Annotated in this window: 39 protein-coding genes and 1 CRISPR repeat array; of the genes, 24 read left to right on the top strand and 15 right to left on the bottom strand. The window is 35.0% G+C overall.

Annotation, left to right across the window (positions count from 1 at the left end):
* On the bottom strand, nt 1–687 hold a 687-nt coding region (locus ACP5P5_RS12480; RefSeq protein ID WP_428286448.1), incomplete at its 3' end, for a TonB-dependent receptor plug domain-containing protein.
* A gap of 436 nt (nt 688–1,123) precedes the next feature.
* On the opposite strand from ACP5P5_RS12480, the gene ACP5P5_RS12475 reads away from it, so the two are divergent.
* The 4 genes from ACP5P5_RS12475 to aat all read left to right on the top strand — a co-directional run bounded on the left by ACP5P5_RS12475 (nt 1,124) and on the right by aat (nt 3,034).
* Nucleotides 1,124–1,810: a hypothetical protein gene (locus ACP5P5_RS12475; RefSeq protein WP_428286449.1), complete on the top strand. Its 687-nt coding sequence runs from the start codon at nt 1,124–1,126 to the stop codon at nt 1,808–1,810.
* The gene (locus ACP5P5_RS12470) at nt 1,720–1,992 is read left to right on the top strand and encodes a helix-turn-helix domain-containing protein (protein ID WP_428286447.1); all 273 of its coding nucleotides are present in this window, start codon (nt 1,720–1,722) and stop codon (nt 1,990–1,992) included. The genes ACP5P5_RS12475 and ACP5P5_RS12470 overlap by 91 nt, the downstream gene beginning before the upstream one ends.
* Nucleotides 1,993–2,055: 63 nt before the next feature.
* Nucleotides 2,056–2,370 (top strand): ATP-dependent Clp protease adaptor ClpS, encoded by a 315-nt coding sequence (locus ACP5P5_RS12465; protein WP_428286446.1) that lies wholly within the window; start codon nt 2,056–2,058, stop codon nt 2,368–2,370.
* 16 nt (nt 2,371–2,386) lie between these two features.
* Nucleotides 2,387–3,034, top strand: coding sequence for a leucyl/phenylalanyl-tRNA--protein transferase (gene aat / locus ACP5P5_RS12460; protein WP_428286445.1), 648 nt, complete (start codon nt 2,387–2,389; stop codon nt 3,032–3,034).
* A gap of 6 nt (nt 3,035–3,040) precedes the next feature.
* On the opposite strand, the gene ACP5P5_RS12455 is transcribed toward aat, so the two are convergent.
* The 3 genes from ACP5P5_RS12455 to ACP5P5_RS12445 form a co-directional block, all read right to left on the bottom strand.
* Nucleotides 3,041–3,655, bottom strand: coding sequence for a DUF4294 domain-containing protein (locus ACP5P5_RS12455; RefSeq protein ID WP_428286444.1), 615 nt, complete (start codon nt 3,653–3,655; stop codon nt 3,041–3,043).
* A 62-nt stretch (nt 3,656–3,717) separates the two neighbouring features.
* A complete protein-coding gene (gene ccsA, locus ACP5P5_RS12450; RefSeq protein WP_428286443.1) occupies nt 3,718–6,156 on the bottom strand; it encodes a cytochrome c biogenesis protein CcsA in 2,439 nt (812 codons plus the stop codon).
* Between the two features lie 68 nt (nt 6,157–6,224).
* Nucleotides 6,225–6,635 carry a cytochrome c maturation protein CcmE gene (locus ACP5P5_RS12445; protein ID WP_428286442.1) on the bottom strand — a complete coding sequence of 137 codons (411 nt, stop codon included), beginning with the start codon at nt 6,633–6,635 and terminating at the stop codon, nt 6,225–6,227.
* 147 nt (nt 6,636–6,782) lie between these two features.
* On the opposite strand from ACP5P5_RS12445, the gene ACP5P5_RS12440 reads away from it, so the two are divergent.
* The 13 genes from ACP5P5_RS12440 (at nt 6,783) to ACP5P5_RS12380 (ending at nt 18,032) form a co-directional block, all read left to right on the top strand.
* Entirely contained in the window at nt 6,783–7,382 is a 600-nt protein-coding gene (locus tag ACP5P5_RS12440; protein ID WP_428286441.1) for a hypothetical protein, read from the top strand.
* Between the two features lie 27 nt (nt 7,383–7,409).
* The gene (locus ACP5P5_RS12435; protein ID WP_428286440.1) at nt 7,410–8,705 is read left to right on the top strand and encodes a radical SAM protein; all 1,296 of its coding nucleotides are present in this window, start codon (nt 7,410–7,412) and stop codon (nt 8,703–8,705) included.
* 24 nt (nt 8,706–8,729) lie between these two features.
* On the top strand, nt 8,730–9,662 hold the full coding sequence (locus ACP5P5_RS12430) for a DMT family transporter (RefSeq protein ID WP_428286439.1): 933 nt from the start codon (nt 8,730–8,732) through the stop codon (nt 9,660–9,662).
* A gap of 88 nt (nt 9,663–9,750) precedes the next feature.
* Nucleotides 9,751–10,338: a hypothetical protein gene (locus tag ACP5P5_RS12425; RefSeq protein WP_428286438.1), complete on the top strand. Its 588-nt coding sequence runs from the start codon at nt 9,751–9,753 to the stop codon at nt 10,336–10,338.
* A gap of 221 nt (nt 10,339–10,559) precedes the next feature.
* Nucleotides 10,560–11,039 (top strand): hypothetical protein, encoded by a 480-nt coding sequence (locus ACP5P5_RS12420; RefSeq protein WP_428286437.1) that lies wholly within the window; start codon nt 10,560–10,562, stop codon nt 11,037–11,039.
* A 54-nt stretch (nt 11,040–11,093) separates the two neighbouring features.
* On the top strand, nt 11,094–12,317 hold the full coding sequence (locus ACP5P5_RS12415) for a TCR/Tet family MFS transporter (protein WP_428286436.1): 1,224 nt from the start codon (nt 11,094–11,096) through the stop codon (nt 12,315–12,317).
* A gap of 131 nt (nt 12,318–12,448) precedes the next feature.
* On the top strand, nt 12,449–13,444 hold the full coding sequence (pdhA, locus tag ACP5P5_RS12410; RefSeq protein ID WP_428286435.1) for a pyruvate dehydrogenase (acetyl-transferring) E1 component subunit alpha: 996 nt from the start codon (nt 12,449–12,451) through the stop codon (nt 13,442–13,444).
* Nucleotides 13,445–13,487: 43 nt separating this feature from the next.
* Nucleotides 13,488–14,177 carry a tetratricopeptide repeat protein gene (locus ACP5P5_RS12405; RefSeq protein WP_428286434.1) on the top strand — a complete coding sequence of 230 codons (690 nt, stop codon included), beginning with the start codon at nt 13,488–13,490 and terminating at the stop codon, nt 14,175–14,177.
* The gene (gene ribH, locus ACP5P5_RS12400) at nt 14,177–14,668 is read left to right on the top strand and encodes a 6,7-dimethyl-8-ribityllumazine synthase (protein ID WP_428286433.1); all 492 of its coding nucleotides are present in this window, start codon (nt 14,177–14,179) and stop codon (nt 14,666–14,668) included. The genes ACP5P5_RS12405 and ribH overlap by 1 nt, the downstream gene beginning before the upstream one ends.
* A 21-nt stretch (nt 14,669–14,689) precedes the next feature.
* Nucleotides 14,690–15,409 (top strand): (Fe-S)-binding protein, encoded by a 720-nt coding sequence (locus ACP5P5_RS12395; protein WP_428286432.1) that lies wholly within the window; start codon nt 14,690–14,692, stop codon nt 15,407–15,409.
* Between the two features lie 23 nt (nt 15,410–15,432).
* Nucleotides 15,433–15,852, top strand: a complete 420-nt coding sequence (locus ACP5P5_RS12390) for an EVE domain-containing protein (RefSeq protein ID WP_111293189.1) — start codon at nt 15,433–15,435, stop codon at nt 15,850–15,852.
* 30 nt (nt 15,853–15,882) lie between these two features.
* Nucleotides 15,883–16,578 (top strand): Sir2 family NAD-dependent protein deacetylase, encoded by a 696-nt coding sequence (locus ACP5P5_RS12385; RefSeq protein WP_428286431.1) that lies wholly within the window; start codon nt 15,883–15,885, stop codon nt 16,576–16,578.
* 98 nt (nt 16,579–16,676) lie between these two features.
* Nucleotides 16,677–18,032 (top strand): hypothetical protein, encoded by a 1,356-nt coding sequence (locus ACP5P5_RS12380; protein WP_428286430.1) that lies wholly within the window; start codon nt 16,677–16,679, stop codon nt 18,030–18,032.
* A 9-nt stretch (nt 18,033–18,041) separates the two neighbouring features.
* On the opposite strand, the gene ACP5P5_RS12375 is transcribed toward ACP5P5_RS12380, so the two are convergent.
* Nucleotides 18,042–19,274 carry a nucleoside recognition domain-containing protein gene (locus ACP5P5_RS12375; RefSeq protein WP_428286429.1) on the bottom strand — a complete coding sequence of 411 codons (1,233 nt, stop codon included), beginning with the start codon at nt 19,272–19,274 and terminating at the stop codon, nt 18,042–18,044.
* A 217-nt stretch (nt 19,275–19,491) separates the two neighbouring features.
* Between ACP5P5_RS12375 and ychF the strand changes: the two genes are divergently transcribed.
* From ychF to ACP5P5_RS12360, 3 genes are all read left to right on the top strand, one after another.
* Nucleotides 19,492–20,595 carry a redox-regulated ATPase YchF gene (gene ychF / locus ACP5P5_RS12370; protein ID WP_428286428.1) on the top strand — a complete coding sequence of 368 codons (1,104 nt, stop codon included), beginning with the start codon at nt 19,492–19,494 and terminating at the stop codon, nt 20,593–20,595.
* Between the two features lie 72 nt (nt 20,596–20,667).
* Nucleotides 20,668–21,813: an NAD(P)/FAD-dependent oxidoreductase gene (locus ACP5P5_RS12365; RefSeq protein WP_428286427.1), complete on the top strand. Its 1,146-nt coding sequence runs from the start codon at nt 20,668–20,670 to the stop codon at nt 21,811–21,813.
* A gap of 35 nt (nt 21,814–21,848) precedes the next feature.
* Complete coding sequence (locus ACP5P5_RS12360; RefSeq protein ID WP_428286426.1) at nt 21,849–22,709, top strand: glutaminyl-peptide cyclotransferase; 861 nt, start codon at nt 21,849–21,851, stop codon at nt 22,707–22,709.
* A 198-nt stretch (nt 22,710–22,907) separates the two neighbouring features.
* Here the strand turns inward: ACP5P5_RS12360 and ACP5P5_RS12355 are convergent, their stop codons facing one another.
* Together ACP5P5_RS12355 and ACP5P5_RS12350 are read right to left on the bottom strand one after the other, a co-directional pair.
* A complete protein-coding gene (locus tag ACP5P5_RS12355) occupies nt 22,908–23,081 on the bottom strand; it encodes a hypothetical protein (protein ID WP_428286425.1) in 174 nt (57 codons plus the stop codon).
* A 34-nt stretch (nt 23,082–23,115) separates the two neighbouring features.
* Complete coding sequence (locus ACP5P5_RS12350) at nt 23,116–23,823, bottom strand: peptidoglycan DD-metalloendopeptidase family protein (protein WP_428286424.1); 708 nt, start codon at nt 23,821–23,823, stop codon at nt 23,116–23,118.
* A gap of 47 nt (nt 23,824–23,870) precedes the next feature.
* On the opposite strand from ACP5P5_RS12350, the gene ACP5P5_RS12345 reads away from it, so the two are divergent.
* Complete coding sequence (locus tag ACP5P5_RS12345; protein ID WP_428286423.1) at nt 23,871–27,089, top strand: S41 family peptidase; 3,219 nt, start codon at nt 23,871–23,873, stop codon at nt 27,087–27,089.
* Between the two features lie 85 nt (nt 27,090–27,174).
* Here ACP5P5_RS12345 and ACP5P5_RS12340 read toward each other — a convergent pair whose 3' ends face one another.
* The 8 genes from ACP5P5_RS12340 to ACP5P5_RS12305 form a co-directional block, all read right to left on the bottom strand.
* A complete protein-coding gene (locus ACP5P5_RS12340; protein ID WP_428286422.1) occupies nt 27,175–28,905 on the bottom strand; it encodes an ATP-binding protein in 1,731 nt (576 codons plus the stop codon).
* 68 nt (nt 28,906–28,973) lie between these two features.
* Nucleotides 28,974–30,098: a sensor protein KdpD gene (locus ACP5P5_RS12335; protein WP_428286421.1), complete on the bottom strand. Its 1,125-nt coding sequence runs from the start codon at nt 30,096–30,098 to the stop codon at nt 28,974–28,976.
* Nucleotides 30,098–31,174 (bottom strand): porin, encoded by a 1,077-nt coding sequence (locus tag ACP5P5_RS12330; protein ID WP_428286420.1) that lies wholly within the window; start codon nt 31,172–31,174, stop codon nt 30,098–30,100. The genes ACP5P5_RS12335 and ACP5P5_RS12330 overlap by 1 nt, the downstream gene beginning before the upstream one ends.
* Before the next feature lie 17 nt (nt 31,175–31,191).
* Entirely contained in the window at nt 31,192–31,770 is a 579-nt protein-coding gene (locus tag ACP5P5_RS12325) for a potassium-transporting ATPase subunit C (RefSeq protein WP_428286419.1), read from the bottom strand.
* Nucleotides 31,771–31,781: 11 nt separating this feature from the next.
* Complete coding sequence (gene kdpB / locus ACP5P5_RS12320; protein WP_428286418.1) at nt 31,782–33,812, bottom strand: potassium-transporting ATPase subunit KdpB; 2,031 nt, start codon at nt 33,810–33,812, stop codon at nt 31,782–31,784.
* Nucleotides 33,813–33,839: 27 nt separating this feature from the next.
* Nucleotides 33,840–35,543, bottom strand: coding sequence for a potassium-transporting ATPase subunit KdpA (gene kdpA / locus ACP5P5_RS12315; protein ID WP_428286417.1), 1,704 nt, complete (start codon nt 35,541–35,543; stop codon nt 33,840–33,842).
* A gap of 401 nt (nt 35,544–35,944) precedes the next feature.
* On the bottom strand, nt 35,945–37,303 hold the full coding sequence (locus tag ACP5P5_RS12310) for a sigma-54-dependent transcriptional regulator (RefSeq protein ID WP_428286416.1): 1,359 nt from the start codon (nt 37,301–37,303) through the stop codon (nt 35,945–35,947).
* Between the two features lie 107 nt (nt 37,304–37,410).
* The gene (locus ACP5P5_RS12305) at nt 37,411–39,570 is read right to left on the bottom strand and encodes a S9 family peptidase (RefSeq protein ID WP_428286415.1); all 2,160 of its coding nucleotides are present in this window, start codon (nt 39,568–39,570) and stop codon (nt 37,411–37,413) included.
* A 229-nt stretch (nt 39,571–39,799) separates the two neighbouring features.
* On the opposite strand from ACP5P5_RS12305, the gene cas9 reads away from it, so the two are divergent.
* The 3 genes from cas9 to cas2 all read left to right on the top strand — a co-directional run bounded on the left by cas9 (nt 39,800) and on the right by cas2 (nt 46,059).
* Nucleotides 39,800–44,494, top strand: coding sequence for a type II CRISPR RNA-guided endonuclease Cas9 (gene cas9 / locus ACP5P5_RS12300; RefSeq protein ID WP_428286414.1), 4,695 nt, complete (start codon nt 39,800–39,802; stop codon nt 44,492–44,494).
* Nucleotides 44,495–44,700: 206 nt separating this feature from the next.
* Entirely contained in the window at nt 44,701–45,612 is a 912-nt protein-coding gene (gene cas1 / locus ACP5P5_RS12295) for a type II CRISPR-associated endonuclease Cas1 (RefSeq protein WP_428286413.1), read from the top strand.
* Nucleotides 45,613–45,705: 93 nt separating this feature from the next.
* Nucleotides 45,706–46,059: a CRISPR-associated endonuclease Cas2 gene (gene cas2, locus ACP5P5_RS12290; protein WP_428286412.1), complete on the top strand. Its 354-nt coding sequence runs from the start codon at nt 45,706–45,708 to the stop codon at nt 46,057–46,059.
* 113 nt (nt 46,060–46,172) lie between these two features.
* A CRISPR array of direct repeats spans nt 46,173–46,680; the repeat unit is 47 nt; unit sequence GTTGTATTCAAAGATCGAACAAAAAGAATTTGAAAGCAAATCACAAC.
* Nucleotides 46,681–46,726 lie beyond the last annotated feature (46 nt).

Raw genomic sequence — 46,726 nt, 5'->3', positions numbered from 1 at the left:
ATCATAGCTAATTCTTGCCTTACCTTGGCGTCCACGTTTAGTGGTAACAATAATAACACCATTTGAACCTTGTACCCCATAAATAGCTGCAGCACCCGCATCCTTCAATACCTGAATAGATTCAATATCATTAGGATTAACATCTTGTAAATTACCCTGAACACCATCTATAATCACCAATGGAGCTGTACTTCCGGGTGAAGTAATACCTCTAATTTTAACACTAGTTCCACCTCCGGGTACACCTGAATTAATAACACTTACACCAGATGCTTGACCTTGTAATAATGCAGCTGTATTACCACCTGGTACTGATTTCATATCATTTACATTCACAACAGCAACAGAACCTGTAATGTCCTTTTTCTTTTGTGATGTATAACCCAACACTACAATTTCATTCAAATCACTTGTAACTTCTGTTAAGCTAACATCAATTTGTGAACGACCATTAACCGGCATTGTTACACTGTTGTAACCAATAGAAGAAATTTGTAATACACTTTTATCATTTGGTACTTTAATTGTAAAAGTACCATCATCGTTTGTCGCAGTAGCCGTGCTGGTTCCTTGAACCTTTACAGTTGCCCCTGCAATGGGTTGATTGTTTTTACCCGTAACTTTTCCGGAAATTGTTTTTTGCGCAAAAACTCCTACTGTGAAAAAGAAGAGTCCTGCTAGTAACAAAAAACATCGTGTTAGGTGTGGTTTGTTTGGCATAAGCAATGTTTTCGTTTGGTTGTTAAATAAACTTTAACAAATTTAACATCGCAAACGATTGCGTGCTTACCTTATAATAGCATATTTATATGATTTTTTAACAAACAATTATGTATTATTTACACATTATTTATCAAAATCCTGCACCTTGTCTGCATTACAGAATAGATTTTTTTGGTAATTGATTTTTGTCAAAAAAAATATTTGCATGTGTTTTTTGTATTCAAATAACAAATAACAACAATTCGAAATGAAATTATGGTTCAACACTTCTTCTAAACAAAATTAAATTTTGAATGAACTGCAACGTTTTAATGCAATTGATTGCCTGAAGTAATTGAGAAATATTTAAAAATTTAAAGGAAATGTTTCTTTAAATTGAATTTTACCAAACATACGCTGCATGAACTCAGAAAATATGAGTGGTTGTTTTACATCCCTGAACGATGATGCAATGCGGGTTGTAAAGTCACCAATATTGAACGATCAACCATTGCATTTACACCCCAATTGGGAATTAGCATTGTTTAATTTTGCTCAAGGGATAACTTGCATTAATGGGAACCATATTTTCAAAGTTAATACCCGCCAAGTTTTATTTTTTTTACCTCCAAACATGTTACATGGTTATTATCTCAACAAAGAACTACTAACCTCATCCACTGTTACAAAAATTATTTTTACGACCGACTTATTGAATAGCAAGCTATTGAACAAGCTTTCTTTCATAGCGCTAAAAAAACTATTTATAAAAGCAAATGGAGGCTTAGTATTCAACAATATTAGTTCAAAACAAATTATGGAATATTTTAGTATAATTGGCCAAAACAATGGTTTTCTAGATATAATTAATTTGTTGAAATTATTACATACCATAACGAAAGAAAAATCCTCTCTCGTTTTAAATGAAACACATTTAATAACTAAGACTGAAAACACTTCAGTCATTAATGCAGAAGCTATAAATTGCTGTATCAATGAACATTTCCAAGAAAATATTTGTTTAAAAAATCATTATTATTTAATGTTAGTGAGGCAACTTTTGCACGATATTGTAAAATACATACCGGTAAATCTTTCACTGAATTAGTAATTGAAAAAAGAATCAGGCACGCTATTAAACTATTAGCGCATCATCAAAAAACAATTAAAGATGTTGCTTATAGTTGTGGCTTTAATAATGTTACCCATTTCAATAGGATATTTAAAATGCATACAGGATTAGCACCCAAAAATTATCAGTTTTTACTACAAACCAATATTTCGGCCTAGTTTTTTACACTTTGCAGTTATACCTCTTATTCAAATTTTAACAGAACTACCTATTTTTGTTCCATGATTCAGGTTTTTAATCATACCAAAGAAAAAGATTGGGAAGAGCCGGCACTGGATACTGCAACCGCTTTTTCTCCTACTTGTCACCTTATTGTTTGGAATGATGATGTAAACACTTTCGACTGGGTTATTGAAACATTAGTTGAGGTTTGCGGTCATACTCATGAACAGGCAGAGCAATGTGCACTACTCATTCACATGAAAGGAAAATGTGCCGTTAAAAATGGGGAATACGAAACACTACAACCAATGTGTACAGCCATTTTAGATCGTGGCATTAATGCAACCATTGAAACTACCACAATTGGTTATTAAGTTTTGCTTTTAAATTATGCCGCTATTCCAACTTAATCATACCCTATGGTTCCCACCCGTAACTGAAAGCTTGGAAGATGGCTTGTTAGCAATTGGTGGCGATTTATCCGTACAGCGTTTATTAGAAGCCTATAAAAGAGGAATTTTTCCATGGTATGAAGGTAATACTCCATTATGGTGGTGCCCTGATCCAAGGTTTGTTTTGTTCCCGAATGAGCTGAAAGTGAGTAAGAGTATGCAAATGCTTATTCGCAAAAATGTTTTCCAATTTTCAATCAATAAAAATTTTAATTCGGTTATTCATAATTGTAAAACCACACCCCGCAAAGGGCAAGATGGAACCTGGATTACCGATGAAATGGAACAGGCCTATATTCAAATGCATATTGACGGCTACGCCATTAGTGCAGAAACCTATTTGAATAATGAATTGGTGGGAGGCTTATATGGTATTCGCTTAGGCCAAATTTTTTTTGGTGAAAGTATGTTTAGTAAAGTAAGCAATGCCAGCAAATTTGCCTTCATTCAGTTAGTACAATATTTACAAAAAGAAGAAGTTGTGCTTATTGATTGCCAGGTTTATACCGAACATTTAGAAAGCTTAGGTGCAAGATTTATTGATAGGGAAAGTTTTATTAATACTTTAAAAAATTATTTAAACTAATATTATCTATCCCCTTAAACCATACATTCTCTCCAAATCGCGAACAATGGTTTCAATGTCTCTATCAGCTCCGTTAGGATCGTAGTTCTGTTTTAAACTGGTACCGAAAAAAAATGCAACTGTTTGGTACACAGCTGCCGTTATGTTGCCTTTATATTCCTGAATAATCTCGTAACAGTTGTTTCCGGTTTCCCGATAAATTAATTTCATTAAAATTTTTCCCTGATAAATGGATAGTTGCGTTAGTTTATCTGTAAATTCTTTTCTTAATTCTTTTTCACGGGAACGAATAATTTTTCTACGTTCACTTTTGCTAGTAACTCCTACCAAACGGGCATTAATCTCATTCATTATTCTTCCGGCGGCTTTTGCATAAGGATAAGTAACATAAACTGCATTGCGCAATCTGGTCCACTCTGCCCAATATCTTTTTTGTCGGGCATTTAAGTAATAAATTATCGTAAAATCGGGCAAATAGCCCATAGGTATAGTATCGCCTTCCGGAGTAATAAATGCATGAACGGGAATTGTATCATTTACTCCACGTTGGGCATTGGCTGTAAAATAAATACAACTGAATGCCAGTATAACTATTAATTGAATTAAACGTTTACGAACCATAACTGCTGCTAAGCTATAGACATTAACTGTTTAGTTAATGCTGCCGACAGTCTAAAAGTAACCTATTCTTTTGAAAAAAATTGGGGTGTAATTCGCTGATAAATTGACATAAAAAATCCAATTACCATTACCACTACACCAAGCCATAAAATATTTATCATAGGGAATTCGTAAACTTTTAAAGTTACTAAATCGGTAATGGCACCACTCTCCTTTACTCCAATTTCCAATTTGCCATCTTGCGGATTACTTACTTTATTAAATTTAACAATCAAACTTTGGGCTTTAACTGTATCCGGGTAATTGGTTAACTCATTACTATTCAACACTATCCCCGGTGTTAGTGGATATCTTCGTCCATCTTTTGTTACAGCAGTCATGTCTAAAAACAAAGCAGTTTCCCCGTTTTTAAACTTATCTTTTTGTGCTTCGGGATTAACCTGAACTTTATTTAAAATTAAAATACCATTGCTGTAAAAAGTGGTATCACCCGGCTTTATACCAATGTTTCTAAAAGTAGCAGTATCAGGTTGGTCATTTTGTTGAAATGAAGAAATATAAACGAAAATATCGCGGTTCCAATAATGTTTTGAATCGGGATTGGGTGAAAAGCCTTCCATTCCCTTGTTATTTTTTATTATGTCGGGATACACTTTAAACTGTTCATTACCATTCTTGGCCTTAAAATCAATTTCATAATAACGTTTTCTATCTTTCGTATTAAATGTATCTCGAACATAGGTAACCATATACTTACCCATATCGGTTGTAACGCCCTTAAATAAAGTGATGTTTTCGGCAGGATCTTCTTTCTTATCTTTCTTAAAAACAGCAATACCGGTGGTATTCCAGCTTAATACTTCTTTTTTGCTTGATGAAATGAGTACACCTAATAAAATCATACCAAAACCAACATGCGCTACCGATGCACCGGCCACTTTCAACTTGCCTTTCAATACTAACCATATGTAAGCTGCATTAGCTATTATGGCATAAATGGCTGCATATACACCTACATAAATAGCCACTAAAAAACCAATACCTTGTTTATTGTAATGAATATTACCCCAAATACAAATAGCTGAACCTACTATTAAAGATACCACTGTAGGCCAAACTATATTTTTACTAAAGTAGCCTTGGGGTGAGCTTTTGTATTTAAAGTATTGGGTAACTGCCGTTAAAATGCCTATAATTATTAAAATAAATATTTGAACTTGATTGAATGAGAATTCAGGATCTTCGGGTGGTGCAATATTTGCGCCAAATAATTTATTATAAACAGGTACGGATGTTTTTGCAGCAATAATAATAGCCGATAAAAACAAAACTAGTGAGCCTATAAACATCCAAAATTCACGGCTATTGGTATTTTCTTCTTTTTGTATTGCCGGTATATTTTTATATCGCCAAACAAATAATAGGATAGCAGGAATAAAAAACACCAAAACAAATAACAATAACTGCACATTCATGCCTAAATCGGTGAAAGCGTGTACAGAAGTATCACCCAAAATACCACTTCGGGTTAAAAAGGTGGAATATAACACCAATACGAAGCTGAGAATATAAAATAGATAGGTTGTTCTTAATGAGTAGCCTGTTGATTTAAAGATTAAGTTGGTATGTAATCCGGCTATCATTACAATCCACGGCACTAATGAAGCATTTTCAACAGGGTCCCAAGCCCAATATCCACCAAATGATAAACTTTCATAAGCCCAAGCAGCACCCATCATTATACCAGTACCCAATACCGCACCGGAAAATGCTGCCCAAGGTATGCTGATTTTAATCCAAGTATGGTCTTTTTTAAACAACCCTGCAATAGCATATGCAAAAGGAACAATGGTGGAAGCAAAACCCAAGAAAAGAATGGGTGGGTGAATAACCATCCAATAATTCTGTAGTAAAGTATTTAAATCATTCCCTTCGGCAATTCTGGGTAGTTGCAAATAGTTGGGGTCTGCAAAAATGGGAATATCGGGCATTTGCTGACGCCACAATATAAATGGATTACTTCCAACTTTATATCCGAAAAAGTAAATGCCGATTAGCATACTTGCCAAACAAAATTGGGCAAAACTAATAACCGTCATTACACCTGCTTCCCAGGTTTTGGAGGTTTTAATTAATATCCAACCCAATACACAATGCCAAAAACTCCATAATAAAAAGCTACCTTCTGATCCTTCCCAAAAACAACTCAATATGTATTTGAATTGCAAGCTGCGTGAGGAGTGATTCCAGGCATAAAAATATTCAAAATAATGATTATATATGATATAGTATAAGGAGAAAAATACCCCTAAAACAGAAATGGTTTCAACAAAAAAAGCGGTTCGTGCCAATTTTATCCACCCTTTCCTGTCGGGTAGCAAATCATTCATTCGCGCTGCTTTAAAATAAGCAATAGTGGCTAACAGTGAGGCTACTAATGATAATATTGAAAAGAAATGACCTATTTGACCAGGCAGTAAATGTTCTCCATTATAATGCATAAGCTTAGTTATATCAACGTAAAAAAGGTAGTTGTTTAAAATAAAACTACCCGGCAATTAAAATAATTTTACATATTACCTTTTGCAACAGATTTTTCGGCAGCTTCAGGATTATCTTTATACTTTGAAGGACATTTTAACAAAATATCTTTACATTCAAAGTGGTCACCTTCCATTCTACCCTTCAAAACCAATCTTTCACTTTTTTCCATATCAGTAGGTTTTGTATTGTGGTATACCACTTTTACAGAATTACCTAAAGTATCAACAGCTGTAAAGGTTAAAAAATTAGGATCTTTCACAGCATCATATTGAACGGGTTCTTTTGTATCAAGTTTAGCAATTAAATTAACAAACTTACCCGGCTTCTGCTTAGCTGAGGCAATGGTTTCATAAGTTGTTAAATTACCTGTATAACTGATTAAAATGGTAATAGCAGCTGCAATAGCAATTAAAAGAATTAGGTGCATCTTCTTCATGTCATTCCAAATTTTAACTGCAAAAGTAGTCCTTAAATGATTAAATAATACTGATGTTGCTCAGTATCCATTATTTTAACGATTAAGGTTTAACAAAAAAAGCCTTCAAACTACCTATTAATACTTAATTTTGCCGCTTTGAACAATATGATTACACGCCCTATAAAAACTTTCGATTACATTATCGTTTTAAACTATCCGGTTAAATTTTTTAAAGCAATTGACATTATTAGTCAATTAATGCTAGCCATTGCAGCTGTTGCTTTTATTTTACGAGGCATTGTTTTATTCCAAAATGGCCATAGTGGAGGTATTTACACCATTAATTTTTTAATCCCAATTTTTATTTTTTCTTGGTGGATATGGTGTTATCGGCAACAAAGCAGAGGCATTATGCCTTTTTATCGATTTGCACTAATGTTAGCTGCATGGGGCTGGTATTTATACCCAAAGGGATTATTCTTTGCCATTTTATATTTAATTGCTGCTGTACTGGAAAAGCCTGCCAAAGTATTACCGGAAGTTGCTTTCGATACAAAAGAAATTGTTTTTAATAGTATCCCTTCTAAAAAATTTAAATGGGAACAAGTAAATAATGTAGTGCTTAAAGACAATATTTTAACCATAGATTTAAAGAACAATCAACTCATTCAAAAATCTGTGAATGCCGATGTAACTCCCGAGCAGGAAAAAGAGTTCAATGCTTTTTGTGCGGTACAAATCAATAACAGTAAAGCAGTGAATTAATTATTTATACCTAGAATTAAATTGAAAATGTTACAACAATCACCCTATTTATTATATGCTGATGGCAATGGCAATATTTATGAAGATGAAACACTCTATGCTATTGGCCGTGCCGGATGGGATGCCTTGCCCGTTCCAATAGAAGATTGGATAGAACTGCCTGAAGGGGGAAACTTGTATGAATTACCGCAACGCCGAGGCATTGGTATTGATGTTAATACAGGTCAAATGCGGCTATGCGAAAAGGGTTGGGCTGTGGCTGCTTTTATTCCACCTGCACATACAGGATTATTTTTAGCAGCTTATGAGTCTTTTCCTGATGCACCTACCCTTCCGCTATTTTGCTATACTGCTGTGGGTTGGCAAAATAACACTATTTATGTTCCGGCAGTAAGAATTGAACGCGACATTCGGCAAGAATGTGTCGGTTATAATGACAAAGAAATTAAAAGAGGAGCTAAAAATTTGTTGGAACAATATGCGCATAACCGCTTAGTACAGCACTTAATGCAAAATTGTTGTAATACTTACCACTGCCCTGCAGCCCGAAATTTTGCTTTGGGCCGTTGGGAATGCCCGGTACCAACATCACCTGCTTGCAATGCTAATTGTATTGGATGCATTTCATTTCAACCCGCTGAAGAAACCATCGTTTCTACACAAGACCGTTTAACTTTTAAACCAACTGCTGAAGAAATTGTAGAGTTTACGGTACCCCATTTACTAAATGCGCCTTATCCCATTGTTAGCTTTGGACAAGGTTGCGAAGGCGAACCTTTATTAATGTGGGAAACCATTCGCGATGCGATTATAGAAATTAGAAAACATACTTCAAAAGGGAGTATTAATATTAACACCAACGGTTCTAAACCGGATGCAGTGGCCGCTTTATGTAAAGCCGGATTAAATAGTATAAGGGTAAGTACTAATTCTGCTCAAAAAAGTATTTATACACGCTATTACAGGCCAAATAATTATGAATTTGAAGATATTATTGAAAGCCTCAAAGTTGTTCATGAACATGGCGGATGGAGCAGTATCAATTATTTTGTATTCCCGGGTGTAACTGATTCAGTTGAAGAGTACGAAGCTTTGCGAAAGCTAATAAAAACAACTAACTTAAGCATGATTCAATGGCGAAATTTTAATATTGATCCTGATTGGTATTTAGGACAAATTAATTTGGCTGAAACCGGTGAAATGTTGGGTGTTAAACAATTACAGGAATTAATTCACGATGAATTTCCAAATGTAAAATTTGGTTATTACAATCCACCCATAGAAAGAATGAAAGGTAATTACGAAATTGATTTTGCACACTAACAATTGGTTCTTGTTAATTAACACATGAAGCATCAACGCCATACTACGCTGGGATTTTTAGCTGCATTATTAGCTGTCATTCTTTGGTCGGGTAATTTCATTGTTGCTCGTGGCATTGCCGGTACAGTGCCTCCCGTTCAGCTTAGTTTATTACGTTGGCTCACCGCTAGCGTTATCATACTTCCCCTTACATTGCGTATTATTATTGAACAATGGCAGCTAATAAAACAACATGTTGCTTATTTAAGTATTACAGCTTTCATTGGCATTAGTTTATTCAATACATTTTTATATGTAGGTGGTCATTTTACACAAGCTATCAATCTGGCCATTATTGGCACATCGGCATCCCCCATATTTGCAACTATTTTAGCAGCTATTTTTTTAAAAGAAAAGGTGCATTTTTTTAAATTAACGGGTATGCTTTTGTGTTTTATAGGGGTAATTTTTTTAATTACCAAAGGCAATTGGTTACACTTGCAACAATTCAACTTTTCAAAGGGAGATATTTGGGTATTAATGAGTGCGCTTTTATTTGCTATATACACCATCTTAGTGAAAAAAAAACCTGTTGCATTAAATGGCAAAGCTTTTTTGGCTGTCATTATAAGTTTAGGCACTTTATTTTTGGTACCTCTTTTATGGGTACAAGATTTGTTTTGGCAACAAACCACTACACTGAATATGCACATTTTTTGGATAATGCTTTACCTTGGAGCAGGTGCATCTGTGCTAGCATACCTAAGTTGGAACAAAGCCGTTTTACAATTAGGCGCTTCTAAAACAGCTTTAATGGGAAACTTAATTCCATTATTTAGTACTATAGAAGCTGTATTTTTTTTAAAAGAAAAATTTTATGAAGTACACATCATCAGTAGCATTTTAATCATTATTGGTCTATTCCTGGCAAATTTCATTTCCGTCAAAAGTTTTACTTTCAAAAAAAATCAGATTTAATTGTCGGATTTTATTTTAACATTTTTTAGCAGAGCAACAATAAACCAATCATCACATTGTATGTCTTACTGCGCATAAAAAATATATTATGCTGAGTAAGAAAACGATACTAATTTTTTCAACTACACTTCTTTTAACCGCTTGTTCTGCCCCTAAAACTTATTTTACTGCCGCTATTCGGGCTGATTTGGCAGCCAATCATCAACCACTTGATAAAATTCAATTTTATAATGACCGTGATATTGTGTTGAGAAGAGATGTAAAAACAGGTGAAGCTAAAGTAACCGATGGCAAAGTTGTTTTGGAAAAAGGACATAATGTAAACATTATTCGATTAAAGAAAAATACTCCCGGTGTTTGCGTACTTCAGCGTAACAATATTGTGGGCATTGCATTTGAACAGAATAATAATAACTTTATTACATTCGGAAAAACAAAACAAGCCCGCCCAAATGATCCCTATCGCATTTTAGCCAATGAATGGGTTAATGAATACGGTGTAATTAATTATGATGGAAAGCAATACCACATTGAGCCTGCCGGTACTGAGGCAAGTATTATGATAAAATCGAAAGTGTTACGCAAGCTAAACATTAAAGAACATGAAATGAAAGGGCGCAAAGTTGAATCCGGCAACAGCAATTCTTCCGATAATAGCAATAGCTCAACCCAATAATTTAAAAAACTTAAACAACCGATAAAGCATTACTGAATGTATACAGTAATGCTTTTTTACGGGTGAAAACTTATTTTGTTTTTTAGTATTTTAATATTTCATAGCATAGGCTCAACAAAATTGTTACCATAATTAGCAGGTGCCTAATTTTAAAGTGTGGAATTATAATTGAAAAATTTCAATATATCATTTTCCCTCCAAATAAAATTATAAAATTAGTTATGGCAAAACCATCAATTGAACTAATTAATGCGTTACGTAAAACAGCTGAAAATTTAGCCAATGGTGCACCTTATGCCTGGGGTAATCATGGCACATGCAATTGCGGCAACTTAATTCAGGTAACCACACAATTGAGTAAAGAGGAAATTTTAACCTATGCACATACCGGTTGGGGTGAATGGACTGAATTGGCTGAAGAATTTTGCCCAACTTCCAATGCACCCGTTAATTTATTACTGAAAAAGTTACAGGATTTAGGCCTAACACCAACTGACATTCACAACATTGAATATTTAGAAGACCGAACAGTATTGGACCATTTGCCCGGAGGTTTTCGGTGGCTTCAAAAAAACAAACGTGAAGATGTAATTGAATACCTTAACACATTTGCTAATATTTTAGAAGACGCTTTAATTCAACATATTAATTTAAATGAATTAATAGAGTCTTCCCAACCCAAAGAAGTATTATCAGTGTAAAATTCCCATTACTATTGCCAAATTGCAGTTACTTTGCGCCACATTAATAAAAATATGGCCAAGCAAAAAAAGCAAGCTGCATTAGGTTTTATTTTCATTACACTATTAATTGATGTTACAGGTTTCGGAATTATTATTCCGGTGCTTCCTAAATTAATAGAACAGCTAATTCATGGAAATTTAAGCCAAGCCTCTAATTATGGGGGATGGCTTTTATTTGTTTATGCCATTATGCAATTTGTATGTTCTCCTATTTTAGGGAACTTAAGCGATAGATATGGAAGACGCCCAGTTCTGCTATTTTCATTGTTTGGTTTTGGAATGGATTATTTGTTACAAGGTTTTGCACCGAACATTTTTTGGCTATTTGTGGGGCGATTTATTGCGGGTATTACCGGTGGTAGCTTTACTACGGCCTCTGCCTACATTGCAGACATTAGCACTCCCGAAAAAAGAGCACAAAATTTTGGAATGATTGGAGCTGCATTTGGTTTAGGCTTCATCATTGGCCCTGTTTTAGGAGGTATTTTAGGACATTATGGTCCCAGAGTTCCATTTTTTGCTGCTGCTGTATTGGCATTCTTAAACTGGATCTATGGCTTTTTTATTCTACCGGAATCATTACCTGCTCATAGTAGAAGAAAGTTTGAATGGAAAAGAGCCAACCCAATGGGCTCATTATTACAACTGAAAAAATACCCGGTTATTTCCGGTTTGGTATTTTCTATAACCCTTTTATACATTGCCGGCCATGCAGTACAAAGTTGTTGGAATTATTATACTATGAGCAAGTTTGGTTGGGATGAACGTATGGTGGGTTATTCGCTTGGGTTTATTGGTTTAATTGTGGGCTTAGTGCAAGGTGTTTTAATTCGCGCTATAATACCCAAATTAGGACAAGAAAAAAGTGTGTACGTGGGCTTAAGTTTATATGCCATAGGATTTTTATTGTTTGCATTTGCAACCACTACCTGGATGATGTTTGTATTTATGATTCCCTATGCTTTGGGTGGTATTGCCGGCCCTTCTATACAAGGACTTATTTCCGGCCATGTACCGGCTAATGAACAAGGCGAATTACAAGGTGCTTTAACCAGTTTAATGAGTGCCACTTCCATAGTTGGACCATTAATGATGACACACATTTTTGCTTACTTTACTTCACCCAAAGCACCCATTCATTTCCCGGGTGCTGCTATGTTATTGGGCGCTTTGCTTACATTCATCAGCACTTTATTAGCCTATCGGACACTAAAAGCTGAAAAGAAACATAGTTAATAAACATTTTAATGAAGACCTATTTTAAATTAAAACATCCCTAAATTCAACTTTTTGAATTTAGTGTGTAAAATATTGCCCATTTATTTTACATAGTAAGTGCTATATTTGCCCCTCAAAATTTAGTAGCAGTGGCAACAAAATTTACGAAAGAAACATACCTTTATTGGTACGAGTTAATGCAATTAATTCGCCAGTTTGAATTAAAAGCCGAGGAAATGTATAAGATGGCCGGAAAAATTAGAGGATTTTTCCACGCATATGTTGGTCAGGAAGCAATTGCTGCCGGATGTATGACTGCCACCACTCCTGATGATCCATTTGTTACAGGTTATCGCGATCATGGATGGGCATTAGCGAAAGGTGTATCTCCAAATGCTTGCATGGCCGAGTTATATGGAAAAGCTACCGGCTGTTCAAAAGGTAAAGGTGGAAGTATGCACTTTTTTAGTGTTGAACATAAATTTTTTGGTGGTCATGGTATAGTAGGTGCACAAATTGCTACCGGCGCCGGATTAGCTTTCGCCGAACAATACAAAGGCACTAATAATGTAGCTTTATGTTTCTTTGGCGATGGTGCAGCTCGTCAAGGTATTTTACACGAAACATTTAACCTGGCTATGTTGTGGAAATTGCCCGTAATTTTTATTTGTGAAAATAACCATTACGCCATGGGTACTTCTGTACAACGTACTTCAAACGTAATTGACATTTACAAATTAGCCGATAGCTATGATATGCCAGGAGATAAAGTTGATGGTATGAACCCCGAAGATGTTCATGAAGCTGTTGCTCGTGCTGTTAAACGTGCTCGTGAAGGTGGTGGACCAACCTTATTGGAAATGAAAACCTACCGTTATAAAGGACACTCTATTTCCGACCCGCAAAAATATCGTACCAAAGAAGAGGTGGATGAATACAAAAATCAAGACCCCATTCATAAAGTAATGCAGACTATTTTAAATAATAAGTTTGCTACACAAGAAGAAATTAATGCAATTGATGCAAAAATAGCTCAGGTAGTTGAAGCATCGGTTCAATTTGCAGAAGAAAGTCCTTTCCCTGATGCAAGTGAAGTTTATAAAGATGTTTACTTCAATGACCACTATGCTTTTGACATTGATTAATTAAAATTTTAAAAGAACAATCACAAATAAACCCACATTAGTAATGAGTGAACATAAACAACAATCAACTCACAACGACCCATTGTTACAAGCAGAATTTTTTTGGAAAAAATATGCTAAACAAATTATTATTGCTGCCATTGCTATTATTGTTGTTGTAGGCGGATGGTATGGTTATAACCAATATATTATAAAGCCAAAAGAAGAAAAAGCAGCAGAAGCTATTTACAAAGCACAAGAATATTTTGCACAAGACTCATCAAACCTAGTATTGAACGGTGATGGATTTAATAAAGGCGTTTTATATATCATTAAAAACTTTGATGGAACTAAAACAGCCGATCTTGCAAAATATTATGCAGGTATCAGTTATTTAAAATTGGGCGATTTTGCTAATGCAGTTAAATACTTGAAAGAATTTTCAACCGATGCGCCACAAATTCAAATGGCTGCCTATGGCGCTTTAGCCGACGCTGAAGCAGAATTGGGTAAAAATGAAGAGGCAATTAAAGATTATAAAAAAGCAGGTGTCACTTTTCCTAAAGATGCATTTTCTTCATCAGAATATTTATTCCGTGCAGGTTTATTAAGTGAAACACTTGGTAAAACCAAAGATGCCATAGAATTATATAAGGAAATTAAAGAAAAATATCCCCAAACCGATAAAGGTCTTCAAGCCGATAAATACATTTATCGGTTAAGCATTGAAAAAAATGATTTAAGCGTTAACTAATGGCTACACCCGGAAACTCGTTGTTGCACAAAGGCATCCCCGTAATTAAGGATGCCTTTGTACTATTGGTAAAAACAGAATGGAATTCATCAATTGTTGATGAATTGGAAAATGGTTGCATACGCATTTTTAAGGAAAATAATATACCCTTTCAAACAATTATTGTACCGGGTGCTGTTGAAATACCATTTGCTATTCAACAACATATACAAACTTCCAATAACCAACCCGATGCGTATATTGCATTAGGTACCGTTATTCGTGGCGACACACCACATTTTGATTATGTATGCAAATATGTTACTGAAGGAATATTACAACTGAATTTAAACCATAATAAACCGGTTATATTTGGTGTTTTAACAGTTGAAAATAATCAGCAAGCGATTGAACGTATTGGTGGCAAACACGGCCACAAGGGCGAAGAAGCTGCCATAACTGCTATTAAAATGATTGATTTAAACCGTAAAATTCAACAACAAACAATTTGAATTTTAGAAAAATAACAGGCAATGAATGTGCAATTGTTTATACCTTGTTTTATTGACCAACTTTTTCCGCAAGTTGGATTTAACATGGTAAAAGTGCTGCAAAAAGTAGGCTGTACTGTACATTATAATACAGAACAAACTTGTTGTGGACAACCTGCTTTCAATGCCGGTTTTAGAGGCGAAGCAAAAGAAGTATGTTCCAAATTTGTAAAAGATTTTGCCGGTAATGATTTTATTGTTGCGCCTAGTGCCAGTTGCATTGGATTCGTAAAAAATTATTATCCCTCTCTATTCAATAACACCTCCTTACATAATCAGGTAAAAGCCTTATCAGAAAAGGTATTCGAGTTGAGTGACTTTTTGGTAAATGTTTTGGGCGTAGAAGACCTTGGTGCCAGCTTTCCGGCAAAAGTTACTTACCATGATAGTTGTGCCGCATTAAGAGAATGTAATATTAAACAAGAACCCAGAAAACTGTTAAGCCATGTGCATGGCTTGCAATTGGTTGAAATGAATGATGTTGAAACCTGTTGCGGGTTTGGTGGTACCTTTGCCGTTAAATTTGAACCGATTAGCGCTGCCATGGGTGATCAAAAAATAGTGAATGCACTAGCCACAGAAGCCGAATATATTATTAGCACTGATATGAGTTGTTTAATGCATTTACAAGGCATTATCAATTTTCAACAGAAACCCATTCAGGTTATGCACTTAGCCGATGTTTTGGCCAGCGGCTGGTAAACATTAATTAAACAATTTAATATATGCAATATTGGTTAGTAAAATCAGAACCCTTTAAATACAGTTGGGAACAATTTGAAAAAGACGGACAAACATTTTGGGATGGTGTTCGTAATTACGGAGCCCGCAACAATTTAAAAGCCATGAAAAAAGGCGACCTTGTTTTATGGTATCATAGCAATGAAGGTTTAGCCATTGTGGGCATAGCACAGGTTATTAAAGAACATTATCAAGACCCCACAACTCCCGAACCAGCTTGGGTGGTAGTTGATTTAAAACCCTATCAAAAGCTGAATAAACCTGTTACCCTGGCTCAAGTTAAAGCCGATGAACGTTTGCAAAATATGGACTTGGTTCGCTTAGGTAGGCTTTCCGTACAAACAGTAAAACCGGATGAATGGAAAGTTATTCTAGAATTAAGTGAAACAAAATTGAAAAAATAACGTTTTACCATTGTTGTTATCCGTTTTAACATGCAACCCAACATTGTCATATTAACCGGAGCAGGTATAAGTGCCGAAAGCGGATTAAAAACGTTTAGAGATAGCGATGGTTTATGGAATGGTTATTCTATACAGGAAGTAGCCACTCCTGAAGGCTTCGCTAAAAATCCAAAATTGGTACTCGATTTTTATAACCAACGTAGAAGAGAAATAGCCAAGGCAAAACCCAATGCTGCACACATTGCCTTAGCGGAATTACAAAACAAATATGCGGTAACAATTATTACTCAAAATATTGACGATTTGCATGAACGAGCCGGTAGTAATAAAGTAATACACTTGCATGGTGAAATTTTTAAAATGCGTAGTGTGGCAAATCCCCAAGTTACTTTTCCAATTACCGGCGGTATCAATTTGGGTGATTTAGCGGAAGATGGTTCCCAATTAAGGCCTTTCATAGTATGGTTTAATGAGGAAGTACCTTTATTACCACAAGCGGCTGCAGTGGTTGCAGAAGCAGATGTTTTTGTTATAATAGGTACTTCATTACAAGTGTATCCGGCAGCAGGACTTATTCATTATGTTGCTGTAGATTCCCCCATAATTGTAATAGATAAAAAAATTCCTAATTTCCCTAACAGCCAGCAATTTATTACCATTGAACAACCGGCAACTTTAGGAGTTCCACAATTACCCAACATCTTAAACAAAATTTTTGCCCAATAAGCAACTAAATAAAAATGTTAAAAAGTATTCTGCAGAAACATTAGGCTACAAATGCCTGTAACATTGCATATCTATTTATACACAATCAATATTCATATATGCGCTCAAACCTAATGGCAAAAAATTCTTTCAAATACTATCTCATCCTATTGTTATTGATGTGTTGCAGCATTAGCCATTTATTGGCACAACGCAAAGCCACAGGTGCTTTAATCGACTTAGAACATTTTATTCAGCAAAACAAACAATTGGTAACGGATACCACCAATCCATTTCTTTCAATGCTGGAAAAAGGGCGTTTAAATTATTTTAAACCTTTGTACAAAGCCTTTGGCTATAAAGATGCATTGATAGATAACCATGGATTACAGGCATACAGTGAAGATTTAGCACAGGCTTTAGCTTTTGCCGGCGATTATCAGTCGGCTTTGTATTACCAAGAACAGGCTTATGATATGCTACCCAATAAATATGTTGATACGGCATTATACGATGTTGAAAAGTTGAAGAATATTCAGTTAATGCCGGCTATTCCTTATTTATTGCAGCAAACTGCCAAATATAATATTGTATTATTTAATGAAACACATAGTAAGCCCCAACATAGGGCATTCCTTTTATCCATGTTACGCGACTTACATGAACAGGGTTTTAAATATTTGGCAATGGAAACATTGAACCCTTATAAAAACGCTTCATTAAAACAACTTACTGTGCAAACAGGTTACTATACTGCTGAGCCTATTTGCGGTGAATTGGTAAGACAGGCACTGCAATTAGGCTTTACGCTTTTACCTTATGAAGATGAAAATGCTACTAAACTAAATGCTAACCAACGCGATTCAATGCAGGCTGTTCATTTATCTAATTTTATCAAACAACATCCCGGAGAAAAATTAATTGTTTTAGCCGGAAATGAACATACTACAAAACTTGCTTACGATAAGCACAACATTCCAATGGCAGTTTATTTACAATATTTAACCGGCAACAAAATATTAAGTATTGACCAAACTGAAATGACAGAAGGCAGCAATTCAGACTATGGCCGATTATTTTATGCGGCCTTTGTTGATAAACACCATATTAAACAAACGGTAATACCTTTGCGTAATAATTTACCCGTACAGTTTTTAGACTCTGGTATTTATGATTTGTATGTTGTACACCCGCCTACCAAATATTTAGACGGAAGACCTGTTTGGTATAATATTGATGCTACCAGAAAAGAAGTACCGGTATCGCCTGCCTATCAGGCATTATTTTTTGTACAAGCCTATTATAAAAATGAATGGGGCGATAAAGAAGAAGGTATTTATGTTCCGGCAGACCAAACTTTTGTAAATGCCGAAAACGGGTTTTATTATCTATACCTATTCCCGGGAAAATATCAATTAGTGTATCGCGATAAAGGCTACAGCATTTTAGGCACAAAAGAAATTACGGTTCAATAGCAACAAATATCATTTGAAAAAGATGTAACCAATCAAAATAGCTACTATTACCCCAATAAAATCAGCCAACATACCTGCCCAAATCGCATACCGTACTTTTTTAATTCCAACGCTGCCAAAATATAAAGCTATAATATAAAAAGTAGTATCGGCCGATCCTTGAAAGGTTGAAGCCATTCTACCCACAAATGAATCGGCGCCATGTGTTTGCATCACATCAAGCATTAATCCCCTGGCACCGCTTCCACTAAACGGTTTCATAATGGCCACAGGAAGTGCAGGCGTAAAATCAGCATTAATTCCCAACATTTGAATACCATGTGTTAAAGCGTTCACTACATAATTCAATGCGCCACTATCTCTAAATACCCTTATTGCCACCAACATGCCTACCAAATAGGGAATAATTTTCAGAATAACATCAAAACCATTTTTGGCACCATCTATAAACGCATCAAACACATTAATTTTTTTCCATAATCCACCAACTATAATTAACACAACAATCAGTAATAGCAAAAAATTACCCGATATTTTACTAAATACGGCTTTATCAGTGGCCGACAAGGCATTCACCCAAAATAATAAGGCAGCCATTATTACCAATAAACCCGTAAGCCAAAGCACTAACACCCAATCCCATTTAAGTTTTTGCCAAAATCCAACAATAATAATAGAAGCTAAAGTAGCGGCTACTGTAGCTAACACACAAGGTATAAATACACTGGCCGGTTCATGTGAACCTGCAGCTAAGCGATAAGTTAAAATTGATAAAGGAATTAAGGTTAAGCCACTGGTATGCAACACCAAAAACATGATTTGTGCATTCGTTGCTTTTTCTTTTTCAGGATTCAAGGTTTGTAAGCTTTCCATGGCCTTAAGTCCAAAAGGTGTTGCAGCATTGTCTAAACCCAACATATTGGCAGAAAAATTCATAACCATTTCACCCATGGCCGGATGCCCTGCCGGAACACCGGGAAACAATCGCTTCATAAAAGGATTTAAAATTCGCGATAAAAAGCGTATGGCACCTGCCCTTTCGGCAATATTCATCAATCCTAAAAAAAACACCATTGTACCTGCTAAAGGAAAAGCAACATCAATTACCGAACCTTTGGCAGTATCAAACATACCATCTACCAAAGTTTTAAAAATTTCGGTATCATGTAAAAAAATAAGTTTATATAATGCAATTAAAAAGGCAATCAAAAAAAATGCAATCCAAACTATGTTTAACGCCATTATTTTCGTTTTTGGTTACTGCTGCCATGGTTCGTTGACCGGTTTCTTCAACAAACAATGACATAAAAAAATTTATTGAATAACTGCAATAGCAAACATTTATTGCGGCAATGAAAATAAGCATTCTCTCAATATGATTTACACCTTACTTTTGCGGCTTAAAATACTTTGGCAGATGGTAAGCTAAAAACAAAGCTTACATAAAAATGAATATAACATGGCATTACAAGCAGGAATTGTAGGATTACCCAATGTAGGAAAATCAACTTTATTTAATGCTGTTACCAACAGCGCTAAAGCACAAGCCAGTAATTACCGGTTTTGCACCATTGAACCCAATGTAGGTTTGGTAGATGTACCGGATGAACGCTTGCAGCATTTAGCCAAGTTGGTTAATCCGCACAGAATTGTGCCTACACAAGTTGAAATAGTGGATATTGCCGGACTGGTAAAAGGTGCTAGTAAAGGAGAAGGTTTGGGCAATAAATTTTTAGGCAATATTCGCGAAGTAGATGCAATTATCCATGTAATCAGATGCTTTGAAGATGAAAATGTATTACGCGAAGAAGGAGTGATTAATCCCATTTCTGACAAAGAAATTATTGATACAGAGTTACAACTGAAAGATTTAGAAAGTATTGAAAAGAAAATTCAAAAAACTGAAAAGCTGGCCCGTGTTGGTTCCGATACAAAAGCACAGGCTGAATTAAAAACATTGCTTCAATGCAAAAACCATTTGGAACAAGGTAAAAGCATTCGTTCGCTTAACCTTTCTAAAGAAGAAAAAACAGCTATTGACGACTTGTTTCTTTTAACCGATAAACCTGTATTGTATGTAGCCAATGTTGATGAGGCCAGCATGCATACCGGCAACAAATATTCTGAACAATTACTAAAAGCTGCTACGGAAGAAGGTGCACAAATGATTATTATGAATAATGCCATTGAAGCCGATATAGCCGCAATGGAATCGGCCGATGACCGTGCATTGTTTATGGAAGAATATAACATGAAAGAGCCTGCATTAAACAGACTGATTCAAAGCGTATATAAATTGTTGAACCTGGAAACATATTTTACTGTTGGTGTACAGGAAGTAAGAGCATGGACGATTCATGTAGGTTGGAAAGCCCCACAGGCCGCAGGTGTAATTCATAGTGATTTTGAAAAAGGCTTTATTAAAGCAGAAGTAATTGCCTACGATGATTTTATAAAATATGGCAGTGAAGCTGCTTGCCGCGATAATGGTAAACTACGTATTGAAGGCAAAGAATATGTAGTAAAAGATGGCGACATTATGCACTTTAGGTTTAATGTGTAAATTAAGTAAAGTGCTTTGCAAACAGATTTGTAAAATAGCTTTTACTATTGCTATGTTTAGTACATTTGAAATATGCTAAGCAATATTTCAGTTTGGGAAAATGAAACCTATTTCGCCCCACAAAACATTGTAATAGTTGGTGGCGGATTAATGGGACTTTGGACTGCCATTACTTTAAAAGAACAAAAACCTAATTTAAGCATTACTGTTGTTGAAAGAAATGTTACACCATTAGGTGCCTCCACCCGCAATGCAGGTTTTGCTTGCTTTGGAAGCCCAACTGAACTACTTCACGACGCAAAAACATTGGGCGAATCGGCCATGTTGCATATTGTTGAGAAGCGTTATAAGGGTATTGAAAAAATAAAAAAATACTTTGGTAATGTCATTGATTTTGATAATTGTGGTGGTTATGAATGTTTAACAGAAAAACAACTACCCGCAAACCAAATAAACGATGCCCTTGCATACCTAAATAAATTATTGATTGATATTACTAATACCCACCATACTTTCAAAAGAACTGATGCATCATTAACTGCATTGGGGCTACAAAATTTTGATGCATTAGTGGAAAATAAATGGGAAGGCGGTTTACACAGTGGCAAGCTGGTTCAAGCATTACAAAACAAAGCCGCATGCTTGGGAGTAAATTGTTTATATGGAATAACTGCCACTCATTGTTACTCGCAAAACGATTATGTTACCATTGAAACACAACAGTCAATTGTACTAAAGGCCAATACCGTTATTTTATGCACCAATGCATTTTCAAATGCAATTAATTTAGGAACCACCTTACCGATAAAACCCGGCCGCGGACAAATATTGCTTACTAGCCCAATCCCCAACCTGCCCTTACATGGCACCTTTCACTATGACGCAGGATTTTATTATTGGCGAAACCTGGGTAATCGCATTTTAATTGGTGGTGGACGTAACAGTTTTTTTGAACAAGAAACTACTACTGATATTGCTGTAACCGAAAACGTACAAACCGTTTTAGAAAATTTTTTACAAACACATTTAAATCCATCCATTCAATACATCGTTGAAAAAAGATGGAGCGGAATTATGGCTTTTACCAATAACCATTTGCCTTATGTACATTTTACAGCACCCAATATTTTAAACGCTATTGCCTGCAATGGCATGGGTGTTGCATTAACGCCAATAATAGCCGAAGAAATAGCGCATCAAATTTTACCCAACTTTTAATATTGTTTACACTACTACAAATACAATTCATCCACATGCATCAATTATTCATTAAAAGCAACAAATTCACTTATCCATTCATTATCATTTTATTTGCTTTGTTTTTTGTTGCTTGCAAAAACAATAATGAAAACAACGACAGTTCAACCATCAATACCATTACCCCAAGCATACCGGCTTTATCCTATCAAATAGTAGCCGTTTATCCGCACGATACGGCTTCTTTTACGGAAGGATTAGAATTTCACAATGGTTTTTTATATGAAAGCACCGGCGATCCGGATTATGCAGGAAGAAGTAAACTTTCTAAAACCAACGTAAATACCGGAAAAGATGTACAACAAATTACACTGGCACCCGCTTTTTTTGGTGAAGGTATTACTATGTTGAATGGTAAAATTTACCAGCTAACTTACAAAGAACAAAAGTGTTTTGTTTATGATGCCAACACTTTTAAAAAACTAAACGAATTTTCTTATGAAGGCGAAGGTTGGGGAATGACGAATGATGGACATTATTTAATTATGGATAATGGACATAATGAATTAATTTATCGTGATCCCGAAACATTTAAAATTGTAAAAACTTTACCTATTACAGGGGTGCCAAAAGATTATGCCGGACACGAAGTGTATATAAATGAATTAGAATATGTAGATGGCAATATATTTGCCAATTTATATACCATGGATTTTGATCAAATAGTGAAAATTGATCCCAATACGGGAAAAGTGATAGGCACCTTAAACTTAAATGGATTGTTGGAAAGATATGCACCACCTGCAGAAACGGCTAAACGTGATGTATTGAATGGTATTGCCTTTGATAGTTCAAATCACACTTTCTATATCACGGGCAAATATTGGCCAAAATTATTTGCCATACGCATACAGTAGCATTCAGCATTATAGTTAAACCCCTTGGCTTTTCGCTTGCTTTGTATGTTTCTTTACAGCCTTAAAGAAATGAATAACAAAATAATTGACAATTATTACAACCAATATAATGTATGGTAGAATATTTGTGTAATCAAGATTGCATTGATTACACAAATAAATCGTTATACCTAAAGCTGCTGAAACAAAGCGGTAATATTATTCATGTGCAGCAGGCGCTGATTGTTCAGTTGCAGCATGTTCAACATGCGGATGGTAGGGACCTTTACATTGCGCTAACAATACGTAAAAACAAAATATTACAACAAAAGACAAAACAACGGTAAGAGTAAATTTCTTAGTATCTTCTTCCTGATGAATTTCGTGTGACATGTGGATTGTTTTTTGCAAATTTAATTACAAGCAGTTAATTAGCAAGCACTGCAAATTGTTCCATTTGTAAAACAATATCGGGATTGGGACAATTTTGTGCATAATGCATTAATTGCGATGCAGCACATACACCGGGGTAATCGCCCCTATACCCTTCCATCTGTAACATTAGTTGAAAATGCAAATGAGGAGGCCAACAACCATTTTCTTCCGGGTTTCCCAACCATGCAAATGTTGTACCTGCTTTAATAGGCATTCCATCTTCCAATGCTTGCAAACTTTTTAAAGCCAAATGCCCATACAAACTATAAAAAGTTAATTCAGATAATGAATGCTGTAAAATAATGGTAGCCCCGTAATCGCCATAAGTGTTATTAACTGCAAAGCTGTGCACAGTTGCGTCTAAAGGCGCCATTACAGGTGTATTTGCATCGCCCCAAATATCAATCCCTAAATGTATGCGGCGAGGCTCAGTTCCATCAAAAACTCGGCTTCGTGCATAAATATGCCTGTTTTCTAAATAACCACCAATACCATATTTAGCATTGGCAGTTTGTAAAATTGAATGAACCGTATTGGAAAACAAGTCAATATTTGTAATAATTGCTTCCTTCCATACATCATTTTTTTCAGTAAAATCCATTTTTACTAACTTATCGGTCTCTGCTTTGAATGGTACAACAGGTGCTATTGTTGGTTGCATTGCTTTTATCCGTTCATAAAATTTAGTCGTACTGTCCATTGTCTATAATTATCTTTATTGTTCCGATAAAAATAAAACGAAATGCCATGCAGAAATTATTTTATTTATTGATGCTGCTCAGTTGCAGCTTTGTTGTAAATGCACAAAACAATCCGCCATTATGGCTTCGCTACCCTGCTATTAGTCCCGATGGCAACACCATTGTATTTGGATATAAAGGCGATTTGTACAGTGTTCCTGCAACAGGTGGAACAGCCATTCCTCTTACCTTAAACGAATCGCAAGAACAAATGCCCGTTTGGAGCCATGATGGCAAATACATTGCTTTTGCCTCTGACCGCTACGGCAATTTTGATGTTTTTGTTATGCCCGCTAATGGTGGTGAAGCAAAACGCTTAACTTATAACTCAGCCAACGATTTTCCTTGGGATTTTTCACCCGATAATTCCAAAGTTATTTTTGGCAGTGGCCGAAATGATTTAAACACATCCGTTCGTTTTCCGCAAAAAGCAATATTTCTTAAATTATATGAAGTACCTGTTACCGGCGGTAGAAATATTTTACTGAATACAGCCGGTACTGAAAATGTTCATTACAGCAATGATGGAAAGGAAATTGTGTTTCAAGATAGAAAAGGCTATGAAGATCCTTGGCGTAAACACCACACCAGCAGTGTAACCCGTGATATTTGGTTGTATAATTTCCAAACAAAAAATTACAGAAAACTTACCACTTTTAATGGTGAAGACAGAGAGCCAGTTTTTAGTGCCGATAATCAATATGTGTATTATTTAAGTGAAAAAAATGGCACACAAAATATTTACAAAATGCCATTGCAATTAAAAATTGCAGAGCAACAATTAACCGATTTTAAAGATTATCCTGTTCGTCACCTATCTCGCTCAAACAACAACACTTTGTGTTTTTCATGGAATGGAGAAATATATACGCTTAAACAAGGTGGCAAACCCGAAAAAGTAAACATTAACATTAATGCAGACACACGGGGTAACGTAGAAAAAAATGTAACTATTAATGGCGGTGCTACTGAAATGAGTGTATCACCTAACGGTAAAGAAATTGCGTTTGTATTTAGGGGCGAAGTATTTGTAACCAGCACCGATGGAAGCTATACCAAACGCATCACCAATACACCGCAACAAGAACGCATGGTGGCATTTGCACCCGATGGCAGAAGCTTGTATTACGCGGCAGAAAGGGGTAACAGTTGGGATATTTACAAAGCCACTATTGCCCGAAAGGAAGAGCCTTATTTCTATGCATCTACTTTAATTAAAGAAGAACCGGTAATTGCTACTGAAAAAGAAGAGTTTCAACCCATGCCTTCACCCGATGGTAAAAAAATTGCATATTTAGAAGAAAGAAATATTTTAAAAGTTTATGATTTAGCTACTAAAACAAGTACTACCATCTTACCTGCCGGTCAAAATTTTTCATATAGCGATGGTGATCAACGTTTTGAATGGAGTCCCGATAGCAAATGGATTGCCGTTAGAAGCAGTAAAGGTGTTTTTGGATTAAGCGGTGGTGCTATTATGGTGTTTAAAGCAAATGGTAGTGATGCCAACGGCACCGATGTTACACAAAGTGGTTTTAGTAACAATCGCCAACAATGGGCTATGGGTGGAAAAGTACTATTATTTACCTCTGACAAGGAAGGTAAGCGTTCTTTAGCTATTCAAGGGCCGAAAGAAGCAGATGTATATGCTTTATTCTTTGATAAAAATGCTTACGACCAATTTAATTTAAACAAGGAAGATGCAGCATTACTGAAAGAAAAAGAGAAAGAAAATAAAGACACAACAAAAAAGAAAGAAAATGTTGCATTAGATTTCAGCAATTTAGACCATCAGAAAGTTCGGCTTACCAATGCATCAATGAATTTAGACGATTATAAACTATCGGCCGATGGCAGTAAACTGTTTTTATTAAGCCGCTTTGAGCAAGGTGCCGACTTGTGGCAGATGGATACCCGCACCAAAGAAATGAAACTGTTAACCAAACTTAGCAGCGGCGGGAATATGGAATTAAGTAAAGATGGTAAACAATTGTTTGTATTAGGTGGTGGTAAATTAATGAAAGTGGATGTTGATAACGGGAAGGTGACCCCCGTTACCATTAATGGTGAAATGGTTTTAAATACAGCCGGTGAACGTGCTTATATTTTTGAACATGCCTGGCGCCAAGTGCAGAAAAAGTTTTATGATCCGAATTTACATGGTGTAAACTGGGCAATGTATAAAGCTGATTATGCACGTTTCTTACCGCACATTAATAACAACTACGACTTTCAGGAATTATTAAGTGAATTATTGGGTGAATTAAATGCTTCACATACTGGTGGTCGCTATTCACCTCGTAATCCCGATGGTGACAATACAGCTTCATTGGGTTTATTTTATAATGAAATGAAAGGCGGTAACGGTTTAGAAATTACTGAAGTAATGAAAGGTGGCCCTGTAGATAAAGCAACCAGCAAAATAAAAGCAGGCGATATTATTATGGCTATTGACGGGGATAACATTACTGACGCAGTTGATTGGAATAGTTTTTTAAATAGAAAGGCAGGTAAAAATGTTTTATTACAAGTGTATAATCCAAACACAAAAACCACTTGGGAAGAAACCGTTAAACCCATTACCGTTATGGAAGAAAATGCGTTATTATATAAACGCTGGACCAATACCATGGCCGAAATGGTTGACAAGCTGAGCAATGGTCAAATTGGATACGTACATATTCAAGGCATGAATGATGCCAGCTATCGCGAATTTTTTGATAAAGTAATGGGTAAAAACTACAACAAAAAAGCTTTAATTGTTGATACGCGCTTTAATGGTGGTGGTTGGTTACACGATGATTTAGTTACTTTCTTAAAAGGCAAACAATACTTAAGCTTTGCACCCTATGGATTTAAAGCAGCCGGTGGTGAACCCGCAGGTAAATGGACTAAACCCAGTTGTGTGTTAATGAGTGAAAGTAATTATAGTGATGCATTCTTATTCCCTTATGCTTATCGCGCTAACAATATTGGAAAATTAATTGGCAAACCTGTTCCCGGAACCGGTACAGCCGTTTGGTGGGAAACACAAATTGATCCTACCCTTGTATTTGGCATTCCCATGATTGCCACCATTGGTAAAGAAGGCAGACCAACTGAGAATTTGCAAATTAATCCTGATATTGATGTGGATAATCCATACAATGATGTATTGTTTGGAAAAGATGATCAATTGGAAGCAGCCGTAAAAGAAATGTTGAAAGAAACGGCAGATAACAAATAACGGACTATAACATAAACCTCAAAAAAAGCCGCTTCAACAATGAAGCGGCTTTTTTATTTTTTAAAAGAATTAGTAACAGATTGATTTATACCACCGGCAAATCAAATGAAAAAGTTGAACCAGATCCAAAATCGCTGACCACTTTTATATCACTGCCTTGGGCATTCATAAATTCTTTACAAATGCTAAGTCCTAAACCGGTTCCTTCACTTTTATTTCCGGGAATTCTGAAATACCGATCGAAAATTTTATTTAAATACTGTGGCGGAATACCCACACCAAAATCTTGAACAGCAAAATGCAATGCATTTCCTTTATTGAGAATAGTAATGATAACAGAGGAATTTTCGTAAGAATACCGAATAGCGTTTGATAATAAATTAGATAATACCCATGAGGTGCGATCTTTATCTGCTTTCACATTAGGTAATTCATCAGGTATTTGCATTCTTATTGAAACTTTCTTTTGCTCAGCTATTTTTTGATTAGCTTCGAGAGCATAATGCACTAAATCTAAAGGATTACATTCCACAACTGAAAGCTGAATTAAACCACTTTCCAATTGTGAGAGATTTAATAATTCCCCTGTAATTTTTAGTAATCGCCCGGCATCCTCTTTAATACTATCAATCAGTTCTTGTTGCTCAGTATTTAAATTACCAATTTGTTTGTTCGACAACAATGCAGTACTTAGTTGAATAGATGAAAGCGGTGTTTTTAATTCATGAGAAATAGTAGCAATGAAATTGGTTTTTGCAAAATCTAACTCTTTATAAGGCGTAATATTTTGCAAAAGAATTACATTACCAATAAGCTTTTCAACCGTTTCACCGGTTGGTATTATACGAATGGGAATAATTTCTTTTTCAAAATAACTTTCTTTACCCTCAGCATAAATTTTTATCGGTTGCTTTTTTAGGGAAGTTGTGCCCGTATCTGAAAACATTTCTTGAATTAAGTTTCGAATTAAATCATTCTTTACCGCAATATCTTGTATAAATTTACCTTTTACCTCATCTGACTTAAGCCCTGTAATTTGCAAGGCAATGGTATTCATGAATAATATCTTTTTTTGTTCATCTAAACCAATAATCGGGTCTTGTAAATTATCAATAAGTGTTTCAATGCGTTTCTTTTCCATCATTAACTTTTCCAAATTGCTTAATTGATAAGCTTCTAACTTCTCGGCCATAGAATTAAACGAAGCCGCCAATTCAGCAAATTCATCATGTCCGGAAAAGTGAACCCTTTGCGAATAATTTTGTGCTGCAATTTGTTTAATACTATTTGTAAGTTCTTGAATGGGATTAGCAATACTACCGGGTAAATTCACAAACATGATGAAAGCAGCCAAAAAACAAATAGTACCAGAGATGGTAATCCAAAAAACAGATTTTTGAGCAGTTATGTTCGCAATATTACTTTTCCGTTCAATGGCTTGCATGTTCAACAACATAATAGCAGAAATATCATTTCGCACTTCTTTGAGTATAGTGGTATCTTGTGGTTTTACGACTAATTCTTGAAAATGATTCCACAACTCATCGGTAAGTTCTTTCTCGCCTAATTCCGTAATATTTTTTTGCTGTAGTTGTAAACTATTTAAGAACAATTGTTTATTGTTGGGTATCTCAATTCCATCATTCAAAGCAATTTCCATTTTTCTACAATAATCAATCGTATTATAATTGGCAACTAAAATATTTTTGGAATCGTTTGAAAGTTTGTTAATATAAAATATACTCAAGGTTGTGAGTAAGACAATCATTACAAACAACAAACCAATACCTATTGACAGCTTTGATTTTGTTTTCATATAAAAATGCTCAAAATTGAATAAAATTCAGTGTTCACTTATTTCATTAACAAATTCAAATACAATTATCAGCTTAATATAATCAAATCAACTTTACTAAATGAAAGTTTTTTTAATAGTTCATTAAACACATTGGTGAAAAGTATTAACCTGAATAAACTAAAATGCGGTTTACCTATGCATACAGTAGTAATCTGACGCTCTTCACATTGCTCAATAATTGTTTTAGCAATATTATTGCTATTCATTTTAATAATTTCAGCACCTAATTCGGTAGCGGTTTTAAAATTATTAATTAAATGTCTTTGTTTATCCAAAGGAATTTTCTCCGGACTTTCATCCATAGTTTGTACGTACAAAACATACCATTTTGAATTGTAATAATTAGCCAAACGTGCTGTTTTTCTTATCACCGTTTTTGCTGTTTGCTCATTGGAACTAATACAAGCTAAAAAACGTTCAGGTTTTAATGTATTACCCTTTATTACTTCAGTTTCCACTTTTCTTTCTACCTGTGAAGCCACTTCTTTCAAAGCCAATTCACGCAGTTGCAAAATGTGTTCTTTTTGAAAAAAGTTTTTTAAAGCCGCAGGAATTTTATCAGATGTATATATTTTCCCTTCTTTTAATCTGTCTATTAATTCGTCAGCAGTTAAATCAATATTCACCACTTCATCTGCTTCCCGCAAAACGCTATCCGGAATTCGTTCTTTTACCTCTATGTTTGTTATGGACTTTACATCTTCGTTTAAACTTTCAATATGTTGTATATTCACCGCACTAATTACATTTATCCCGGCCTCTAATATTTCCATAACATCTTGCCAACGTTTTTCATTTTTACTTCCTTCAATATTGGTGTGGGCTAACTCATCAATAATTACCACTTCAGGCCTCATGTTTAATACCGCAGCAACATCTAACTCTTCCAGCTCTTTACCTTTATAAAACAATTTTCGTCGGGTTATAACCGGTAATCCTTGCAACAAGGCTTCTGTTTCTTTTCGTTGATGTGTTTCAATGTATCCTATTTTAACATCTACCCCATTTTTTAGTAAAGCATGCGCTTCTTGTAACATGCGGTAAGTTTTGCCAACTCCTGCACTCATGCCTATGTAAATTTTAAATTTACCTCGCTTAGATTTTTTAATCAGGTTATAAAAATCTTGTATTGAAATATCTTTATTAGCCATTAAAACGACATTTGAAGTGCTGTACAAATTGAAACATTATTATTAACAGGCATATTATTATTTGTAAAATAGTTATCGGAATTGTATAAATATCTGGCTTCTATTCTCCACAATAAATTGGGTAAAATAGATTGATCATAATTAATTGAGTAACCAAAGGTATTAAACCCATAGTTGAAACCTTTTGGAATAATAATATTATTCGGGTCATTGTAATTTTCAATCCGCAATGCAATTGTATTTTTTTCAGTAGGTTTCCATTGTAATATAACTACGTAGCCATACCAGTTATTCAATGAAGAACTATACTTGTGTTTTTGTTGAAGCCCAATATCAAACCCTGTTGTGATTCCCCACTTGGAACTGAATTGAATAACTGTGTAGAAGTTATGAAAATAGCGCATTCGCGAAATACTGTCTGCATATACATTACCTATAAATGAACTACTATTGAACAAAACGGCCTTCGATGGTTGAAAAGTAACCTGATGGCCTAAAGCAAGCATATTATTGCCATCTACTCTATTAATAACTTGCCATCCATTCAGCAATAGCATTGACAAATACCATTTTTCGTTTGAAGTGGTATAAGATAGCCGCACACCACTTTCATAATAAGGTGAGTTTTCTGCTAATATACTTCTAGTTAAAGTCCAACAATCTTTTGATATGGCGCTTTCAAAACCAATGTGTGACGGGAAAATACCTGCATCTATCCATAATGCTTTTTTTGATGATAGTTTTACACCCAAATTAGCCTCAAAAACATTTTTCATTACACCAACTTCATTGGCATAATTGGCATTCATGTAAGTACCGGCGGCAAAAGTCAAATTAGCTCTTACATTTTTTTCTGCTAACGAAGCTTTTATATAACCCAAATTTAAATTAACCTCATTTGTTCTGGTGTAATTGTACAAAAAAGTGGGGCGAGTATGATTACCGGGATTGGCAAAATCATAGGTATCATACATATCAAGGTATGCACTCAATTTCAATTTTTGTTTTGAGGAATCTGTTTGCGCATTTACCGCAACAGCAGAAAAATAAAAAAATAAAAATGTAATTTTTCGCATAAATGAATTAAAAAATTTTATTGAGCATGATAACTTGCAGACAAATCATTTAAAGCAACATTCAATTCCAATACATTTACATAAGTAGGACCAAAAATTCCCAAAAATGGATGATGAATATGTTGTTGAATTAATGACTGCAGTAAACCGGGTTGAAGGTTGCGAACATGAGCAATTCTATTTACCTGAATATTGGCAGCCTGAACCGTAATATCGGGGTCTAAGCCACTTGCACTGGCTGTAATCATATCAATGGGAATATTATGCACATTCACATCAGGATGATGTATTACAAATGAATCAATATTGGCCTGTATTGATTTTAAATAATCGGTATTGTATGGGCCTTTATTACTGGCGCCTGCAGCGGCTGCATTATAATTTACGGCAGAAGGACGCGACCAAAAATATTGGTCAGCATCAAACTTTTGTCCAACATCGCTATACATTCTTTTTCCTTGCACATTTATAATTGCAGGCTCGCCCTTGTTGGGTGTAATTTTTGCAACACCCCATATAATTGCAGTGTAAATAATGCTGCATAAAACCAAAAAAACAAATGTTAATCGTATAGCTGGAAATAAATAAGTTTTCATATCAAATTATATTAAAAAAAGTATGTAACAATCATATCAATGAGTTTAATACCTACAAAAGGAACTATAATACCCCCTAAGCCATAAATGAATAAATTACGGCGCAATAAAGCACTTGCACCAATAGGCCGATAGGTAACACCTTTTAAAGCCAATGGAATTAATAAAGGAATGATAATTGCATTGAAAATAACAGCAGATAAAATGGCGCTTTGAGGGCTATGCAAATGCATAATATTAATTCCCTGCAATGCAGGAATGTAGGTAATGAATAAAGCCGGTACAATGGCAAAATATTTTGCTACATCATTGGCAATACTAAAAGTAGTAAGTGTACCCCGTGTCATTAATAATTGCTTTCCAATTTCAACTACTTCAATTAGTTTAGTGGGGTCATTATCCAAATCAACCATATTGCCCGCTTCTTTGGCTGCTTGGGTACCACTATTCATGGCAACACCTACATCAGCTTGTGCTAAAGCAGGGGCATCATTTGTTCCATCGCCCATCATAGCTACTAAGCGACCTTGCATTTGTTCAACCTTTATGTAATTCATTTTATCTTCAGGTTTTGCTTCGGCAATAAAATCATCTACACCTGCTTTCTCTGCAATGTATTTAGCAGTTAATGGATTATCACCGGTAACCATTACAGTTTTTATACCCATTTTGCGTAATCTGTCAAAACGCTCTTTAATACCTGTTTTTATAATATCTTGTAGCTCTACCACACCTATCACATTTTCATTTACTGCCACTACTAACGGGGTACCCCCTTGCATTGAAATAGATTGAACAATATGGGTAGCTTCTTCCGGAAAAACGGTGCCGGCTTTTTCGCAAATTCTTTTAATAGCATCAGCCGCCCCTTTTCTTATGCGTAAGTTATTGCAATCAATTCCTGAACAACGTGTTTCGGCAGTGAATGCAATAAACCTGGGATTTTCTAATTCCTGTACCGATACATTCATGTCAGCTAACTCAATAATAGATTTTCCTTCCGGGGTTTCATCTGCCAAGGAACTATATACCGCCATTTGTTTAAAATATTCCTTGTCAACATTGGATAATGCATGAAAATGAGTAGCCTTTCTATTACCAATCGTAATTGTACCAGTTTTATCAAGCAAAAGCACATCCACATCACCAGCTGTTTCAACTGCTTTACCGCTTTTTGTAATAACATTGGCTTTTAATGCTCTATTCATGCCTGCAATGCCTATGGCAGACAATAAACCACCAATGGTTGTAGGAATTAAACAAACAAACAAGGCAATGAAAGCCGCAATGGTTATGGGTGTATGTGCATAATCGGCAAATGGTTTAAGTGTTACCGTTACAATGATGAATACCAATGTAAACCCTGCCAGCAAAATAGTAAGCGCAATTTCATTGGGCGATTTTTGTCGGGAAGCACCTTCCACCAACTCAATCATTTTATCTAAGAAACTTTCACCGGCATCGCTTGTAACTTTAACTTTTATCTTATCACTTAATACTTTAGTGCCGCCGGTAACACTGCTTTTATCACCACCCGCTTCTCTAATAACAGGTGCGCTTTCTCCGGTAATAGCACTTTCATCAATGGTAGCAAGACCTTCAATAATTTCACCATCGGCCGGTATAATATCATTTGTTTCACAAATAAATACATCCCCTTTTTTCAACTTGGAAGCCGGAATTGTAATGACTTCATTCATATAAATTTCGCCTACAGGCAACACCAACTTAGCAGGTGAATCTTCACGGGTTTTTCTTAAACTATTCGCCTGTGCTTTGCCACGTTCTTCAGCTATTGCTTCCGCAAAATTGGCAAACAATAATGTTACAAATAAAATAATGGCAATGGTTACATTATAACTTAAACTGCCCTGCGATGTTTCGCCTAAAGCAATCCATATACAAACACAAGCCATTACCGCAGTTCCTAACCATACTGTAAACATTACCGGATTCAATATTAATGTGGCAGGATTTAATTTTAAAAAAGATTGTTTTAATGCACCACCTATTGATGCCTTATTAATTACTTTGTTTGTCATAATATATAATTAATATATAACATTTGTTTAGAAAGAAAAATATTCGGCAACAGGGCCCAGTGTAAGTGCAGGGAAAAAGGATAATGCTGCAATAATGATAATTACCGCAATAATCATAATGCCAAATGTTGGGGTATCAATTTGTAAAGTACCGGCACCGGCAGGAATATATTTTTTTTGCGATAAAGATGCGGCAATTGCTACCGGTCCAATGATTGGTATAAATCTGGCCAATAACATTACAATTCCATCGGCAATATTCCACCAGGCCGTATTCGCATTTAGTCCCGCAAATTCGCTACCGTTATTGGCACTTGCTGAAGTAAATTCATACAACATTTCGCTGAAGCCATGATAGCCGGGATTAGACAACCATGCTGCATATTGTTCAGGATGATGCGCATACAAATAGGAAGCAATAGCGGTACCGGTTAAAATTAAGAATGGATGCAACAAAGCAACAATCATGGCAATTTGCATTTCACGTGCTTCTATTTTTTTACCCAATAACTCAGGTGTTCTTCCTACCATTAACCCACTGATAAACACGGCTAAAATCATGAAAATATAAAAGTTTAAAAAACCTACACCTACCCCACCATAAAAGGCATTAATCATCATTCCCAACATGGCACACATGCCTGATAGCGGCATAAAGCTATCATGCATAGCATTTACCGAACCATTACTGGTTACCGTTGTTGCAATTGCCCAATAGGCTGAAGCCATTGAACCAAAGCGAACTTCTTTTCCCTCCATATTTCCGGAAGTATTATTAATACCCATTTTGGCAATAGCAGTATTTCCCTTAATCTCCATGCTAATGGTGGGAACCACTAAAAGAATGAATCCCAAGGTCATAATACCGAAAATAATCCAGGCTAATTTTTTTCTATTCAGCATATAGCCCATGGTAAAGATTAAAGCAATGGGTAATAAATAAATAGCTATTGTTTCAACCATATTGGTAAAGTAGTTCGGATTTTCCAGTGGATGGGCAGAATTGGGTCCAAAGAAACCCCCACCATTTGTACCCAATTGCTTGATGGCAACAAAAGCTGCAACAGGCCCTTTACTAACTTGTACAGTATCACCTTGCAAAGTTGTAATGGTATCTTTACCTTGAAACGTCATGGGTACACCGTTGTACAAAAAAATAATGGACAATACAATGCAAATAGGTAATAACACTCGTGTACATGTACGAACAAAGTAAAAATAAAAGTTACCCAACGGTAAATTAATCCCTTCTTTCATTGCCTTAATAACAACAATAGAAATGGCTATACCACTGGCTGCGCTAATAAACTGAAAGAGCATTAATACCAATTGTCCTAAATACGACATGGCTGTTTCGCCTGCATAGTGCTGAATATTGGTATTGGTAATAAAACTGATAGCGGTATTAAAAGCCAAATCGAGTGGCATGGATGGATTATGATCGGGATTGAATGGCAGATGCGACATATTTGTTAATACCAACATGGCCAATACAAACCAAATAAAATTAATCATCAATAATACCTTGATGTGTTGTTTCCAATTCATTTCAACATTTTCATCTATACCCATTAAGCTATAAATGAAGCGGTCAACCGGATTCAACACAACATCTAACCAGGTATCTTCTCCTAAAAATACCTTTCCCATATATCTACCCAATGGGATGGCGATTAATACAGCGATTATGAACATGGCAATTACACCATATAATTCCGAATAAGATTGCATTATAATTATTTTTAAACTTTAAAATTTTTCTACCTGACGTTTAATAAAATGCGATTTAAAATTTTTCAGGATGCACAAGTACATAACACATGTAGATGAATACCAATATTGCTATAATAAAAACGATAAACATTTTGAATGAAGATTGATAATGTGGTGATATAATTCGTTGACTAGAAAATTAAATACTTAACTTAAAGCATCATTATGAGGTGTTCAGTTTTGGCATGGCTCATTCATTTTGGCATTATAAGTGGCAAATGAAAGACCAAGAATTTTCAGGATCAACGAAATACACTACAGGACTTAATTATGAAATTTTTTCATTATTCATGTGCAAAAAAATACCCTTTCAAATTGAAAGGGTAAGACTATCGTTTTGAAAGGGTAACAATAGAAATTTATTGAGGGGAAACGGAAATTTTGTATTCTTCCAGTTTTCTGTAAAGAGTAGTTAAAGCAATATTCAATAAACGAGCAGTTTCCGTTTTATTACCACCGCTATATTGCAGTACTTTTTGAATATGTGCTTTTTCAACAGAGGCTAAATCAAAAATACCCGATTGATGCATGGTATCCCTATTAAAATCTTGCAGAAAATCAATAGGCAAAGTTTCGGGCTGCAAAACATCCGAATCGGTTAAAATAACGCTTCGTTCAATAATGTTTTTTAATTCTCGAATATTGCCTTTCCAAGTATGGTTTTGCAAGAGTTGAATATAATCGGGACTAATATTTTCTATTTTCTTGTTTATTTTTTCTGAGAAATGCTTTAGGAAATAGGCTGCAATAACAGGTATATCCTCTAATCTTTCACGCAAGGAAGGCAATTGAATTTGAAAAACAGAAATACGATAATACAAGTCCTCACGAAATTTTCCATTTAAAATTTCTTGTTTTAAATCTCTATTCGTTGCAGCAATTAAGCGTACGTTCACTTTAGTAGGCACGGTATCGCCGAGTTTCAAAAATTCGCCTGTTTCAATAACACGCAACAGTTTGGCTTGTAAATCAATGGGCATTTCGCCAATTTCATCTAAAAAAATGGTTCCTTCATTGGCTTCTTCAAAAATACCTTTTGCATCTTTCGTGGCTCCGGTGAATGCTCCCATTTTATGACCAAACAATTCATTTTCTAACAAATCTTTGCTGAAAGCCGAACAATTTACTGCGACAAAAGTGTTTTGTTTACGCTTACTTGCCTGATGAATAGCTTGTGCAAATACTTCTTTTCCCGTTCCTGTTTCTCCCAACAATAAAACCGTTGCATCCGTTTGTGCCACCCTTTTAGCTGCATCAATTGCATGTTGAATTAATGTTGATTTTCCGATAATACTATCAAAAGCATATTTATGAACTAACTGCTTTTCCAGTTGCTGTAAGCGTTTAGCCAGCTTTACTTTATCCATTGCCCTATACAGTAAGGGAATTATTTTTAAATTATCATCACCCTTGGTTATATAATCAAAAGCGCCACTTTTAATGGCTTTTACACTATCCGGAATAGTGCCGTATGCCGTCATTAAAATAATTTCAATGGTAGGATACTTTTGCTTGATGGCAGCAGATAATTCAATACCATTTTCATCGGGTAGTTTTACATCGCAAAGTACAATATCAATATTTAGTTGTTCTAATTTCTTTAATCCCGATTTTCCATCACCGGCCTGAAGCACTTCAAAGCCTTCCAGCGTTAACATTTTAGCCAATAGGTTTCTAAGCTTCACTTCATCATCAATTATTAAAATAGTGTTGGCCATATTCATGAAAATACATTCGTTGTAAATGCTTATAAAGCGTAATAAATGTAAAAGTAAGTTGATTCCGAAATTAAAAAAAGCCCCAACTTAGAGTTGAGGCTTTTGGCTTAGTGAATGAGTCCTTCCGGAACAGATTTTCGCAACAAATATTTATAAATGAATTTGGTTTTTAAATTTTGGAAATCATCCCACTTAGCCGATAAATAAGGCCATCCATGTCTGCCGCCCGGGTATAACATCATTTCAAAAGGCTTCTTGGCATCTTCCAATGCACTAATTAATTGTATGCTGTTTTGCATATGCACATTATCATCCATAGTACCATGCACAATTTGCAACATACCTTTATAATTGTTCACATAATTTAAAACACTACTTTTCCTATACCCTTCTTCATTTTCTGCAGGTGTGCCCATATAACGTTCAGTATAATGGCTATCATACAACTGCCAATCAACTACGCTTCCACCTGCCATCCCATAAGTAAAGACATCAGACTTATACGTCAATGCCATACACGTCATGTATCCACCATAACTAAATCCTGTGATGCAAATACGAGCAGGATCAGCACCTGCATTGTTAATAAACCATTTAGCCATAGTGCTGTAATCTTCCATTTCCCAATACCCCAAATCATGGTACATATAATTTACACCTGCTTTTCCAAACTGGCCACTGGCTCTGTGATCGAAAGCCACTTGAATTAATCCTTCTTGTGCTAACAATTCCCTGTTCGCAGTCCAATTCCATTTATCCCATACGGTACCGGCATTAGGTCCACCATAAATACTGATTAACATGGGATATTTTTTATTTTTATCGTAATGCGCAGGCCATGTAACCAAAGCAGGTAATTCAAATAAACCATCTGCACTTTTAATGCGTATAATTTCGGTTTTGGCAATAGCATATCTGTCCATTTCAGCACCTTTGGCATTACCTAACTCTTTTATTATTTTACCATTTACATCAACCAATGCCATACGGGTAGGAGTTTGTGTATTACTGTAAGTGGTAATAAAATAATTGCCAAATGGTGAAAAATTAACAGAATGATTATAATTTCCAAACGTTATTCGTTTTGGCGTACCGCCATCAAAACTTATTTTGTACAAATCTATTCTGGTAGAATTTTCTAAACCCCTTGCTGTAAAATAAATTATGCGATTAGCTTCGTCAATATATTCAATGCCGGTAACTGTGTATTTTCCGTTAGTAATGGGATGTTGCAAAGTACCATCCATGTTATAGAGATACAGCATATTCCATCCGCTTTTATCACTTTGCGCAATATAACCTTTGCCATTTTTTAAAAAGTTAATGCGCCCACCTACCCTATCTTCTAAATCAATCCATGTTTTTTGCGTTTCGGTGTATACAGGTTTACGTGTACCCGTTTGTGTATTTACTTCGTAAATAATTAAACTGTCTTGTTTACGATTCATCCAGGGTAACCACAAACTATTATTATCACTGCGCCAAATAGGCCATCCAAAATACTGATCATCTTTTTCATTAAAATTTGCCCAAGTAATATTGCCCCCGTCTGGATGAACAAAACCAATTTTAACTTCAGGGTTTTTATCACCGGGTTGTGGATATCGGGTTTCTTCTAAATAACCATGTTTTCCTTCGCTGCTATAAATAGGGAAAATAGGCACCATGCTTTCATCAAAGCGAGCATAAGCAAGGGTTTTACTGTCGGGGCTCCACCAAAATGCCCGATAATGTGTAGGACGGCCATAAATTTCTTCTAAATATACCCAACTGGCATAGCCATTTAAAATGGTAGCAGAGCCATCGAAGGTTAATTGCACTTCTTTTTGATTGGCTATATTGTAAGCATATAAATTATTGTTTTTGGTGTAAGCAATAAAATTGCTATCCGGTGAAAAAGTAGGGTTTCTTTCCTGCGCAGTATCATGCGTAATTTGAGTGGGATTACCATTGATGAATAAAAACAAATCGTTGTTCATAACGGTAACACGCTTACCCATTTGCGCATCGTTATTTTGTATGAATGGGGTTGTTGTATTTGTTGCAATGTTATAGCGCAACATTTTAACATCGCTTCTATTTTCGCCACGTTGTGCTAAAACCAATTCATTATTATTTAGCCACTCCATTACAGAAGGCAATGGTTGCATAAACCCTTTAGGTGGTTTACCGGTAACAAGTTCTTGAATAGGAATTGTTTTTTGTTGTGCCGGCAAATAAGCTACCAAACAGCAAGCCACAGCCAGTAAGCCAAATATTTTTCTCATGTGTTTGAAAATTTGGAATGAAGGTAAAACACAAATACATGCAATGTTGTTCCATTTATAAAAAAAACTGAGATGGGGTTATACAAATATTAAAATTTTTGTACTTTGAGGAAGAAAAAAGCCCCACCGCCATAGGCAGGCAGGGCTAAGATTATCTTCGGCCTTATAGCCTTATTGTGATAAGTCTTTCAATTTCTAAAATTATAAATTAAAAACCAAAAAATCAAATATGTCTGAAAATAATATTTTAGCACTTGACTTAGGTAGTAATTCCATCGGTGCTGTTATTAGAAATATAGATGAAGATACCCAATTTAAGAAAGCTACAGTAATAACTTTTCAAACGGGTGTTGGGAAAGACAAAGAAAATAAATATACTATTTCGCTCGCTGCAAATCGTACAAGCAAAAGATGTATCAGGCGGCTTTATCAATCAAGAAAATATAAATTATGGGCCGTACTTGAAGCTCTCATAAAAGATAAGAACAAATTGTACTGCCCTATTAACGAAAATAGCCTTAAACGTTGGAAATATTATAACAAAGAGCAGGCACATCAAGGGAATGGTGGAAGAAAATATCCAGTTAATGATATTTTATTCAACAATTGGATTAAACTGGATTTCAATAATGACAATTTACCTGATTATACCAGTCCTTACCAGTTGCGTCATGAATTAGTTACCGTTAAACTAGATTTTTCAAAAGAAGTTAACCGCTATAAACTTGGAAGGGCCCTTTATCATATTGCACAGCATCGCGGATTTAAAAGTAGTAAGATTGTAAATGATAAAGACGATGAAAAAGAAAATAGTGACGTTGAGAATTTAGATAATATTGGTGCTGAAAGCAAAAAGCAATCAAATTTTATTAAAGAATTAGAAAAAATTGGTTTTAGTTATAACCCTGAAAATGAAACCGTAGGAAGTTTATTTGCTAGGGTGGAGACAAAAGGTATTCATCACCCTGATAGAAAAACAGAAGGTATTCGCATTCGTAAAAATCTACATCAGTATGTAACACGTAAAATGCTGATTAAGGAGGTAAAGCAAATTTTTGATTTTCAGCAATTGGAATTCAATGAAATTTTTGATGAAAAAAATTCAAAAATACCTATAGCGTATTCACCTATTTTCCGGCAAAGGCCTTTACGTTCACAAAAAGGATTAGTGGGTTATTGTACACTAGAAAGTCAAAAGATATTTGATAAGAAAAAAGGTAGAGAAGTATTTGTAGGTAAAAAACGTTGCCCAATTAGCAGACCGGAATTTGAAGAATTCAGAGCATTAAGTTTTATTAATAACATAGCCTATAGGGAAAAAGACAATCAGGATAACGAATGGCAATTCCTTCCACCAGAAATGCGAAAAGGGCTTTATCAGGAAAAGTTCTTAGTTCAAAAAGATTTTGAATTCCATGCCATAGCTAAATGGATAAAGCAAAAAAATAAACATGATAATTGGGAACTTAACTATAATTCTAAAACTAATGTATCAGCCTGTACTATCACTTCGCATTTAAAAAGAATTTTTGGCGATGATTGGAACATGCCTGTTACAAGAACCGACAGGAAAGGAAAAGCTTATTCCGCACCATTTTATGAAGATATATGGCATGTATTGTTTGAAAGTGATGATCAGGATTTTATAGAAGATTATGGAAAGTCAAAACTAAATTTAAGTGACGAAAAGATTCAGCAATTAATTGCACTTTGGTATGCTATGCCAGTTGGTTATGCCCAATTAAGTTTGAAAGCAATCAATAATATTCTTCCTTTTTTACGGGAAGGATATATTTACACGGATGCGGTATTATTAGGGAAAGTGCCGGAAATATTGGGAATAGAAATTTGGGAAGAAAATAAGCATTTTATAGCCGAATCATTGAAAAAATTAGTCATTGAAAAAAATCGTGAGGAAAAACGAATATTAAATATCGTCAATAACCTTATTGCAAAATACAAAGCCCGTCCAAAGGGTAATGAACGATTTGCAGACAATGATACCAATTACATAGTTGGTTCAAGAGATTTCAAATTACCTATAGGAAGTATAGAACGGGATGATGTACAAATAGAAAAAGCTGCAGAAGAGGGTTTTGGTAGAGAAACGTGGAAAAAGTTTTCTGAAGAAGAAAAAGCTAAGTATATTAATCAAATCACAGAAAGTTATCAAAAATTTTTTAAATCAAGCGATCGGGATTTTTACAAATTACCCAGATTGGGGGATGCCATGAAAGTTTTTCTGGCAGATAAATTTCGTGATCTTTTGTATTGCCAGAATTCATTTAAAAAAATTGAAAATGGAGAAACAAAATGCAATTGTGAAAAATGTAAAAGAATAAATAAGCTCTACCATCCTTCCATGATAGCCATTTATCCGCAGGCAAGGGAAGAATATTATAAGTACAATGGTATTACAAAAAATATGGTTATGCTTGGCTCGCCCAAAACAGGTGCATTTAAGAACCCAATGGCAATGCGAACGCTGCATGAATTAAAAAAATTAGTGAATTACTATATCGTTACAGGACAAGTTAACGAAGAAACAAGAGTAGTAGTTGAAATAGGACGTGAGTTAAATGATACTAATAAACGATGGGCTATTGAAAAATATCAGGAAATCAGGAGAAAAGAAAATCAGGAGTTTGCTGCAGCCATTCTGGAATTAATTAAAGATCCTGAAGCAAAAGGTTCATTGGCCAATCCATATTCAGACAGTGATATTGATAAATTTCGATTGTGGTATGAAATGATTGAATCACCGGAAGGATTTGAGAAAAATGGCAAGTTCACTGCCACAAAAGATGATCGTACCACAAAGGAAAGTAGAGGTAATCTAAAAAAGAAACATTTCGGTGAAGACACGGATTCAAATGGGGATGAATTTTATGAATTTAGTGAAAACCATTTTGAAAATGTGAAAAAAGAAATATGGCTAAAGCTCAAAAAAGCCAAAGATAAAGTGATAGATAAATACCGACTTTGGAAAGAGCAACAATGTTTTTGTATGTATACAGGGCATCCTATTAGTATTACTGATTTATTTAATGAGAACTTAATTGATATTGAACACACTATTCCAAGAAGTATTTCATTTGATAATAGCCTTGCGAATAAAACTGTTTGTTTTTTTGATTATAATCGAAAAATTAAAAAAAACCAAATACCTGCAGATTTACCAAATTACAATGAAATTGTCGCAAGACTTGAAAAATGGAAACAAAAAGTCAAAGACCTTGAAATGCGGGTGGAGTTTTGGAAAGGAAAATCAAAAAGGGCGACTACTATTGAATATAAAAATATTGCAATCCGTGAAAAACACCTTTGGCAATTTGAGTTAGAATATTGGCGAAACAAAGTAGAAAGGTTTACAATGAAAGAAGTAAAACCAGGATTTAAAAACAGTCAGTTGAAAGACACTCAAATTATTTCCAAATATGCACTCCATTATTTAAAAACTTATTTCAATCAGGTAGAAGTGCAGAAAGGAGAAGTAACTGCACAATTCCGAGAAATATTTGATATACAAGAAACAAGAACAGAAAAAGATCGAAGTAAACACAGTCATCATGCTAAAGATGCAATGATCTTGTCTGTAATTCCTAGTGCTGCTATTCGTGATAGAATGCTGGAGCTTTGGTATGCAATAAAAGAAAAAGAGTTGTTATTGAAGTCAGATACTGAACCAAACAAAGCAGCTTTACAAGAAGAAATAAAAAATCTGAATGAGGAATTGAACGATTATAAAAGTAGATTAAAACCGAAAGGATTTAATAATACAATCAATGAATTAGACAAAATTATTTTAAATAATAACATATCAAGAAATCGTTCAGTAATTCCAGCTTCCAAAAAAATTAGAATTAGAGGGAAAAATTTTGTGGCGAAGGGTGATGCAATTAGAGGTGAATTACATTTAGCTACTATGTACGGCAAAATTCAAATGGTTGAAAGAGAAAATGATATACCAGTTCGGGATGAAAATGGTAATTGGAAATTTTTAGAAGGTGATGACGCGTTTAAAACAGTACTTAGAAAAGAAGTAGATAAAAATTTGAACATCGACACCATTGTTGATCCTCCTATAAAAAAAATAATCAAAGCCCAAATGAGAGAAAGAACTTTAGCCGCCACTTTAGCTGAAGATGGTGGACTTTACATGTTAAACAAAGAAGGAAAAAGAGTGCATAAAATAAGACATATTAGATGTTTTGAATCTTCTGTAACCAACCCAATCCAAGTTAGGAAACAAGATATTTTTAGCAATAAGGAGCATAAAAACTATTATTGGGCTAAAAATGGAGAAAACATTCTCTGTGCATTTTACCAAAAGTCCATAAAAGACAAAAAGGGTAATGAAAAAATTGATCGAGAACTTGAAATCATTTCTCTGATGGAGGTTGCCAAATTTGTACAGTCTGGCGAAATTAAAAATTTAAATGACCTAGAAATATATAGGACAGACAAAAAAACAGGTGAAGTGATCATTGATGAAAATGGTAATAAGGAAAAGCCCTTTGCAATATTGAAACCTGGCATGAAAACAATTTTTTATGATAATAATCTAGAAGAATTATTCAAGGCAGAAAATGAAACTGAAAATGATTATTTAAAAAGAATTAGTTATCGAACATATATCCTAGTAAAATTTTCTGGAGGGCGAATTACTTTTAAGCATCATTTGGAAAGCAGAAATGACGACCAATTGAAAAAGGCATACCCAAAAAATAAATATGGTGTAGCCGGTACAAGTGGAATTACAAAAAATGTTATTGATGCTTTAACTGAAAATGAATTAAATAATTTCGAGCCTTGGCCCAAACTATTATATACAAGAGACTGGTTAAATATGGCTATTGAAGGCAAGCATTTTGAAATGATGCCTGATGGTTCAATAGTATGGTTAAAAAATAAGAATGAATAAAATATTTTTGAATCTTAGTTTATTATGTTATTTAAAAATTTTTATAATTTTATTTTAGTCTATTTCATTGAATAAAGTATTTATAGAATGAATTCATGATAAATCAATTGAAATTATTTCTGAAGTTAGACGGATAGATGAAACTAAAATATTGCATCTATTAATTTATTTCATTTTTTACACAAGCTTAATATCTTACATATATAATGCTCAAACGTACCCTTTGCATAGAAAACCCTTGTCATTTAAAATGCAACTTAGAGCAGTTGGTAATTAGCTATGCCCATATAAAAGGATTAGAAGACCGGCAGGATAAAACCGTGCCCATAGAGGATATTGGTGTATTGGTGATAGAGCACCCTCAAATAACCATTACCCATTTTTTATTAGACAAACTGGTGGCTAACAATATTGCCGTAATTACCTGTAATGCAAACCACCACCCCAGTGGTATGTTATTGCCATTAGAAAGCCATACACTGCAAAGCGAGCGCTTTAAAGCACAAATAAATGCCAGTGAACCTTTAAAAAAGCAATTATGGCAACAAACCATAAAAGCAAAAATTAAAAATCAAGCCGCCATTTTACAAAAATGGCAAGTGCCCGCAGGATATTTAAATACAGCTCAACAGCAAGTTAAAAGCGGCGATAACGATAATGTCGAGGCAAAAGCAGCTGCTTACTATTGGAGCCACTTATTTCCTGCATCCTGGCAGTTTTTTAGAAACCGAGAAGGCCCCCCACCCAACAATTTATTAAATTATGGCTATGCCATTATAAGGGCTGCCATGGCCCGCGCCATTGCAGGAGCAGGTTTATTGCCAACTTTAGGTATCTTTCATCGCAACCGATATAATGCCTATTGTTTAGCCGATGACATGATGGAACCCTACCGCCCATTTGTAGATGCCATTGTTCGTCAAATTATTCACGACACATCATTGGTAACAACATTAACACAAGCATTCAAAGTGCAATTATTAAATGTATTAACACAAGATACTATTATTGATAACCAAACCAGTCCATTAATGATTGCTATGCAAAAAACGGCATTTTCGTTAAGTAAATGTTATACCGGTGAACTACGAAGGCTGTCCTTTCCTGAGTTTCAATAGGCAATTCAAATAAAAGAGATGTAAATTTTAAAATAAAATACATTTTATAAACGTTTTTATCAATAATTACCAGCATTCATTAATGTTGCCAATATGGCGGCAAAGCAAAAAAATGCAGAACGATTTAATGCCTATAGAATTATGTGGGTAATGGTATTTTTTGACCTGCCAACAGAAACCAAGGCGGAAAGAAGAGCAGCCCAACAATTTCGAAAAAATATGTTAGCTGATGGGTTCATTATGTTCCAATTTTCCATATACCTCCGCCATTGCCCCAGCATGGAAAATGCCACCGTACACATTAAACGCGTAAAAAAGAACCTGCCGGAAAAAGGCCATGTAGGCATAATGACCATTACCGATAAACAATTTGGCATGATGGAATTATTTCAGGGTAAAAAAGAGGCACCCGGTCAACCCATTCCGCAACAATTGGAACTGTTTTAAAAAATAGAAATGAAAAAGGAGGCCATTGCCAAAGCAATGCCTCCGAAAAACTTCATTTTTTTTGTACTATTTCCTTTGAAAACCCTTAATGGCATTGCATTTTGGCCTAAGGTGTTGTATTCAAAGATCGAACAAAAAGAATTTGAAAGCAAATCACAACTAGCGCAACACTGCATAATAGTAAGCTTTAGTTGTATTCAAAGATCGAACAAAAAGAATTTGAAAGCAAATCACAACCAATATCAAAAGCAGGTTATGGGTATTTTGGTTGTATTCAAAGATCGAACAAAAAGAATTTGAAAGCAAATCACAACAATTCAAAATTTATCCTTTTTTAAAAATGGTTGTATTCAAAGATCGAACAAAAAGAATTTGAAAGCAAATCACAACCGCGGAGCGTCGTTTAGTTTGAGCGGCATCGTTGTATTCAAAGATCGAACAAAAAGAATTTGAAAGCAAATCACAACAAACAAATGGCCTATGTAATTTAAAATGGTGTTGTATTCAAAGATCGAACAAAAAGAATTTGAAAGCAAATCACAACGGTGGGTTAACAGGTCTTACAAATGGTTATGTTGTATTCAAAGATCGAACAAAAAGAATTTGAAAGCAAATCACAACTTTCGGGTGTTACATCCAAAATTCGTTTTTGTTGTATTCAAAGATC

Origin of the sequence: Hydrotalea sp. (assembly GCF_049968455.1) — a bacterium.
Classification (GTDB): Bacteria; Bacteroidota; Bacteroidia; order Chitinophagales; family Chitinophagaceae; genus Hydrotalea.
Note: the sequence above shows the minus strand (reverse complement) of the source record. Positions and strands in the feature narration are given on the sequence as shown.

Excerpts from the sequence above, each read along its gene's own strand:
- cas1 (WP_428286413.1), top strand. The coding sequence starts at position 44,701 with ATGCTCAAACGTACCCTTTGCATAGAAAACCCTTGTCATTTAAAATGC.
- ACP5P5_RS12305 (WP_428286415.1), bottom strand. The coding sequence starts at position 39,570 with ATGAGAAAAATATTTGGCTTACTGGCTGTGGCTTGCTGTTTGGTAGCT.
- ACP5P5_RS12385 (WP_428286431.1), top strand. The coding sequence starts at position 15,883 with ATGCAACCCAACATTGTCATATTAACCGGAGCAGGTATAAGTGCCGAA.
- ACP5P5_RS12390 (WP_111293189.1), top strand. The coding sequence starts at position 15,433 with ATGCAATATTGGTTAGTAAAATCAGAACCCTTTAAATACAGTTGGGAA.
- ACP5P5_RS12375 (WP_428286429.1), bottom strand. The coding sequence starts at position 19,274 with ATGGCGTTAAACATAGTTTGGATTGCATTTTTTTTGATTGCCTTTTTA.
- ACP5P5_RS12420 (WP_428286437.1), top strand. The coding sequence starts at position 10,560 with ATGGCAAAACCATCAATTGAACTAATTAATGCGTTACGTAAAACAGCT.
- ACP5P5_RS12310 (WP_428286416.1), bottom strand. The coding sequence starts at position 37,303 with ATGGCCAACACTATTTTAATAATTGATGATGAAGTGAAGCTTAGAAAC.
- ACP5P5_RS12455 (WP_428286444.1), bottom strand. The coding sequence starts at position 3,655 with ATGGTTCGTAAACGTTTAATTCAATTAATAGTTATACTGGCATTCAGT.
- ACP5P5_RS12360 (WP_428286426.1), top strand. The coding sequence starts at position 21,849 with ATGCATCAATTATTCATTAAAAGCAACAAATTCACTTATCCATTCATT.
- ACP5P5_RS12445 (WP_428286442.1), bottom strand. The coding sequence starts at position 6,635 with ATGAAGAAGATGCACCTAATTCTTTTAATTGCTATTGCAGCTGCTATT.
- ACP5P5_RS12335 (WP_428286421.1), bottom strand. The coding sequence starts at position 30,098 with ATGGCTAATAAAGATATTTCAATACAAGATTTTTATAACCTGATTAAA.
- ACP5P5_RS12330 (WP_428286420.1), bottom strand. The coding sequence starts at position 31,174 with ATGCGAAAAATTACATTTTTATTTTTTTATTTTTCTGCTGTTGCGGTA.
- ACP5P5_RS12405 (WP_428286434.1), top strand. The coding sequence starts at position 13,488 with ATGAGTGAACATAAACAACAATCAACTCACAACGACCCATTGTTACAA.
- ACP5P5_RS12340 (WP_428286422.1), bottom strand. The coding sequence starts at position 28,905 with ATGAAAACAAAATCAAAGCTGTCAATAGGTATTGGTTTGTTGTTTGTA.
- ACP5P5_RS12430 (WP_428286439.1), top strand. The coding sequence starts at position 8,730 with ATGAAGCATCAACGCCATACTACGCTGGGATTTTTAGCTGCATTATTA.
- ACP5P5_RS12350 (WP_428286424.1), bottom strand. The coding sequence starts at position 23,823 with ATGGACAGTACGACTAAATTTTATGAACGGATAAAAGCAATGCAACCA.
- ACP5P5_RS12435 (WP_428286440.1), top strand. The coding sequence starts at position 7,410 with ATGTTACAACAATCACCCTATTTATTATATGCTGATGGCAATGGCAAT.
- ACP5P5_RS12425 (WP_428286438.1), top strand. The coding sequence starts at position 9,751 with ATGCTGAGTAAGAAAACGATACTAATTTTTTCAACTACACTTCTTTTA.
- cas2 (WP_428286412.1), top strand. The coding sequence starts at position 45,706 with ATGGCGGCAAAGCAAAAAAATGCAGAACGATTTAATGCCTATAGAATT.
- ACP5P5_RS12475 (WP_428286449.1), top strand. The coding sequence starts at position 1,124 with ATGAACTCAGAAAATATGAGTGGTTGTTTTACATCCCTGAACGATGAT.
- ACP5P5_RS12325 (WP_428286419.1), bottom strand. The coding sequence starts at position 31,770 with ATGAAAACTTATTTATTTCCAGCTATACGATTAACATTTGTTTTTTTG.
- ACP5P5_RS12345 (WP_428286423.1), top strand. The coding sequence starts at position 23,871 with ATGCAGAAATTATTTTATTTATTGATGCTGCTCAGTTGCAGCTTTGTT.
- ACP5P5_RS12355 (WP_428286425.1), bottom strand. The coding sequence starts at position 23,081 with ATGTCACACGAAATTCATCAGGAAGAAGATACTAAGAAATTTACTCTT.
- ACP5P5_RS12380 (WP_428286430.1), top strand. The coding sequence starts at position 16,677 with ATGCGCTCAAACCTAATGGCAAAAAATTCTTTCAAATACTATCTCATC.
- ACP5P5_RS12395 (WP_428286432.1), top strand. The coding sequence starts at position 14,690 with ATGAATGTGCAATTGTTTATACCTTGTTTTATTGACCAACTTTTTCCG.
- ACP5P5_RS12415 (WP_428286436.1), top strand. The coding sequence starts at position 11,094 with ATGGCCAAGCAAAAAAAGCAAGCTGCATTAGGTTTTATTTTCATTACA.
- kdpB (WP_428286418.1), bottom strand. The coding sequence starts at position 33,812 with ATGACAAACAAAGTAATTAATAAGGCATCAATAGGTGGTGCATTAAAA.
- aat (WP_428286445.1), top strand. The coding sequence starts at position 2,387 with ATGCCGCTATTCCAACTTAATCATACCCTATGGTTCCCACCCGTAACT.
- ychF (WP_428286428.1), top strand. The coding sequence starts at position 19,492 with ATGGCATTACAAGCAGGAATTGTAGGATTACCCAATGTAGGAAAATCA.
- ACP5P5_RS12465 (WP_428286446.1), top strand. The coding sequence starts at position 2,056 with ATGATTCAGGTTTTTAATCATACCAAAGAAAAAGATTGGGAAGAGCCG.
- ACP5P5_RS12440 (WP_428286441.1), top strand. The coding sequence starts at position 6,783 with ATGATTACACGCCCTATAAAAACTTTCGATTACATTATCGTTTTAAAC.
- ccsA (WP_428286443.1), bottom strand. The coding sequence starts at position 6,156 with ATGCATTATAATGGAGAACATTTACTGCCTGGTCAAATAGGTCATTTC.
- ACP5P5_RS12365 (WP_428286427.1), top strand. The coding sequence starts at position 20,668 with ATGCTAAGCAATATTTCAGTTTGGGAAAATGAAACCTATTTCGCCCCA.
- ribH (WP_428286433.1), top strand. The coding sequence starts at position 14,177 with ATGGCTACACCCGGAAACTCGTTGTTGCACAAAGGCATCCCCGTAATT.
- kdpA (WP_428286417.1), bottom strand. The coding sequence starts at position 35,543 with ATGCAATCTTATTCGGAATTATATGGTGTAATTGCCATGTTCATAATC.
- cas9 (WP_428286414.1), top strand. The coding sequence starts at position 39,800 with ATGTCTGAAAATAATATTTTAGCACTTGACTTAGGTAGTAATTCCATC.